The organism is Thermodiscus maritimus, from assembly GCF_055382595.1.
Genome location: NZ_AP042434.1, coordinates 1,204,330 through 1,261,008, shown reverse-complemented (window position 1 = coordinate 1,261,008; position 56,679 = coordinate 1,204,330). Strand labels below are relative to the sequence as shown.

At 53.7% G+C, this 56,679-nt stretch carries 60 protein-coding genes and 3 tRNA genes (2 of these 63 cut by a window edge); 40 read left to right on the top strand and 23 right to left on the bottom strand.

The window, feature by feature from the left end:
* On the bottom strand, positions 1-1,155 hold the 5' portion of the coding sequence (gene eno, locus ACZ47H_RS07025) for a phosphopyruvate hydratase (protein WP_464932979.1). 138 nt of this gene lie to the left of the window's left edge; the window shows 1,155 of its 1,293 coding nt (coding positions 1-1,155); its start codon is at positions 1,153-1,155; the stop codon falls past the left edge of the window.
* Between the two features lie 77 nt (positions 1,156-1,232).
* On the opposite strand from eno, the gene ACZ47H_RS07020 reads away from it, so the two are divergent.
* From ACZ47H_RS07020 to ACZ47H_RS07010, 3 genes are read left to right on the top strand one after another with little or no spacing between them, the layout of a single operon-like run.
* Complete coding sequence (locus tag ACZ47H_RS07020; protein WP_464932978.1) at positions 1,233-1,889, top strand: potassium channel family protein; 657 nt, start codon at positions 1,233-1,235, stop codon at positions 1,887-1,889.
* A gap of 18 nt (positions 1,890-1,907) precedes the next feature.
* Positions 1,908-2,738: a mechanosensitive ion channel domain-containing protein gene (locus ACZ47H_RS07015; RefSeq protein ID WP_464932977.1), complete on the top strand. Its 831-nt coding sequence runs from the start codon at positions 1,908-1,910 to the stop codon at positions 2,736-2,738.
* 1 nt (position 2,739) lies between these two features.
* Positions 2,740-3,027: a chromatin protein Cren7 gene (locus tag ACZ47H_RS07010; RefSeq protein ID WP_464932976.1), complete on the top strand. Its 288-nt coding sequence runs from the start codon at positions 2,740-2,742 to the stop codon at positions 3,025-3,027.
* Between the two features lie 45 nt (positions 3,028-3,072).
* Here the strand turns inward: ACZ47H_RS07010 and guaA are convergent, their stop codons facing one another.
* On the bottom strand, positions 3,073-4,578 hold the full coding sequence (gene guaA, locus ACZ47H_RS07005) for a glutamine-hydrolyzing GMP synthase (protein ID WP_464932975.1): 1,506 nt from the start codon (positions 4,576-4,578) through the stop codon (positions 3,073-3,075).
* Positions 4,579-4,833: 255 nt separating this feature from the next.
* Here guaA and ACZ47H_RS07000 point away from each other — a divergent pair, with 255 nt between their 5' ends.
* The 6 genes from ACZ47H_RS07000 (at position 4,834) to ACZ47H_RS06975 (ending at position 9,777) form a co-directional block, all read left to right on the top strand.
* The gene (locus ACZ47H_RS07000; protein WP_464932974.1) at positions 4,834-6,312 is read left to right on the top strand and encodes a leucyl aminopeptidase family protein; all 1,479 of its coding nucleotides are present in this window, start codon (positions 4,834-4,836) and stop codon (positions 6,310-6,312) included.
* Between the two features lie 99 nt (positions 6,313-6,411).
* Positions 6,412-7,296 carry a BtpA/SgcQ family protein gene (locus tag ACZ47H_RS06995; protein WP_464932973.1) on the top strand — a complete coding sequence of 295 codons (885 nt, stop codon included), beginning with the start codon at positions 6,412-6,414 and terminating at the stop codon, positions 7,294-7,296.
* A gap of 156 nt (positions 7,297-7,452) precedes the next feature.
* Positions 7,453-7,758 (top strand): hypothetical protein, encoded by a 306-nt coding sequence (locus ACZ47H_RS06990; RefSeq protein ID WP_464932972.1) that lies wholly within the window; start codon positions 7,453-7,455, stop codon positions 7,756-7,758.
* 7 nt (positions 7,759-7,765) lie between these two features.
* Entirely contained in the window at positions 7,766-7,924 is a 159-nt protein-coding gene (locus tag ACZ47H_RS06985) for a hypothetical protein (RefSeq protein WP_464932971.1), read from the top strand.
* A 241-nt stretch (positions 7,925-8,165) separates the two neighbouring features.
* Entirely contained in the window at positions 8,166-8,930 is a 765-nt protein-coding gene (locus ACZ47H_RS06980; protein ID WP_464932970.1) for a metallophosphoesterase family protein, read from the top strand.
* A 55-nt stretch (positions 8,931-8,985) separates the two neighbouring features.
* Complete coding sequence (locus ACZ47H_RS06975; RefSeq protein ID WP_464932969.1) at positions 8,986-9,777, top strand: hypothetical protein; 792 nt, start codon at positions 8,986-8,988, stop codon at positions 9,775-9,777.
* 86 nt (positions 9,778-9,863) lie between these two features.
* Here ACZ47H_RS06975 and ACZ47H_RS06970 read toward each other — a convergent pair.
* Positions 9,864-9,938 (bottom strand) — tRNA-Phe (locus ACZ47H_RS06970).
* A gap of 80 nt (positions 9,939-10,018) precedes the next feature.
* Here ACZ47H_RS06970 and ACZ47H_RS06965 point away from each other — a divergent pair.
* Positions 10,019-10,558 carry an archaemetzincin family Zn-dependent metalloprotease gene (locus ACZ47H_RS06965; protein WP_464932968.1) on the top strand — a complete coding sequence of 180 codons (540 nt, stop codon included), beginning with the start codon at positions 10,019-10,021 and terminating at the stop codon, positions 10,556-10,558.
* Between the two features lie 25 nt (positions 10,559-10,583).
* On the opposite strand, the gene ACZ47H_RS06960 is transcribed toward ACZ47H_RS06965, so the two are convergent.
* Positions 10,584-11,021: an archease gene (locus tag ACZ47H_RS06960; protein ID WP_464932967.1), complete on the bottom strand. Its 438-nt coding sequence runs from the start codon at positions 11,019-11,021 to the stop codon at positions 10,584-10,586.
* Between the two features lie 66 nt (positions 11,022-11,087).
* Between ACZ47H_RS06960 and ACZ47H_RS06955 the strand changes: the two genes are divergently transcribed.
* The 5 genes from ACZ47H_RS06955 to moaC all read left to right on the top strand — a co-directional run bounded on the left by ACZ47H_RS06955 (position 11,088) and on the right by moaC (position 14,333).
* Entirely contained in the window at positions 11,088-11,762 is a 675-nt protein-coding gene (locus tag ACZ47H_RS06955; protein WP_464932966.1) for an endonuclease III domain-containing protein, read from the top strand.
* Positions 11,717-12,262 (top strand): hypothetical protein, encoded by a 546-nt coding sequence (locus ACZ47H_RS06950; RefSeq protein WP_464932965.1) that lies wholly within the window; start codon positions 11,717-11,719, stop codon positions 12,260-12,262. Before ACZ47H_RS06955 ends, ACZ47H_RS06950 begins: the two co-directional genes overlap by 46 nt.
* A 103-nt stretch (positions 12,263-12,365) precedes the next feature.
* Positions 12,366-13,586, top strand: coding sequence for a Cdc6/Cdc18 family protein (locus tag ACZ47H_RS06945; RefSeq protein ID WP_464932964.1), 1,221 nt, complete (start codon positions 12,366-12,368; stop codon positions 13,584-13,586).
* Positions 13,587-13,589: 3 nt separating this feature from the next.
* Positions 13,590-13,862 carry a helix-turn-helix domain-containing protein gene (locus tag ACZ47H_RS06940; protein WP_464932963.1) on the top strand — a complete coding sequence of 91 codons (273 nt, stop codon included), beginning with the start codon at positions 13,590-13,592 and terminating at the stop codon, positions 13,860-13,862.
* A gap of 30 nt (positions 13,863-13,892) precedes the next feature.
* Positions 13,893-14,333 (top strand): cyclic pyranopterin monophosphate synthase MoaC, encoded by a 441-nt coding sequence (gene moaC, locus ACZ47H_RS06935; RefSeq protein WP_464933970.1) that lies wholly within the window; start codon positions 13,893-13,895, stop codon positions 14,331-14,333.
* Here moaC and ACZ47H_RS06930 read toward each other — a convergent pair.
* Both ACZ47H_RS06930 and ACZ47H_RS06925 read right to left on the bottom strand, forming a co-directional pair.
* On the bottom strand, positions 14,316-15,770 hold the full coding sequence (locus ACZ47H_RS06930; RefSeq protein ID WP_464932962.1) for a replication factor C large subunit: 1,455 nt from the start codon (positions 15,768-15,770) through the stop codon (positions 14,316-14,318). The genes moaC and ACZ47H_RS06930 overlap by 18 nt on opposite strands.
* Entirely contained in the window at positions 15,767-16,750 is a 984-nt protein-coding gene (locus ACZ47H_RS06925; protein WP_464932961.1) for a replication factor C small subunit, read from the bottom strand. Before ACZ47H_RS06925 ends, ACZ47H_RS06930 begins: the two co-directional genes overlap by 4 nt.
* Before the next feature lie 127 nt (positions 16,751-16,877).
* Here ACZ47H_RS06925 and ACZ47H_RS06920 point away from each other — a divergent pair, with 127 nt between their 5' ends.
* The 4 genes from ACZ47H_RS06920 to ACZ47H_RS06905 are packed head-to-tail and all read left to right on the top strand — an operon-like array spanning position 16,878 to position 21,696.
* A complete protein-coding gene (locus ACZ47H_RS06920) occupies positions 16,878-17,432 on the top strand; it encodes a GINS complex subunit Sld5 (protein WP_464932960.1) in 555 nt (184 codons plus the stop codon).
* Between the two features lie 5 nt (positions 17,433-17,437).
* Positions 17,438-19,516 carry a minichromosome maintenance protein MCM gene (mcm, locus tag ACZ47H_RS06915; RefSeq protein ID WP_464932959.1) on the top strand — a complete coding sequence of 693 codons (2,079 nt, stop codon included), beginning with the start codon at positions 17,438-17,440 and terminating at the stop codon, positions 19,514-19,516.
* Between the two features lie 22 nt (positions 19,517-19,538).
* Positions 19,539-20,903: a DEAD/DEAH box helicase gene (locus tag ACZ47H_RS06910; RefSeq protein ID WP_464932958.1), complete on the top strand. Its 1,365-nt coding sequence runs from the start codon at positions 19,539-19,541 to the stop codon at positions 20,901-20,903.
* Between the two features lie 4 nt (positions 20,904-20,907).
* Complete coding sequence (locus tag ACZ47H_RS06905) at positions 20,908-21,696, top strand: helix-hairpin-helix domain-containing protein (protein ID WP_464932957.1); 789 nt, start codon at positions 20,908-20,910, stop codon at positions 21,694-21,696.
* On the opposite strand, the gene ACZ47H_RS06900 is transcribed toward ACZ47H_RS06905, so the two are convergent.
* Positions 21,693-22,790, bottom strand: coding sequence for a saccharopine dehydrogenase family protein (locus ACZ47H_RS06900; RefSeq protein WP_464932956.1), 1,098 nt, complete (start codon positions 22,788-22,790; stop codon positions 21,693-21,695). The genes ACZ47H_RS06905 and ACZ47H_RS06900 overlap by 4 nt on opposite strands.
* Positions 22,791-23,047: 257 nt before the next feature.
* On the opposite strand from ACZ47H_RS06900, the gene ACZ47H_RS06895 reads away from it, so the two are divergent.
* Positions 23,048-23,126, top strand: a tRNA-Gly gene (locus ACZ47H_RS06895).
* 57 nt (positions 23,127-23,183) lie between these two features.
* Here the strand turns inward: ACZ47H_RS06895 and mpgS are convergent.
* Positions 23,184-24,356 (bottom strand): mannosyl-3-phosphoglycerate synthase, encoded by a 1,173-nt coding sequence (mpgS, locus tag ACZ47H_RS06890; RefSeq protein WP_464932955.1) that lies wholly within the window; start codon positions 24,354-24,356, stop codon positions 23,184-23,186.
* A 97-nt stretch (positions 24,357-24,453) separates the two neighbouring features.
* On the bottom strand, positions 24,454-27,174 hold the full coding sequence (locus ACZ47H_RS06885; RefSeq protein ID WP_464932954.1) for an adenosylcobalamin-dependent ribonucleoside-diphosphate reductase: 2,721 nt from the start codon (positions 27,172-27,174) through the stop codon (positions 24,454-24,456).
* Positions 27,175-27,506: 332 nt separating this feature from the next.
* Between ACZ47H_RS06885 and ACZ47H_RS06880 the strand changes: the two genes are divergently transcribed.
* Positions 27,507-28,181 carry a TFIIB-type zinc ribbon-containing protein gene (locus ACZ47H_RS06880; protein WP_464932953.1) on the top strand — a complete coding sequence of 225 codons (675 nt, stop codon included), beginning with the start codon at positions 27,507-27,509 and terminating at the stop codon, positions 28,179-28,181.
* On the opposite strand, the gene ACZ47H_RS06875 is transcribed toward ACZ47H_RS06880, so the two are convergent.
* The gene (locus tag ACZ47H_RS06875; protein WP_464932952.1) at positions 28,158-29,006 is read right to left on the bottom strand and encodes a hypothetical protein; all 849 of its coding nucleotides are present in this window, start codon (positions 29,004-29,006) and stop codon (positions 28,158-28,160) included. The genes ACZ47H_RS06880 and ACZ47H_RS06875 overlap by 24 nt on opposite strands.
* 127 nt (positions 29,007-29,133) lie before the next feature.
* Here ACZ47H_RS06875 and thsA point away from each other — a divergent pair, with 127 nt between their 5' ends.
* Positions 29,134-30,801, top strand: a complete 1,668-nt coding sequence (gene thsA, locus ACZ47H_RS06870; protein ID WP_464932951.1) for a thermosome subunit alpha — start codon at positions 29,134-29,136, stop codon at positions 30,799-30,801.
* Positions 30,802-30,862: 61 nt separating this feature from the next.
* Here the strand turns inward: thsA and ACZ47H_RS06865 are convergent, their stop codons facing one another.
* A complete protein-coding gene (locus tag ACZ47H_RS06865) occupies positions 30,863-31,294 on the bottom strand; it encodes an EamA family transporter (RefSeq protein ID WP_464932950.1) in 432 nt (143 codons plus the stop codon).
* Between the two features lie 94 nt (positions 31,295-31,388).
* On the opposite strand from ACZ47H_RS06865, the gene ACZ47H_RS06860 reads away from it, so the two are divergent.
* The 3 genes from ACZ47H_RS06860 to ACZ47H_RS06850 are packed head-to-tail and all read left to right on the top strand — an operon-like array spanning position 31,389 to position 34,815.
* Positions 31,389-31,694 carry a DNA-directed RNA polymerase subunit K gene (locus ACZ47H_RS06860; protein ID WP_464932949.1) on the top strand — a complete coding sequence of 102 codons (306 nt, stop codon included), beginning with the start codon at positions 31,389-31,391 and terminating at the stop codon, positions 31,692-31,694.
* A gap of 52 nt (positions 31,695-31,746) precedes the next feature.
* The gene (locus ACZ47H_RS06855) at positions 31,747-32,745 is read left to right on the top strand and encodes a site-2 protease family protein (RefSeq protein WP_464932948.1); all 999 of its coding nucleotides are present in this window, start codon (positions 31,747-31,749) and stop codon (positions 32,743-32,745) included.
* Positions 32,746-32,754: 9 nt separating this feature from the next.
* On the top strand, positions 32,755-34,815 hold the full coding sequence (locus tag ACZ47H_RS06850; RefSeq protein WP_464932947.1) for a DNA topoisomerase I: 2,061 nt from the start codon (positions 32,755-32,757) through the stop codon (positions 34,813-34,815).
* On the opposite strand, the gene ACZ47H_RS06845 is transcribed toward ACZ47H_RS06850, so the two are convergent.
* Together ACZ47H_RS06845 and ACZ47H_RS06840 are read right to left on the bottom strand one after the other, a co-directional pair.
* Positions 34,792-35,259 carry a signal peptidase I gene (locus ACZ47H_RS06845; RefSeq protein ID WP_464932946.1) on the bottom strand — a complete coding sequence of 156 codons (468 nt, stop codon included), beginning with the start codon at positions 35,257-35,259 and terminating at the stop codon, positions 34,792-34,794. The genes ACZ47H_RS06850 and ACZ47H_RS06845 overlap by 24 nt on opposite strands.
* Before the next feature lie 56 nt (positions 35,260-35,315).
* Positions 35,316-35,687, bottom strand: a complete 372-nt coding sequence (locus ACZ47H_RS06840; RefSeq protein ID WP_464932945.1) for a hypothetical protein — start codon at positions 35,685-35,687, stop codon at positions 35,316-35,318.
* 91 nt (positions 35,688-35,778) lie between these two features.
* On the opposite strand from ACZ47H_RS06840, the gene ACZ47H_RS06835 reads away from it, so the two are divergent.
* The 3 genes from ACZ47H_RS06835 (at position 35,779) to ACZ47H_RS06825 (ending at position 37,649) form a co-directional block, all read left to right on the top strand.
* Positions 35,779-36,456: a B3/B4 domain-containing protein gene (locus ACZ47H_RS06835; protein WP_464932944.1), complete on the top strand. Its 678-nt coding sequence runs from the start codon at positions 35,779-35,781 to the stop codon at positions 36,454-36,456.
* Positions 36,457-36,471: 15 nt separating this feature from the next.
* Positions 36,472-37,314 (top strand): inositol monophosphatase family protein, encoded by an 843-nt coding sequence (locus ACZ47H_RS06830; protein WP_464932943.1) that lies wholly within the window; start codon positions 36,472-36,474, stop codon positions 37,312-37,314.
* 110 nt (positions 37,315-37,424) lie between these two features.
* Positions 37,425-37,649, top strand: coding sequence for an Lrp/AsnC ligand binding domain-containing protein (locus ACZ47H_RS06825; RefSeq protein ID WP_464933969.1), 225 nt, complete (start codon positions 37,425-37,427; stop codon positions 37,647-37,649).
* Here the strand turns inward: ACZ47H_RS06825 and ACZ47H_RS06820 are convergent.
* Positions 37,611-38,717, bottom strand: coding sequence for a pelota family protein (locus ACZ47H_RS06820; RefSeq protein ID WP_464932942.1), 1,107 nt, complete (start codon positions 38,715-38,717; stop codon positions 37,611-37,613). The genes ACZ47H_RS06825 and ACZ47H_RS06820 overlap by 39 nt on opposite strands.
* 58 nt (positions 38,718-38,775) lie before the next feature.
* Complete coding sequence (locus tag ACZ47H_RS06815) at positions 38,776-41,241, bottom strand: valine--tRNA ligase (protein ID WP_464932941.1); 2,466 nt, start codon at positions 41,239-41,241, stop codon at positions 38,776-38,778.
* 112 nt (positions 41,242-41,353) lie between these two features.
* On the opposite strand from ACZ47H_RS06815, the gene ACZ47H_RS06810 reads away from it, so the two are divergent.
* Both ACZ47H_RS06810 and ACZ47H_RS06805 read left to right on the top strand, forming a co-directional pair.
* Positions 41,354-41,764 (top strand): hypothetical protein, encoded by a 411-nt coding sequence (locus ACZ47H_RS06810; protein WP_464932940.1) that lies wholly within the window; start codon positions 41,354-41,356, stop codon positions 41,762-41,764.
* Positions 41,755-41,832: transfer RNA gene (locus ACZ47H_RS06805), tRNA-Glu, on the top strand. The genes ACZ47H_RS06810 and ACZ47H_RS06805 overlap by 10 nt, the downstream gene beginning before the upstream one ends.
* 50 nt (positions 41,833-41,882) lie before the next feature.
* Here the strand turns inward: ACZ47H_RS06805 and ACZ47H_RS06800 are convergent.
* From ACZ47H_RS06800 to ACZ47H_RS06790, 3 genes are read right to left on the bottom strand one after another with little or no spacing between them, the layout of a single operon-like run.
* Entirely contained in the window at positions 41,883-42,947 is a 1,065-nt protein-coding gene (locus tag ACZ47H_RS06800) for a phosphoesterase (protein ID WP_464932939.1), read from the bottom strand.
* A gap of 51 nt (positions 42,948-42,998) precedes the next feature.
* On the bottom strand, positions 42,999-45,701 hold the full coding sequence (locus tag ACZ47H_RS06795; protein WP_464932938.1) for a DEAD/DEAH box helicase: 2,703 nt from the start codon (positions 45,699-45,701) through the stop codon (positions 42,999-43,001).
* Complete coding sequence (locus ACZ47H_RS06790) at positions 45,671-45,901, bottom strand: DEAD/DEAH box helicase (protein ID WP_464932937.1); 231 nt, start codon at positions 45,899-45,901, stop codon at positions 45,671-45,673. Before ACZ47H_RS06790 ends, ACZ47H_RS06795 begins: the two co-directional genes overlap by 31 nt.
* A 103-nt stretch (positions 45,902-46,004) precedes the next feature.
* Between ACZ47H_RS06790 and ACZ47H_RS06785 the strand changes: the two genes are divergently transcribed.
* Positions 46,005-47,315 carry a hypothetical protein gene (locus ACZ47H_RS06785; RefSeq protein WP_464932936.1) on the top strand — a complete coding sequence of 437 codons (1,311 nt, stop codon included), beginning with the start codon at positions 46,005-46,007 and terminating at the stop codon, positions 47,313-47,315.
* A gap of 37 nt (positions 47,316-47,352) precedes the next feature.
* Positions 47,353-47,655: a hypothetical protein gene (locus tag ACZ47H_RS06780; RefSeq protein ID WP_464932935.1), complete on the top strand. Its 303-nt coding sequence runs from the start codon at positions 47,353-47,355 to the stop codon at positions 47,653-47,655.
* On the opposite strand, the gene ACZ47H_RS06775 is transcribed toward ACZ47H_RS06780, so the two are convergent.
* On the bottom strand, positions 47,652-48,050 hold the full coding sequence (locus tag ACZ47H_RS06775; RefSeq protein WP_464932934.1) for a hypothetical protein: 399 nt from the start codon (positions 48,048-48,050) through the stop codon (positions 47,652-47,654). The genes ACZ47H_RS06780 and ACZ47H_RS06775 overlap by 4 nt on opposite strands.
* 71 nt (positions 48,051-48,121) lie before the next feature.
* Between ACZ47H_RS06775 and ACZ47H_RS06770 the strand changes: the two genes are divergently transcribed.
* Positions 48,122-48,877 (top strand): DNA polymerase sliding clamp, encoded by a 756-nt coding sequence (locus ACZ47H_RS06770; RefSeq protein ID WP_464932932.1) that lies wholly within the window; start codon positions 48,122-48,124, stop codon positions 48,875-48,877.
* Here the strand turns inward: ACZ47H_RS06770 and ACZ47H_RS06765 are convergent.
* The 4 genes from ACZ47H_RS06765 to ACZ47H_RS06750 all read right to left on the bottom strand — a co-directional run bounded on the left by ACZ47H_RS06765 (position 48,849) and on the right by ACZ47H_RS06750 (position 51,158).
* On the bottom strand, positions 48,849-49,145 hold the full coding sequence (locus ACZ47H_RS06765; RefSeq protein WP_464932931.1) for a hypothetical protein: 297 nt from the start codon (positions 49,143-49,145) through the stop codon (positions 48,849-48,851). The genes ACZ47H_RS06770 and ACZ47H_RS06765 overlap by 29 nt on opposite strands.
* 129 nt (positions 49,146-49,274) lie before the next feature.
* Positions 49,275-50,030: a DUF72 domain-containing protein gene (locus ACZ47H_RS06760; protein WP_464932929.1), complete on the bottom strand. Its 756-nt coding sequence runs from the start codon at positions 50,028-50,030 to the stop codon at positions 49,275-49,277.
* Positions 50,023-50,718 (bottom strand): MBL fold metallo-hydrolase, encoded by a 696-nt coding sequence (locus ACZ47H_RS06755; protein ID WP_464932928.1) that lies wholly within the window; start codon positions 50,716-50,718, stop codon positions 50,023-50,025. The genes ACZ47H_RS06760 and ACZ47H_RS06755 overlap by 8 nt, the downstream gene beginning before the upstream one ends.
* Before the next feature lie 23 nt (positions 50,719-50,741).
* Positions 50,742-51,158, bottom strand: coding sequence for an AbrB/MazE/SpoVT family DNA-binding domain-containing protein (locus ACZ47H_RS06750; RefSeq protein ID WP_464932927.1), 417 nt, complete (start codon positions 51,156-51,158; stop codon positions 50,742-50,744).
* Between the two features lie 122 nt (positions 51,159-51,280).
* Between ACZ47H_RS06750 and ACZ47H_RS06745 the strand changes: the two genes are divergently transcribed.
* The 7 genes from ACZ47H_RS06745 to ACZ47H_RS06715 form a co-directional block, all read left to right on the top strand.
* The gene (locus ACZ47H_RS06745) at positions 51,281-51,526 is read left to right on the top strand and encodes a hypothetical protein (protein ID WP_464932926.1); all 246 of its coding nucleotides are present in this window, start codon (positions 51,281-51,283) and stop codon (positions 51,524-51,526) included.
* Between the two features lie 7 nt (positions 51,527-51,533).
* Complete coding sequence (cas4, locus tag ACZ47H_RS06740; protein ID WP_464932924.1) at positions 51,534-52,196, top strand: CRISPR-associated protein Cas4; 663 nt, start codon at positions 51,534-51,536, stop codon at positions 52,194-52,196.
* Positions 52,197-52,258: 62 nt separating this feature from the next.
* A complete protein-coding gene (locus tag ACZ47H_RS06735; protein ID WP_464932923.1) occupies positions 52,259-53,197 on the top strand; it encodes an AAA family ATPase in 939 nt (312 codons plus the stop codon).
* Positions 53,194-55,194: a VWA domain-containing protein gene (locus ACZ47H_RS06730; protein ID WP_464932921.1), complete on the top strand. Its 2,001-nt coding sequence runs from the start codon at positions 53,194-53,196 to the stop codon at positions 55,192-55,194. Before ACZ47H_RS06735 ends, ACZ47H_RS06730 begins: the two co-directional genes overlap by 4 nt.
* Before the next feature lie 134 nt (positions 55,195-55,328).
* Entirely contained in the window at positions 55,329-55,772 is a 444-nt protein-coding gene (locus tag ACZ47H_RS06725) for a 30S ribosomal protein S19 (RefSeq protein WP_464932920.1), read from the top strand.
* A gap of 14 nt (positions 55,773-55,786) precedes the next feature.
* Positions 55,787-56,260, top strand: a complete 474-nt coding sequence (gene rplV / locus ACZ47H_RS06720; protein WP_464932919.1) for a 50S ribosomal protein L22 — start codon at positions 55,787-55,789, stop codon at positions 56,258-56,260.
* Between the two features lie 2 nt (positions 56,261-56,262).
* A protein-coding gene (locus ACZ47H_RS06715) for a 30S ribosomal protein S3 (protein WP_464932918.1) crosses the window boundary here: on the top strand, positions 56,263-56,679 show its 5' portion. 291 nt of this gene lie beyond the right edge of the window; the window shows 417 of its 708 coding nt (coding positions 1-417); it begins with the start codon at positions 56,263-56,265; its stop codon lies beyond the right edge, outside the window.

The window sequence follows — 56,679 nt, the reverse complement described above, 5'->3', positions numbered from 1 at the left end:
TGCTACGGCTAGATCTGCTATGAAGGTATCCTCTGTTTCCCCGCTCCTGTGGCTTATGACCGCTCTAAGCCCCTGGTGTACTGCTTTTCTTATGAAGTCTATGGTCTCTGTGAGGGTCCCTACCTGGTTTACCTTGACGAGCACAGCGTTTGTAGCTTTTACCTCAAGCCCCTTGGCGAGGTACCTGACGTTTGTAGTGTAGAGGTCGTCTCCGACTATAAGGACTCTATCCCCTATCCTTCTTGTGAGCTCGGCGTACTCGTTGAACGCGTCCTCGTTAAACGGATCCTCTATTAGCCTGAGGGGGTACTCGTCGACAAGATTAGTGTAGTATTCTAATAGCCCTGTCGAGTCGAGGCTCTCACCCTCGATCCTATAGTGGCCGGAGCTCTTATCATAGAACTGCGAGGCGGCCGCGTCTATTCCAAGATAGAAGTCCTCCCCGTCAATGTAGCCCGCCTTTCTAATCGCTTCTACTAGGAGGTTTAGCGCTTCCCTCGTCTTCTTAAGGGGTGGGGCGAAGCCGCCCTCGTCTCCAACGTTTATCGATTGGGGGCCATACTTTTCCTTGAGGATCCCCTTGAGGGTAGCATATACCTCTGCAGCCATCCTCATGGCTTCTAGGAAGGAGTCTGCTCCTACAGGGATTATCATGAATTCCTGAATATCTAGATCATTCCCCGCATGAACGCCGCCGTTAATAACGTTTAAGAGGGGGGTTGGTAGGAGCCTAGCCCCCGGGCCACCAAGATACTCGTAGAGTTCCAATCCAGCGGTGCTCGCCGCGCTCCTCGCCACAGCTATGCTGGTCGCCGTGGTAGTGTTGCCTCCCAGCCTAGATTTGTTCGGCGTGCCGTCGAGAGAGATGAGAAGCCCGTCTATATACCCCTGCCTCCTTGAGTCGACGCCTACTAGCCTCGGTTTTATCATAGTCTCTACTATCGTTACAGCTCTCATCACGCCATAGCCCATCCACTTTCTGCCTCCATCCCGGAGTTCTACCGCCTCCCTCTCCCCCCTACTAGCACCGCTAGGGGCGTAGCCATAACCCCAGCCAGCCCCTGTCTTCACAGTGACTTTTATGGTGGGCCTACCTCTAGAGTCGAGGACCTGTAGAGCTCTCACGTCTTTGATCCTAAAGGAGTCATCGTCCACCGCATGACACCCGCTTAAAGAGCAGGAGGTCCCAAGAAATAATTAATTCGCACTAGTCTTTGGAACTGGGGCTCGGTATGAGGATACTGATCATTGGAGCGGGTCGCGTAGGCAGTACATTAGCCCAGCTCCTCAGTGAGGCAGGCCACTCGGTCACTATTATTGACAAGGATGAGCAGAAGATCATGAATATTCAGGCAGACGTGGAGAGCTATATTAGAGATGCCACCGACCCCACAATATACGATGAACTCGACATTAGTATGTACGATGTTGTAGTAGCCGCGACCGATAAGGATGAAGTCAACTTGTTCATAGCAGCTATAGCTAAGCTCAACAATATTGAAAAGGTGTATGTACGGGTTAAGAACCCTAAGACTAGCAAGCTGTTAAGGATCCTAGGCGTCGACGGGGTCATCGTTGTCCCCCAGATAGCAGCTAACATACTCTATACTTTAATCGAGGGAAGGTATAGGGTTGTGAACCTCATTAACACGTTAATAGGAGAGTTTCGTCTCGTATCCGTTACCGTGAGGGAGACGAGTCCTATCCGGGGACTCACGCCGAGAGAGCTCGAGGCGAGGGGAATGTTGCCGAGAGGGGTAAAGATACTGGCGGTCTACCGTGAAGATCAGTTCTATGATCCAAGCGAGGCTCCCCCTCTCGAAGCGGGACAGATTGTTATAGCACTAGTTCACGAGGAGGCTTTGAAAGAGTTCAATGAACTCTTCTAGCGCTGAGGGTGGTATGGGATGGATGCATACGGCTTGGGCGGCTTGTGGTCTATGATCAAGGGCAACGTCATTATACAGAGAAGTATTGAGTCTATTATACTGATTTTAACAGTGGCAATATTACTAGTAATAATAAGAAGATTAATTTTCAGGGTTGGCAGGCTTAGCGGAGCGGACCGGGAAGCCCTTGAAAACACATATAAAATGATTGAAATAAGTATAATTATTATAACAATATTCCTGGTTCTCTTCCTACTCACACAAGAGAATATAATAGTTTTATTCATTCTAGGACTTATACTAGTAATATTCGCCGCCTCCTGGGAGACGATCGCAAACGTAGCCAGCTACTACGCTATACTTCTGACTCAAGCAGTCACGCTTGGAGAGTACGTGTCTCTCGATGACTGCGAAGGAAGAGTAAGGAAGATAACCGTGCTCTATACGGTCATAGACGGTTATAGCAAGGTGTGCACTGTACCCAACAGGATCTTCATGTCAAAGTTGAAGTCGACTGTGAAAGAGCCGATCAATGCCAGGTTCAGGATAAGGATATGGGGCTTCGAAGACGTAGAGGTCGCAGAGGACATAACCGCGAAGCTGAAAGAGAGGATCCATGACATTGCTGGAAGCGTGACAGCAGTACCCGGGGAGGCCCGGATCTACGTGGAGGAGCTCAGCCCCGACGCCTTGACAGCCGTGCTAATCCTGCCTCATCCAGGACATAGGATACAGCCTGAGAAGGTGGGCCTTATAGTGAGAGAGCTAGCCTCAATACTCAAGGAGTACGGATACCCATTCAATATTAGCCTGGAACGGCAGAATGGCGGGATGGCGAGGTGGAAGTAGCGTGGCAAGGAGGAAGAAGGATCCATTCGTTTGCCCAAACTGCGGGACGAGGGTTAGCGAGCCTGTCAAGACGTGGACAATAGTATCACCATTACCAGACAAGTATGGTAGGATAACCGTAACTGTGATGGGGAGCTTCCAATGCCCAAACTGTGGGGCTAGGTGGACAGCTACTATCAAGAAGATAAAGACTGGTGGAGACGAGGAGGCTAAGGCGAAGGGTGAGGAGGAGAAGGAGGAGGGAACCGTTATAGAAATAGACCTCTCCGACCTAGATGAGATCGAGTAGTCCAGGCGGATCGCCGCCACCAATACTCTTCTTCTTATGTAATATCTACTCCCACTCGATTGTAGCGGGAGGCTTACTAGTAACGTCATACACTACTCGGACAACCTCCGGGATCTCCGAGGTTATCCTCCTCATTATCGCCTCAAGAAGATCCCAGTCGGGGCGGAAAGCCTCAGCGGTCATGGCATCATCGCTCACAACCATCCTCACAGCGACCACCATGCCATAAGCCCTCCTATCACCTTTCACTCCCGTAGCTCTCGACCGTGTCACTACAGCGAAGTACTGCCAGAGCCTTCTAGCGTACCCTGCCTTCTCCACCTCCTCCACCACTATCGCGTTGGCTCTCCTAGCGATCTCTACGAGTCTACGGTTAATCGACCCCTCTATTCTAACAGCAAGGGCTGGGCCTGGTACTGGCTGCTTATAGATGAGCTCCTCAGGCAGCCCTAGCATACGGCCTATGAGCCTTACCTCGTCCTTATAGAACATTCTGAGAGGCTCCACGAGTTTTAGCCCGAACTTCTCTGGGAGGCCCGCTACATTATGGTGGCTCTTGATGACGTCAGCTCCCCTCCTGCCCCCAGACTCGATAACGTCTGGATAGATTGTGCCCTGCACCAGGTACTCTGCACCCGTAGATTTAGCTATCTCCTCGAATACTCGAGCGTATACTCTCCCGAAAACCTTCCTCTTCTCCTCAGGGTCCTCGATCCCTTCTAGGGCAGCCAGGAACTCGCTGCTATAATCGACTATCCGCAGTTTTATCCCAAGTTTCCCTAGAGCCCTCTCAACCCTCTCTACCTCACCCTCAGGATGGAGGCCGTGGTCGATTAGAACGGGGATTAGCCTATCCCCTATGGCACGGTATGCTATGACCGTTGCAACAGTCGAGTCGACTCCCCCGCTAACAGCCGCTATAGCAGTAGAGGACCCAACCATCCGCCTCACGTATTCTACTAGCTCATCGATAAGCCTGCCTGGCCTCCACTCCCTCTTCACCCCTATAAGCCGAATCCAGTTGTCGAGGAGCTCCCTGCCGAGCTGAGAGTGCTTAACCTCCGGGTGCCACTGAACCCCGTAAACATTACCAGTCCAGAAGGCGGCGACAGGGCTCCCCTCGCTTGTGGCGGCGACTGTGGCTCCGGGGGGAGGGGATAGGACCGCATCATTATGGCTCATCCACACCTTAACCCTAGCCGGAAACCCTTCGAGTATCCTGTCTCTAACCAGCACTCGAACCGTTGTTGGACCGAACTCTGGTTTTGGAGAAGGACCCACTTCTCCTCCTAGAACCTTTGCTAGGAGCTGGTGGCCGTAGCATATTCCCAGCATGGGCTTCCCTGAAGCCAGTATGCGCTCAACTATCCTATCGTGCTGGGCTTCCCATACGCTAGAGGGTCCACCGCTGAGGACATAGCCCGAATACTCGCCATCCTCCTCGACCTCCTCCGGGTATACTAGCTCGGAGTATACTCCTAGCTCCCTCAGCCTTCTAGCTATCAAGTGAGCGTACTGGCCTCCCAAGTCAACCACGGCGACAGTATCCAATGCGGGCCTCCCGTGTCGCCCTCGTCTATCACCAAGGGTAAAATCCTCGTAGCTAACCGATCCGAGAGGCTTCCACGCTATTGCCTCGGCGAAGAACGCTGGATTAAGAGGCGCGCAAACCCGCCTTCATCGCCGAACCGCGGATTCCGCGGCCTCTGACGGGCACGGGTCCACTCTTACCGATATAATGGAGCACGGATTATATGCATACACTTTAACCCGGAGCCAGAGGATTTAATCAATGGTGAAAACAGAGTGATCTACACCGTCCCGCCTAGCCTCTTCAAGCTCGAAGAAGACCCTCTAAAGGCAGAGAAGCCCAAGGTTCTCATTATACCAGTTAAGCAGAAGGATGAGAAGCCCCTGATAGAAGGTGAGGTTAAGAGGCTTGACGAGGCATCTCAAGGGATCGTTTCAAAGGCTGTAGAAGCCGGGCTCTTCAAGGCCAAGAGGGGGGAGACCTACACATTCCCACTAAGCGGGAAGATAGTGATCCTAGTTGGTATCGGCGAGGGTAGGGAGGCCGAGGACTACAGGAGGGGGCTAGCTAAGGCTGCTAAGCAAGTAGTTGAGAAGTATGAGGAGGTCACTGTAGACCTCGAGGGCCTCGGCTTAGAATATTCGAACGAGTCCCTAATAGGATTCCTTCTAGGAGCCTATACTCTGGACTATTTCAAGAGCGAGAAGAAGGCTAAGCTGAGGACTGTATATTATACTGGAGAAGTAAACCTAGACTATGTCAAGCCTATCGTAGAAGGCGTATACCTGGCCAGGGACATCGCGAATGCACCACCCAACGACCTGTACCCCGAGAGGCTCGCCGAAAAGATAAAGGATCTCTTCTCCAGCCTCCCTAACGTCGACGTTGAAGTTTTCGACTATAATACACTCGTAAAGGAAGGCTTCGGCGGAATCGTAAACGTGGGCAGAGGGAGCAAGTACAAGCCTGTCCTCATCAAGATACACTACAAAGGCGGAGGGAGGAAGATCGCCCTCGTAGGTAAGACCCTAGTATTCGACGCTGGAGGCATACAGGTCAAGCCAGGATACTCGATGACAGACATGTTCGCTGACAAGGCGGGAGGGGCAGCGGTTGCTGGGATAGTGTGGGCAGCCGCCAAGCTCGGCATACAAGTAGACCTCTACGGTCTACTAGCCGCTGCGATAAACACAATCGACGGCGAGTCCTATCTGCCGAGCTACGTTATCAAGATGTGGGATGGAACTAGGGTAGACGTTGGACATACGGATGCGGAGGGGAGACTAGTCATAGCCGACGCGATCGCCTATGCATCCAAGGAGATTGGAGCTGACGTAGTGATAGACCTCGCCACCCTAACAGGGGCAGCGGTAGTAGCGCTTGGCCCCCTCATAGCAGCGCTATTCACCAGGGACAAGCAGTTGGAGGAGGCCTTCCAGCAGGCCTCTAAGGAGACAGGCGAGCTCCTATGGCCCCTTCCAATGGCCGATGTATACAAGCCGCTCCTATCAAAGCACGCAAGGCTCGGGGACATCAATAACGTGAATGGGAGGTGGGGAGGCGCAATATACGGCGCCCTTTTCCTCGAGAAATTCAGCCATGGGAAGAAGTTCGTCCACCTTGACATAGCAGGGCCAGGTATCGGCGGTGGGGAGGCGGCCGCGATTGCTCCTGAGTACTGGCCTGGCAAGCACGCTCCTGGATACGGGGTTAGACTCGTAGTGTCGGTTCTCCAGAGACTATCCAAAATATAATCTAAATTTTTATTATTTTATTATTGCATGATTTTATAGGGAAGACTACACAGATAACCCTGTACACCGCTAGATCAATAAAGTTGGGGGAGAGTGTAGATGAGCTTGTTCGGGACATGCAAGCCCCTAATAGGAGTAGTCCACCTACCCCCTCTTCCAGGATCGCCGGGGTATATGAAGAAGAGCTATCCCTCGGGTATTGGAAGGAAGTGGAGCATCGACGAGATATACGACTATGCCAAGAGCGAGGCGAAAAAGTACGAGGAAGCAGGCTTCGACGCCGTGATAGTCGAGAACTATGGGGACAAACCTTACACAATAAGAGCTAGCAAAGGACAGGTCGCGGCTATGACGGGGATCACTAGGGAGCTCGTAAAGGCCCTGAGTATCCCCGTGGGGGTTAGCCTGTTGAGAAACAGTCCATATGAGGCCGTCTACATCGCAATTGTTGCAGGGGCAAAATTCGTCAGAGTGAACAACCTGTGCGAATACAGAGTCTCTCCAGAAGGGCTCCTAGAGCCGGCCATGAGAGAATTAGCGAGAGCGGTATCAGAGCTTGACTTATACAACGAACTAGACAAGGGAGCATTCGAAGTACTAGCAGATATAGATGTGAAGCATAGCTGGCCTCTAGTTCAAGGCTACGATGTATCCGAGGCTGCACGGGAATGCCTTGACAGGGCGGGAGTACCTGTAGCCGCCCTGGTCGCGACGGGTCCAAGAACCGGAGTACCTCCAAGAAAAGAATACTTGGATTCCCTCAAGTCTACTCTCCAGTCCATGAGGACTCGGCTAATGATTGGGAGCGGTATAACACCTGATAACGTTGCAGAGTATTGGAAGTACAGTGACGGCTTCATTGTTGGCACCTCTGTCAAGCTTGGGGGAGACACGGAGAACGTTGTCTCAATTGATAAGGCGAAGAGGCTTGTAGAGATTATTAACAGATATAGGGAGGTGTGGCCCTGCGCCAAGAAGAGATAGCAGTGAGGTAAGGGATGAAGATGAGAACCCGGTCACTGCGTGAGGCCGTTTCTCGCGCCGATGATGAGTCCTAGTCCATCGGACCAGCCCCGGTAATACAATCCCTACACCTCCTTGAGAGCGTTTGTAGGATATAGAGAGTATAGGGTGGTAGAATTGTCTGTAGATGGGATCACCAGGACAGGAGACCACCTACTCACGCTGGGAGAGGAGGAAGAGGTAGAAGCCTTACTAGACAGCCTAGAACTCGCAGTCTCACTACTAGCAATGTCGGTAGCCGCCCATGATAAGGGCTTGATCGAGGAGGCCGCCGGATTATTCGATGAAGTAATCTACAGGTTGAAGGATCATATGCCAGAGGATGCTGCGAGAGTTATTGGATACCCTCTAGTCAGACGCGCTGGAGCTGGTCGAGTGTCTTGGGGGAGAAGCGGTAATAGAGGCCCTAGCCTATGCTGTTAGAGTACTAATGGAAACCCCTACAGAGGAGCCGGTCAAACTCATAGAAGTGTACAGCGACTGCCTGGGATGGGAGGGTGACCCGCAGAGCCTACCCCCAACAGTCATAGCTGGAGCAATACTAGCTTCATTCACTGCGGCACTCAACAAGACCATCCTATCACTATAATACAACAGGGGAACCGCAAGGAAAACAGCTGGGTTCGGAGAAACCTCATCGTTAAAGAGTCCTATGAGGGGGTACCTTCTCCCCATCCTAGCCGTGTAAGTCTTCTACGGCGCGATGCATGGATGAGGACTTGCTTATTTTCCAAGCCTAGAAATTAGTGAATTCGAGGCGTAACATAGGTTTGTATCCTCGATTTATTGAGCCCCAGTCAATAAAGTGTTAGTGGGGCCGGTGAGGATCGATGGGCAGGCTGACGAGGATGGAGAACCATTGTAGCACCGAGGCCCCTATACTTGCCTCCAGCGACATACACAGCCCCGTGTACCTCCCGCTCTTCCAGAGATCACTTGGCGAGGCCGAGAAGAGTGCATGTTTATTCATACTAGCCGGGGACATTGTTGATAAAGGGGTTGTCGCGGCGGCCGAGCCCGTATTCCGCGCTATCAAGGAGAAGACAAATGCAAAGATAGTTGCTGTATTCGGTAATGAAGAATACTTTGACAGAGAGGAGGAGTTCAAAAAACGCTACCCGGACATAGTATGGCTTAATGACGAGTACACTGTTGTCGACTTGGATAAGGAGAGCCTTGCAATCATAGGCACGCGGGGCGCTCTCCAAAGACCTACCAGGTGGCAGCAGAGGCACATGCCATGGCTGAGCGAAGTATATAGAAAGAGGCCTGAGATGTTGAGAAACCTTATCCGGGAGGCAAGGCGGGAGGCGGGGTATGTAATCGTGGTTTCCCACTATGCTCTCTCCCATCACACGATCATTGGTGAGGACAGACGCTTCTGGCCCGAAATATACTCTCCCGAGATGGAGAAGGTGATTCTCGAGGAAAAACCAGATATAGCAATACATGGCCACGCCCACAAGGGCAGGCCCTTTGCCAATGTCGGAGGTATCAGGATCTATAATGTAGCACTCCCCTTAAACAAACGTGTAGTGCCTGTCTACCTGGGACCACGCAGGCACACTCTTCTAGACTGGATCGCGGACAGGTAGATGTAGACGCTGAGTATCAATTAAAAACGCTGAAAACTCTCTATCATCCAACCGGGTGGGGTGGAGGATTACGCCAGGTAAAAGGTCGCTAATAATAACGAGGCTTGCAATCTCAACACTGGCAGGATGGCTGGTATTCTCCGCATTATACCTCTCGGATATACTATTAGGTATCCATACGAGTACGACGTTTAAAATCACCTCTTCCCTACTGGTCGCAACATTTACAGCCCTATTCTCCGACTTCATAGCAATAGCTCTTGCTAGACGCTTGCTGAGCATGGTCTCTGATGAGATTGAAGAAGAGACTGAACCCGAGAGCCCACTGGGTGGCGAGAGGCTCGAGAATAAGTTTTTGCTCAAGTCATTCATCAAGATGCTAATCGAGCCGGCTCTGCCAGATATAGCTGACGTGAAGATCGTTATTGACGGAGACCTAGAGATACTAGATGATGAGGAGCTAGACGACCTCCTCCCCTCATCTGTTGATGGATGGGGTTACGTTACAGCTATATATTACTCGAATGGCAACCTGATCGTGCTACTCGACTCACAGGTTGCCAGTATCCTCATGGAGACCATAGAGAGGGGTAATGGCGACAAGGCTGTCGTGGCGAGAAACGAAGAACTAGTATACATGTACGATATAATAAAGAGGGCTTATCTGACCAGGTATCCGGAGTCAAACGATCTAATCGCCGCCTATGTAGCCTACAAGACAATACAGCGCCTAATAGAAGAGGGCCTTATCGAGGTGCCTAGGGAGCTCCTCGAGAACATGCCATATGAGCCAGAAGACGTGAGGAGGAAAATACTAGACCAGATTCGGGAAGAAAATACCCGATAATCCATCTAAAAGGATAGTCCTATTCGATCCTACCAGTAGCTCCTAATGCCCAAGATAAGCGTGAGAAGGATCCCGTCCACGATGTATGGTGCCGCCGCGGGGATTCGAACCCCGGACCACCCGGTCTTCAGCCGGGCGCTCTCCCGCTGAGCTACGGCGGCTCCGCGGCGGCCACTAATCACGGATTCTGGACCGGTAAGATAAATCCCTTTTCCAACCAGTTATATGTGTATGGGGTAGAATGGTGATTAAAGTAATATTACAGAGCATAAATAACCCTTTATTAGATTATTTAAGCAGGATCTTGGATGACCTAAATTCAAAGATGCCGATACCAAGCAAGTTCATAATATCAACATCAACCCTAACGATACCCCTAACCGTTTTCGATTTTTCCAGGAGACAGTATGTAGCTGAGGATGTAAACATGTTCCTCTACAACTATTATAAGGGCATTCTTGAGAAGTCAAGGAGCCTCTACGTAGTGGGGATAGTTGAGGGAGACGGTTACAGTGACGGATTAAACTACGTCTTTGGCCTCGCAACACCGGATCTACGGGTTGCATCGGTGTATACAGCACGGATCAGGGTCGGGGGCGAGGAGCTTTTTCTTTCAAGGCTTAGAAAGCTTATACTGCACGAGCTAGGGCACCTCTTGGGGCTCGGCCACTGCGAGAATGAATGTGTGATGAGGTTTAGCAACTCCCTAGCAGAGCTAGACAAGAAACCAGATGAATACTGCAGCCAGTGCAAGGCTAGGTTGTCCAGCCTGTATGGGTAAGCTCCTCTTGGGGTTTCCAAACGGGTTATATGTCGACTACAAACTGGATCCTCCAGCACTCGCCGATATTCTCAATTGACATCTGAGAGTATGTCATTGCCTTTACTATCGTGCGTTCCTCGTGCACCTCTGGAGAGAACTCTTCTCCCCAAACACTAGCTACAAGCTTATAACCGTCTCCCTCCTTGTCGATCCTGCACACCCTAAAGATGGAGAACACCAGCCCCTCCGCATCTGTCCAAACCAGCAGCTCTTCGATCCACCTATACAGGAGGTTTTCCAGATCACTACCCTCAACTTCTAGATCCACTCTAACACGAGGCCTTACCTTACTGGTATCAGTCATGATCTCATACACTCCTAGACCCGCGTACTCGAAAGCCTCCTCGAGCGTTCGACCTCTCGCCTCTACCAGTACGTCCGCAGTGTGGTCTAGGTGGTCGAAGCCCGGGCATCCACTCATCTCCTCACACCAGTAGTCTGATAAAACGCGGCAGAGGATAATAGCGTCCAAGGGGTGTGCCTTTAAGTGATCAAAGCCTCCGGAGAAGAAGTCTTCAAACTGTTGGAGGAGAATCTAAGATACACTGAGGACGAGTTCGTAGTACTTATTGCGAGGAGATTCTCGAAGGATCCCTTCCTACTTCTAGTATCCATTATATTGAGCCAGAATACCTCTGACAAGAATTCTATACGGGCGCTAGAGAACTATGTTGAGACCATAGGCACGAGTTGCGAGGACGCTCGCAGAGCATCATTGGACACTATCGAGGAAGCTATACGGCCTGCGGGACTCCATAAGCAGAAGGCTCTAACTATCAAGAAGCTAGCCGAGGAATTCTGTGAAAAATGGCCTAGCCTCTCCAGGAGTGGTGGCTGGAGAGCGATAAGGGAATGGCTCCTATCAATACCTGGTATAGGAAGCAAGACTGCAGACGTCTTCCTACAACTGGTATTTAATGCTCCAGTTTTTGCAGTTGATACGCATGCGGCGAGGATAGCGAAGCGGTGGGGGTTGGTTGGCGATAAGGCATCCTATAAGGAGGTCTCTAAAGCTCTATTAGACTTCTTCGGCCCGGATCTCGCTGGAGAAGCCCATAGACTGCTAATAGTACTGGGTCGCAGGTATTGTAGAGCCCGGAATCCAAGGTGTAGCGAATGCCCCCTGAGAGAGATCTGCCCGTATGCCCAGCGGCAGTCATAGTTGCTAAGCCGAAGAGGACTCGCTGGTGTCTAGAGGAGGCATGGGACCTCGCTACAGTACTTGGTTTAAGGGTTTTTGAGAGCGGGAATACTGGTGTCTTCCTACTGTGGGGTGACAGTCCTCATCTCTCTAGAGAGGGATTCCTCGACTCTCTTCGAAGATATAAGTTCTCCTTTGCATCCAGAGTCGTCCTATCAAGAGCTTGCATCAGGCTGGCGGGGGAAGATAGGGATAGAATAGTCAAGGAAGCTTACAGCGTCATTAAGAAGGCTCTCAGTAGGACTGCTGGAGGTGTTCGCTTGATCATCGCTCTCAGAGGGAAGAGTAAGGGATACTTGGACGAGTACGCAATAAGTGATTTTATCCGTGCAAGCGGGCTAAGGGTGGATAGGAGGGGTCCCTACATCCTGGATCTCGAGGGGTTTGACAACAACATAATAGTATCATGGGGAAGGCCGAGATCCTGTGGCTACCAGTGCCTTCTCGTGGGAGTTGACTAGGCTTGAATTACAAACATTAATATGGTATTCCCCGGATTACTTCCGATCCGGACAGTAACAATGTATTATAGCTGATCGGAAGTGAATAGAAGTGGAGAGCAAATTGAGGACCACAATATTCCGCGACAGACAGAAGCTCTCGGAATACTATATCCCAAGCGAGCTGAGAGTTAGAAGAAGAGAGGCAGACCTCTTAGCAGGTAAGATCCTCGTCCGATTCTCCGAGGGCAGGGCTGGAGACGTTATAGCTATCTTCGGATCTCCGGGAAGGAGCGGGATCGGGAAAACAACCCTAACAAAGTACGTGGGGCGCAAGCTCGGTGAACTCGCTCCGAGCAGGGGGATCAATTACAAGTTCATATACATAAACGTCTACGCGGCTCCATCTCTGCACGAGATCCTAACTGTAATAGCATCCCAGATCAGCCCCAAGATCAATATAAGGGGATCCTCCAGCCTAGAAGCTCTAAAGACCCTAGTCGACTACATATATGAGAAAAACCTCTTCATACTCGTAGCCATCGACGAGTTCCAGAACCTGGTTAAATCCCCAAGAGTCGATGATGCATACCTATACTCTCTGCTGAGGATCTACGAGCAAGTGCCACCCCCAGACGGGGTTCCCAGGATCAGCTACATCCTTGTGGCCTCCGATTATCTTATACTAAGCGAGCTCAGGTCGAAGATGCCCCAGATAGAGTCGCAGATAAGCTTCCGGCTACACCTCCAGCCCTACACCGTCGAGGAACTCTACAATATACTAGAGCAGAGGGCCCTGGAGGCTCTCTACGAGAACACCTGGACCCCAGAGATACTCTACATGATCGCAGAGCACTATGGTATAGACGGTAACGGGTTGCAGGATGGAAACGCTAGGAGGGCGCTGAACGCCCTAAACACCGCTGCCGAACAAGCTGAGTTTGAGGGAGCTAATAGGATAACAGCGGAATACGTGAGAAGAGCCCTATCAGTCGACTCAATGGCCAACGTCAGCTACCAGGATCTTGAAGGCCTAAGCACGCACGAGCTCCTAGTCCTATACGCTATAGCAAAGTATACGCTCGAAGAGGGAGAATGGATGACCACAGGCCAGCTAAGGAAGATATACAGTGAGATAGCCGAGTATTATGGAGAAACGCCACGGGGCCACACACAGTTCAACATGTACATTAACAACTTGAAAAGCATACAGTTGATCGACGTAAACCCCTCCGGCAAGGGTATGAGGGGGAGAACCTCGATCATAAGGCTAAGGTCTGATATTCCTGCGAAGCCCCTGATCGAAGTTATAGAGAGCATACTCCGGAGGAGGCTTGGTGGCTAGACAATGGATATAGAGGTTTTATTCGAGAGCAAGGGAAGGTTCCGAGTTCTACGTTTCCTACTGAAAGAGGGGCAGGCGAACATCTCTAGGATAGTGAGGGAGACCAGGCTCCCCCACAGGCTCGTTAAGAGGCACCTAGAGGAGCTGGTCGAGAAAGGTCTTGTGATAGAGAAGCGCTATGGCAGGCTCAAGCTATACGAGGTTAATCTCACCGACCCAAGGATCAGTGCCACCAAGAGGCTAATTGAGGAGTTGGAGAGGCTCTGGAGCGAGTAGGAGGAGGGTGCTGGCGGGTTGAAGGGTGGAATGGTGGACATATCTAGGAAGCCGATAGTCTCCCGCGAGGCTGTAGCTGAGGGGGTCATTAAGTTGAGACCTGAGACTGTAAGGCTAATACGGGAGAAGAGGGTGGAGAAGGGTGACGTGGAGGAGGCGGCCAAGATCGCCGCCATACTCGCCGTCAAGAATACCCCGAGCATACTACCCTACTGCCACCCCATCCCCATAACAAGCGTCAAGGTTGACTTCGACTATGGAGATGACACTGTCAGGGTGAGGGTTGAGGTTAAGGCCGACTACAAGACTGGCGTGGAGATGGAGGCCCTAACAGGGGTATCCGCGGCCCTCCTCACCATATGGGATATGGTTAAGAAGTACGAGAAGGATGAGGAGGGACAGTATCCAATTACCAGGATCACGGATGTAAGGGTTGTGAAGAAAACGAAAGGGTTAGAAGAACGAGTCTAGGGTTGTAGACGGCGGCTTCTTACCCTTCCTCCTGGCCTTCTTCTCTCCTTCCTCTTCTCCCCGTGGGGCCGAGCCAGCACTCTCAGCCTGCTTAGCCTCTGCCCGGGAGGGCGTTTTTTGCTCGCGGCTCCTAGCCTTCTTTATCCTCTCCACCGCCTCCAGGATCACCCTGGCCCTGCTACCGGCTAGGAACTCCACCTCCTTCCTGTCCAGGTTATAGCCGAGTGCGAGCCTAGCAGCTGGAACCGGGTCGTCCGCTTCCCTGAATATGATGAAGAGGTAGGGAAGTATCTCTGCCTTAACGAGTCTCTTCGACGCTAGTGTTCTTCTCGCGATCTTCTCGGCCAGCCTCTCCCTTGTCTCCCTAACCTCCTTTAGCCTAGCCAGCAGCTTGATCCTCTCCGGGTACGCATACCTTGCCTTGCTGATCGGCTTGTTCTTTCTAGCTAAGGCTACGCCGGGCCCTGCTAGGATGAATACATATGGAAGGAGGGACCAGTTTCCACTGAACTTTGCCCTACTCAGCATCAAAGTCGCCCGTGCCAGTGCATCATATGCCCGGAAAGCGTCCTCGGGATCCTCGTATTTCCTGGGGATGTTGTCGTTCAGCCATGCTATGACCGTCTCATAGTCCTCCTGGCTGTTGTTTATAGCGTTCCTAGCCTTCCAGGCTTTATCGGCATAGAAGATCTGGTTGAGTGTCACGAAGATCTCATTCTTCTTCTCACGCCCCCGGACGAGCATCTTGACCAGCGTTAGAGTAACCCGGCCATACCCCTCCGCCACCGCCTGTAGATCGTTTATCGCAGCCCTCACATCGCCCCTCTCGACCTCTGCAATATACCTGAGAGCCTCTCTCTCACACTCCAGTCCTTCAAGATCGCAGATTCTCTGCAGTATAGCTACAACCTGGTTGATGGTTAGAGCTTTGAATGGGATCAGCTCTGCCACCTGGTGTAGGGGTCTCAACTGCTGCTTCCATGGATCGTTAGCGGTCATTATAATCGGGTTCCTTGTCTCGGGTATGATCTCTAGGAGGGCTCTTAGGCCGCCCGAGTCCTCTCGTGGGGCAATACCGTCTATCTCATCCAAGAGTATGATGATGCCATTACCATAAAGGGGCATTTTGTTAGCGGCCACGCCCACAGTCCTCTTTATAGCCTCATAACTCCTGTAGTCGCTAGCGTTCAGCTCCAGCAGCTCGAATTTATACTCGTTGGCGATCGCCTCCACCAGGCTAGTCTTACCCACACCCGGAGGCCCGTATAGGAGGGCTGCTCTCTTAGAAGGAGGCCGCCCCTCAGCCCACTGTTTGATCCAGGGGATAAGCTTCTTCTTAGCATCCTCCTGGTTGAATACCTCGTCTACTCGCTTCGGCCTATACTTTATCACCCAGGGAATGTTGGGCTTGAGCCTTCTCCTGGCGAGTGCTGTCACGACTCCACACCGAGCCTTTCGCCTAGCATTGAGAGCCAGGCTAGGAGCGCGCTGAGCTGTATGTCGTCGTCACTACCCTCTACTAGACGGAAGTGTACCTCTCCTATATAGTCTGCTATTAGGACCCTAGCCTCCTCTGGTATGTTTATCTCATTGCTCATTATCTCTCTATGAATCTGCTTGATTAGGTCGGCTCCGCTCAGCCCATACTCTATCATAAGCTTCCTCATAAGATTCCGTGCGGCAGCGAAGTCTCCTTTGAGGGCGATCTTGATCATCTCTCTAACCTCTTTGGGCTTAGCTAAGCCTACAACCTTGAAGACCGCCTCTACCGTTACCTTCCCGAGGGCGGCTGAAGCCTGGAGGATGTTTATAGCCTTCCTCATGTCTCCCTCGCTGATCTCGTATATAGTCTCCAAAGCCTCTTCATCATAGTCTACACCCTCGTTCTCCGCAATGTATCTCAGCCTGTTCACGACGTCCTCCTTCTTCAATGGCTGGAACCTGAAGAAGGCACACCGGGACTGTATAGGGTCTATAATCTTCGACGGATAGTTGGCTATCAGTATGAATCGGGTGTTCGCACTGTATAGCTCCATTAGTCTGCGTAGAGCCTGCTGCGCGTCGGCTGTCATATTGTCGGCCTCGTCTAATAGGACTATTTTGAAGGGTATCTCGGGGGGAGTCCTGCTTCTAGCGAACTCTTTCACCTTCTCCCTTATCACGTTTATACCTCTCTCGTCGGATGCGTTGAGCTCGAGCATGTACTGCCTGTAATTCTCGCCGTAAAGGTCGTGGGCCAGAGCGTGGGCCGCCGTAGTTTTACCGGTCCCTGCAGGGCCTGCAAAGAGTAGGTGGGGCATGTTCTTCATCTCAACGAACTTCTTTAGCCTAGATACCACCTCTTCCTGGTTTATTATCTCATCAAGCGTCTTAGGCCTATACTTCTCCACCCATAGGAGCTCGTAGATCGAACTCAATAATCAAACACCCCTCTCTAGTCTCCCATAGGATAATACTCCCTCAAAGCCCTTAAAAGCCCGGGTAACCGTTATTCACCCTATATCTACTCTAGGTATTACAACATACCCACTGGGAGGGAGGAGATTGAAGCTGAAGGAGAGGCTGGAGCTGATTAGACTCGACTACGAGACGCGGAGTGTCAGGGTAGTGTTCCTAAAAAACTACAATAGACTGCCGACCCCTGGTGGAGTACTAAACGTGAGGAAGGGGGACGAACTAGACCTTCCCAGGTGGCAGGCCCGTATACTTGAGGATGAGGGGATAGTTGAGGTTAAAGATAAACGCCTGGATATAGACCAGATCAACACCTACCACTACCGTGAAAAGAGGAGGCCGGCGGCGAACCAGATCACCCCCCTACCACCAAACTTCTATATGAAGGCCCGGGAACTGGTACAGGAGCTTAACAGCCTCATACAGGAGAGGCCCACCCACATGTTGCTAAAGGATAGGGAGATCGTTGAGAAGAACCTAGTAGAGCTCGCAGAGACCAGGCTCCTAAAAATAATTAGGCTCGCCCTAACCTCCGGCGAGGAGTTCAGGGAGAAGATGACCCCTGAGGAGAACCTTGTATACTCCAGCGTAAATGAGACTGCCCGCGTGTGGAGAGACTACGTACAGGATATATTCAGGGGGTGACAATTATGACTGAGGCCCTCGGCTCAGAAGAGGCTCCCATGGAGTACGGGGAGCTGTTCAAAGACTTCATAAAGAACTTCAGGGACGAGCAGGGAACCTTCAAGTACATGAGACGCCTGAGGAGAATGATCAACTTCGACCTCCAAAGCCTGGCCATAGACTTCTCAAACCTATACAGGTACAACACTGAGCTAGCTGAGGCCCTAATAGACAACCCCACCGAGATTCTCAGAGAGGCTAATGAGGCGATAAGGGAGCTAGTGAGCCTCGAGGACCCCGAATATGCTAAGAGGAAGAAAAAGTTCATCGCGAGGATCTACGGGTTATTCGAGACAGTTAAGATTAGAGACATCAAGAGCGACTACATAGGGAAACTTGTACAGGTGGAAGGGATAGTTACAAGGATGCATCCTATTAGAAGCAGGATGGTGAAGGCCTGGTTCCGCCACGAGAAGTGTGGCGCCGAGTTCGAATGGCCCCCGGGCGACGAGGTCATAGGGGATCGCATAGAGAAGCCCTCCATCTGCCCAGTCTGTGGAGAGGGCGGGGGAAAGTTCATACTCCTCAAGGAGAAGTCCAAGTACATTGACTGGCAGAAGATCACTCTCCAGGAAAAGCCCGAAGACGTTCCCGGAGGACAGATGCCTAGAAGCATAGAGGTCCACCTAACCCATGACCTGGTAGACTCCGCCAGGCCAGGCGATAGGATCACCATCGTAGGCATCCCCAGGCTAGAGCAGACCTCATCGGTCAGCCCCCTCTACGAGGTCTACCTTGAAGCCAACAGCATGAGGGTATCAGAGAAGGCGCTTGAAGAGATAACTATCACGAGGGAGGACGAGGAGAAGATCAAGGAGCTAGCCAGGGACCCCTGGATAAGGGAGAGGATAATCGCAAGCATCTCCCCAAGCATCTACGGCCACTGGGACCTTAAGGAAGCCATAGCCCTATCCCTCTTCGGGGGCGTACCCAAAGTAATGCCTGACGGCACCAGGATAAGAGGTGATATACACGTCCTCTTCGTAGGAGACCCTGGAGTCGCTAAGAGCCAGCTGCTACAATCAGCGGCAAGGATAGCGCCTAGAGCAGTATACACGAGCGGCAAGGGCTCAACTGCAGCCGGACTCACAGCCGCTGTTGTGAGAGACAACAAGACCGGGGAATTCTACCTTGAAGCAGGAGCCCTAGTTCTTGCCGATGGCGGAGTAGCAGTCATAGACGAGATCGATAAGATGAGGGCCGAGGACAGGGTCGCGATACACGAGGCGATGGAGCAACAGGTCATAAGCATATCAAAGGCAGGAATCGTTGCAAGGCTCAATGCAAGGGCCAGCATACTCGCAGCTGGGAACCCGAAGTTCGGAATATACCTTGAGAACAAGACGTTCACCGAGAACGTAAACCTGCCTCCAACGATCATATCCAGGTTCGACCTCATATTCGTGGTTAAGGATAAGCCAAGCCTTGATAAGGACCGGAGGCTAGCCAGGTATATTCTAGAGGCGCACAGCAATGTTGAAAAGTTCAAAATGGAGATCGACCCAACCCTCCTGAAAAAATACATCATATACGCTAGGAGGTATGTGAAGCCAAGGCTCAGCCCGAACGCTAAGAAGCTCATAGAAGAATTCTTCGTCTACATGAGGAACATGGCTGTTGCAACCGACAAGGAGACCCCACCAATACCGATAACAGCAAGGCAGCTCGAAGCAATAATCAGGCTAGCCGAAGCACATGCTAAAATGGCGTTGAAGGACGAGGTTACTATGGAGGATGCCGCCGAAGCGATCAGGCTCACAATGTCGTTCCTAACCAGTGTTGGAATGACGGAGACAGGAGAGATCGATGCAGGCATAATAATGACCGGTAAGAGCAGATCCCAGATCCGCCTCTACACTATAATCCTCGACACGATCAAGAGGCTCGGCTCAGACAAGGACTGCGTGGACCAACACACTATCATCAAGGAGGTGGCTAAGGCCACTAGCATAAGCGAGGAGAAGATATCCGAGACACTCACAAAGCTACACCGGGAAGGATACGTGTTTATGCCCAAAGGCGGCTGCTACCAAGTTGTAGAGTAGCAGTGAAGGTGTCTGCCAAGGGATGAGGAAGATAACCAGAACCCTACTCGAGGAGTTCGGCATAAAAGAGCTCTACCCACCGCAGAAGGCAGCCCTAGACGCCGGGGTAGAGCGCGGAGAAAACCTCGTCGTCGCAACACCGACAGCCAGCGGTAAAACCCTCATAGGACTCATAGGAATAGTTAACTCGCTCTACGATAATCCAGGAGGGATAGCAGTATACACCGCTCCCCTCCGGAGCATTGCTTACGAGAAAAAGAAAGCGTTCGACAGGCTCGAGAGTCTCGGGTTTAAAACCAGGCTAGAGGTAGGGAACCTCTCACTAGGCCCGAGGAATGCGGACATACTCATAACCACCTATGAGAAGCTAGACACCCTCCTCCGGGTCAACCCGGAAATCTCCGCTTCGATAAGAGTCGCCGTAGTAGACGAGCTCCACTATCTCTCGGACGAGAAGAGGGGACCGGTTCTAGAGACTCTTGTAACCAGGCTCCTATACCATGGAGAGCCCCCTCAATTGATCGGCCTCTCAGCGACGATGCCAAACATTGACGAGCTTGCAGCCTGGTTGGGTGCTAAACCCATCTCTATGAACTGGAGGCCCGTCCCCCTGAGGGAGAGCGTCTACAAGAATGGAAGACTACACTATCCTGAAGGCTCCGTTGAGGATGTTGACGTCGTGGCTCCATTATCCTACGTTAACGTACTGAACCATTTCGTCCGGGAGGGAGCGCAAGCCATAGTCTTCTCCCAGTCCAGGCGGAGAGTAGCTAGCCTGGCCGAGAAAACTGCTAAGATAATGAGGGAGAGGCTAGCTTTCGACGAGAAGAGGGCCAAGGAGATAGCCGGTGAGATCCTAAAATCAGAGGGGTCTCGGCAGCTCCGGGAGAAGCTGGCTGGCTTGATTACTAGAGGTGTAGCCTTCCACCATGCGGGTCTCTCTAACACCCAGAGGCGGCTGGTGGAGGAGGGTTTCAGGGAGGGAGCAATTGCAGTGATCCATGCAACCCCTACACTTGCCGCGGGCGTAAACCTCCCTGCTAGACTCGTTATAGTGGAGGAATACTACAGGTATGAAGCAGGGTTTAGGAGGCCTATAGGGGTATACGAGTACAAGCAGCTCGCTGGTAGAGCCGGGAGACCTGGATATGATAGAGTGGGAGACTCGGTAATAGTCGCCTCGAGAACCGATGATGTCGAGGACCTCATAGACCACTATATCAGGGGGGAACTCGAGCGTGTTGAGAGCAAGCTCTCAAACCTGAAGAGCCTGAGACACGTTATACTCGGGGTAACAGACTCTGGCCTCGTATCTACTCGGAAGGAAGTCCTAGGCTTCCTCTCAAGAATCATTCTACGGCTACACTCGCGGGGTATCGGGGATTAGGAGTGTGGTGGAGAAGTCTATCGGCAATCTGATTGAATGGGGGCTTGTAGAGGAGGAGGATGGACGCCTAGCCGTCACCCCGCTCGGCCATGTTGTCTCGATAAGATACCTTGACCCGATGAATATACCCAACATACTCGGCATCATTGAGAAGGCTAAGAGCTACCATGACACCATCCTACTCTACCTCGTAGCCTCATCCCCCGACATGACTAAGCTGCCGGTGGCGAGGCGGGAGGAGGAATACCTCATGGATAGGACTATTGAGGAGGATCCCGAGCTAGTAGATATAATCGACTGGTTCGGCCCCGAGGAGATCCGTAGCCTCAAGATCCTATACCTCCTCAAAGACTGGATAAACGAGGTTAGAGACGACGAGCTCTCATCCCGCTTCAACATAGGCCCCGGAGACGTATCCTACATAGTTGAGACCGGGGAATGGATAGCGTCCTCGCTGTCAGAAGTAGCCCCACTACTGGGAATGCCTGCTGAAACAGCTCAGAGGCTGAGGATTCTCTCAAAGAGGATAAAGTATGGAGTGAGAGAGGAGCTCCTCCAGCTAACAGTTATCCCTGGAATAGGCAGGGTTAGGGCTAGGAGACTCTTCGATTCCGGCTATAGGACACTGCAAGATCTTGCAACGGCTGATCCAAGGGAGTTGGCGAGGGTCCCTGGAATAGGCCCCTCTACCGTTAGAGCGATCCTCGAGTTCTTCGGGAGGGCTGGAGAGGCCGAACGGTATGCTTTAATGGAGGATGCAGAGAGGAGGGGGCTCGACGCTTTCATGGATTAACCTTCAAGGACTTGGATACCCCTAGAGGCGAGCTTCTCTCCAATAATCATAGATAATCTGCTATCGGCACCTATCTGCTCGGGAACAACTAAGCCCAGATCCAGCAGGCCCTCGTACACGAGTTCAGCGACGCTCGCCTGGAAGGATCCCGTCGCCTTCGCCATCGCAGACCAGTTCTCATCCGCCTCAACCACCGTGCTGTATCTGAGGATCCCATCACCAGCGTCCAGCTCGACGATTAAAACCACGATATCCCTAACTCCCCGAAGCCTATGGCTAAGTATAGCGGCTAGACACGACCTCGGGGTTATAGGACATCCTTCAACCGAGATCCTGCGGGAGTCTAGGAAGCCAATCCTGGCGAGGCTCTTCATAGCCTCCAGGTGGCCTGGCCACCTCAGCGTATATTCTGCCATGAAGTCCATGTCGGAGTATGTTTTGAGGAGAGTCCTCAACCCATCTGTGGGGAAGTACTCCATAACCCCGAACCGAGGCACTCTTATATGGCCGGGCTCATACTCGAGTGGGTTAACACTCTTAACCCGACCGCCCTCTATATACCTGGCGGGCCTCAAATACTCATCCACCAAGTCCTCCATGCTCCAAGCCGCCGCGAGTCCCAGAGGAACCCTGGGGTCGCTGGAGACACCGCCAACGAAGATCCTCGCCTTCCTTGCACGAGTCCTTCGAACCCCAGCGCCTACTAGGAAGTTCGATAAACCGGGGGCTATGCCGGCGTCGACTACTACCGTTACCCCATTCCGCCTAGCTACTTCCTCTAGAGGCCACGGATCCTCTGGGAAGAAGGATACATCTACCACATTATAGCCCTCCCGGGCAATTCTCTCAACTATACCATAGCCTATGCTTCCAGGAAGCGCTGTTACGACTGCGTCAACGTCGCCCAGCCTCTTTGCAAGGTTCTTAACCGCCGATGCGTCACCAACCTCTGCTTCAAAACCCATTCTACGAGCCTTCTCGACAGCATCGTAGCTTTTATCTAGCCCAACAACCTCGTGCCCCCTGCTTGAAAGGTCCCAGAGAACCCTCAAGCCCACGTTCCCGACGCCAACTACTATGAACCTTCCACCCATACCCTGCGACCCCGCCGGGTGAGGGACCCTCAACGGGGATAAGGTGTTCCGGCTCACCACATCCCACGCTTCGGGAGACTCTCTTTCTCCCCATCCCCCGCCGAGGGTCCCTCGTAAAGCCAGTATTACCCTACCACTCCCTAAATTACTGGTGGCTCGGGCATAATTACCTTTAGACGGATTAACAGTTATATCATTATGATGTATTGATAGGAAGCGTTAAAGCCTAGACCCTCAATAATTTGATTTTGCGGAGAGCGGCCGTCGTCTAGCCTGGACTAGGACGCCGGCCTCCCAAGCCGGCGATCCCGGGTTCAAATCCCGGCGGCCGCACCATACCTACCCCGTCTTGCTCTGATCGTTCCCTTAACTGGATGCTATGGCTGTGATGCTTTAGAAAACCTTCATCATATAGATGTTGTTGCTTAGTGCGACCGCCTCGGTGAAGACCTTTTCAGGGTTCACCCCTGAGGGGTCATAGGTTACGGGCTTGGGGGGATCGTCTTCCCACTCGTACTCCTTCAATATCTTGGTTATTCTTGTCTTCACCCTCTCGTCAGCGAGCCTTGAATAATATATTGTGCCGAGGCTTGTTGCAGTCATCTCTACTATGTGCTCGTCTCCCCTCTCCGCGTGTATGTGGGGGTTCCTGGATTCTATCTGGTATATGGAGATGCCCTCTGGAAGCATGTTGCACTCGTTGCTGGAGAGGCCCAGGTAGCACTTCTCTAGGATGTCAACGATCTGGTATGGCTCTACAGCGAAGCCTCCCGCCCAGTTCATTTTCATGGCTAGTTCTATTGACATCGCGTGCTCCCCACTGTTCGCCGTCTGTATAATGTCGGTCTCAACCTTCTTCTGGAGCGTGAGCACATAGTTCATGACAGAGTTGGTTGTCCTGGAAACCCTACCTCTCCTCCTCAAATATACATCGCTCGCCGCCAGCTTGCCCTTGAAAGGCCACTTTATCCTAACCATGCTATAGGGAGTTGTAGAGAGGGAGAAGCCCGAATAGTATATCCAGGCATACTCGTGTGCTGCGCCGGGAACGTAGTTGTCGCTGTCAATGAAGCCCACATATTTCATTCCAAGCGCGGCTGCAACGAGCACACCCAGCAACATTCCCTCTCCCTTACCCTTCTTAATCGTGCCAGTCTCCGGGTCGATCATCGATTCGAGGCTTGTGCCTGCCAGGACCTCGCCCCAGACTGGGTCGTGCTGATGTAGGAGTATCACTGTCCTCCTAGTTGCGGTGTGTATGGATCGGGCTAGTTCTATCTCATACTTGTACCTATCCGCGGGCTTCCTGGATGAGGCGGATACCAATATGACCGGGCTTAGGTGGGGTATAGCTGAGATCACCCCCTGGAGTGTTAGGAGGTCCTCATTCTTCACTGGGACCACTATCGCTGTCTGGACGGCAATGTTCTCCATAGTAGTGCAGTCTAGAGTATATGAGCCCCTGTGCCCCCTGTAACCATTGGCGTCTAGCTCTAGGACCTTTATCACATCGTATATTCTAACTGCGCCGTATGTTTCGAATCTGTGAGGATGCTCGATGAGCATCTAAACCGCCCCCAGAATCGATAGTAGACGTTAAAGCTTTAAGTAAATGCGCGACAACGCAGACAACATTATAGATTAAAAACAATTTAAGAAAGAGTTATATGTCGCAGGTCGGGCAGCCGCCTGCGTAATCCTCATCTGCCACAACTACATCAACTAGCTCAGAGACCTTACCCCTACCTAGCCTCAGCCTCTTCCTCCCAGCAGTCCTCCTAGTCTCCCTCCTAGGGCTCTCCGCAGACACCCCGACCTCGGCTGGAGACTCCTGAGGCTCCACACCAGCTGGTTCAATGATCATAGTTGGCTCATCATCTCTCGAAGGCTCAACCTCGATTACCTTCTGCTGCGGCTCCTCCCTGTGCTCGCGCTTCTCTCTACCACTCTTCTTGTCCTCTTCCTTCTCCTTCTTCACGCCAAAGTAAATGACCTGCTGGCTCTTACTCCTATCCCTATAAACCGTGGTCCCCTTTATGCCGAGCTTCCAAGCCAGGATATAGATCCTTCTAACAGTATCCACCGGCTCATCATGTCTCAGGTTGATAGTCTTACTTGTTCCCGCATCAACCCATGCCTGCCACACTGCCTGGTGTAAGAGGTGCCATTCTGGGTCAATATCATGTGCTGTCCTATACAGCCTCCGGAGGCTCCTCGGGATCCACTTTAACCCCTGCACGCTACCGGTCTTGGCTATCTCCTCTATAACCTCTGGCTCATCCATCTCCCTCTTAGCCAGCTCCTCTAGGAAGAGGGGATCTACCTCGAAGAACTCTCCAACAGAGACTCTCCTGAGGAACGCTAGAGCGAAGAGCGGCTCTATACTAGCGCTCGCTCCCGCAATTATGCTAATCGAGCCAGTAGGTGCTATGCTTAGTAGTGCAGCGTTCCTCATACCATACCTTCTAGCCCTCTGCCTCACCAATTCCCAATCAGTTCTTGGCCTTGTCGAGAGTATCCGCTTGAGGTTCTCGCTCGGCGGTCTAACGAATTCGCTCCTCCCAGTCTCCTTCGCTACTACACTGAGATAGTCTTCAACATTCTTGTATGGGAGGGTTTCATCGAGCCACCTGTACTTCTCAGGGTCCCATGCGGGGAAGGGTCCCTTCTCCCTCGAGATCTCAGTGCTCTCCATATAGGCGTTCCACGCTATCCACTCTGCAACGCTCCAAGCGAGCCTCACAGCGTCTGGGTCGTCGTAGGGGATACCCAGCTTGATCAGCATGCGGGCCCAGCCCATAACGCCTAAGCCGACCTTCCTCGTCTTCCTGGTAGCCTCCTTTATCTGGGGGAGTGGCGGGCTGTTCGCGTCTATCACGTTATCCAGGAACCTGACGGCGATTCTCACATCCCTTCCCAGAGCCTCCCAGTCTATAGTGGGCCCTTCACCGGTCTCGACCACGTATTTTTCAAGGTTGATGCTGCCGAGGTTGCAGGACTCCCAGGGAAGAAGAGGCTCCTCTCCACATGGGTTGGTTGCATTTATCTTGCCAATATACCATGTGGGGTGCCTCCTGTTTATCATGTCTATGTTGAGGAAGCCAGGGTCACCGCTGTCCCATGCTCCCTTGACTATGTCCTCGAACAGCTTCCTAGCATCAATCCACTTGACGATAGCTCCTTCACTCTCAGCTATAACCAGAGCCTCATCCACAGTGACTATTACAGACTCGTTGAGGGGGACACTACCACCCCGCTCCTCGATCTCTTCTAGTATAACCTCCTGCACCCACTCCTCCTCCATATAGTGCCTAGCCCTCACTATAGCATAGTATCGTGAATCGTAGCCCTCACCCTTCCGGAGGTCTGTGAGCCTCGGGTTTATCAGGGGCCACTGCCCTCCTTCCTCGACTCTCTTCATATACAAGTCGTAGAAGCCGACGCTTATGTTGAAGTTCTGTAGGTTTACATCCTTCAGCTCGCCCGTCTTCGCCCTTATGAACTTCTCTATATCAGGGTGCCATACATGCATAACACCCATGTTGGCGCCTCTCCTCTTACCACCCTGCTTGATGACGTCAGTGGCGGTGTCGAACAGCTTCATGAAGCTGAGGGGGCCGCTGGCGAGGCCTCCACTGCTAGTAACCACATCATTCTCCGGCCTCAGCTCCGAGAAGTCGTATCCTGTGCCCCCACCGTGCTGGTGTATGAGGGCCTGGGCTCTCACAGCGTCCATTATGCCCTCTCCATCCGGTGTGCTCATCGAATCCCTCACGGGGACTACGAAGCAGGCTGAGAGTATTCCCAGCCTGGTCCCCGCATTCATTAGGGTTGGACTGTTGGGTATGAACCTCAGGTTACTCAATAGATCGTAGAACTTCTCCTCTTGCTCCCTAGCCTCCTCCAGGCTCTTACCGTATTCCAGCTCGATCTTCGCTATGTTATGAGCCACCCTCCTGAACAACATCTGCGGGGTCTCACGGAACCTCCAAGTGCTAGTATCCTTCAATAGATACCTAGCCTCTAGAACCTTTAACGCGTTGAACGTCAGTAACAGGTCTCTAGGGTTGAAGTCCTTCCATCCTCCTTTACCATAGACATCATTATAGATCTTAGCCAACTCGAACCTCTTCGCCGCCTCAAACCATCTAGGATTAGATATCCCCCTTACAACCATGAGCCTCGCAATCCTATCTGCGATCACAGCGGTGTATAGAGTCTCCTCTCTCTCAAGCTCCTCTAGCAGCTCTTCTAGAAGGCTGTCAACATCCTTCTCCGAGAGACCAGCCGGCAGAGTAGCCTTCAGTATGCTATTTCTGAGCTTCTCTAGGTCGAACTCTTCGAGCCTCCCATCCCTCTTAACAACCTTTCTTCCTATCACCATTGCAATTCACCATCACCTATACCCTCAATGCCATCATATTGTAGCGTCCTTGATGGGACCAGTGCCTCATTGAATGGATCTCACCCCAGGTATGTAGATGGTTGCTATCATGAATTGCGCGCCTCTCAATCGATAGCATCTATGGGGCGGTATTACCAGATAATTCTCAAAACCACTCTATCATTCTTCTATATACGGGCTGGACCCCGTGTTAGGGTATTATTGGACTAGCGAGTGGGTGATCGGAGTCGGCTAGAAGGAAGAGTGGTAGGGAGGCTGCGAAGAAGAAGACCCGCAAGAGGAGGAAGTGGACTCTCGACATGGATGAGGTGTTGAAGCAGGTTATCCCGGAAGTGGTTTCGCGGCTCTCCCTAGACTACCTCGGCTTAACTGAAAAGGAGCTACGGGATGTAATCGAGCCTATAGTGTCCGGCATTGTAGAGTCCAGGAAGACTAAGCCCTCCATAGAGAGCCTCGTTAAGAGGATAGTCAATGGAAAGCAGATGCTCTATAAGGCCCTCGCCGCGAAGCTCCTCGAGCGTGATAGGCTAGAGCCACACCAGGTTGAGTTTATAGTATCGAATGCACCAGACATTGCGGGAAGGGCTGCCCCGAAGCTATACAAGGATATCGCTGAGCAGGGTCTAGACTACTTGCTCGACACCCTAAGGTACCTCTGGCAGAGGTATGGCAGGCCTACCCGTATCAGGTGCCCCTACTGCGGCTTCTATTCTGTCACGCCCGACTTGACATGCATGGTGTGTGGAAGGGTTGTTGAGGAGAAGGACCTGAAGGAGTCTATCGGTTTCCGCCGCCTCCTAGAGTCTGCTAGTAAAGTCATGGATAGGAGCCTCTTGGAGGAGATTGCTAGGGCGGGATTCGTAGTGTATGATGGCGAGATACACCCTCCAAGCCTGCGCCAGAGGATCCCGGAGGGGGTAGTATTATATCTCTCGAGGGAGGAGAGGGAGCTTTTGAAGCGGCTAGCTAGAGAGAAAGAGTTGTGAGGCCCCCGTTTCCTCGCAGTACCTGCAGATGGAGCCTTCCCTTGTAAAGCCCCCGCAGACTATACACCTCTCCATTCCACGGAGCCTCTCAGCTATCCTCATTATCGTCTTGTGGCTGCTGAACTCTAGCTCCGGCCTCCTTCCCATTATTGAGAGCAGCGGAGTCTTCGCTGGTATGTATAGGTTGCAGAGGGGGCTGGAGTGGAGGCCTCGCAGGTAAGCATATGCAGTGAGTGCCTCAGCCTCGATATAGTAGGCTGAAGCTAATACTGGCGGCCTGGCCCAGTCCAGGATGGGGAGTGATTCGCTTAGAGCCTCGATCCTCCCCGATAAGAGGGACTCCACCCCTATTAGGTTCATGCACGTCCTCGAAACAGGGAATGCGACTGCGTCGGCACCCCACTTCCTAGCATAGTGTAGGCTCCAGGCTCTCTCGAAGCGGATGCACGCCACAGCATCGCTAGTGGATGGGAGGGGAGTGTTGGCTTCAATAACCTCTACCTTCACATTTTTCCCTGCATACTCTATTCCTCTAGATACCTCTTCCCTCCCCCTCAGCTGTGATGGGAGGAGGACTCCCAGGGTTGCGTCGAACTTCTTCTCAACCCGTGAGAGGAGGGCTAGTATCGCTAGGGAATGGGCTGGCGCGCTGGGCCTTATCGGGACCAGTATCTTCGGCCTAGGCTCTAGTAGGTGTGATTCTCCTATTGCCCTCTTAACGGTTCTCGCTAGGATTTTTTCCAGGCAGGGGAGGCATAGCTTGTGGCCACTATAGGTTCTGAGGTAGACTGCGTCCCTCCTCCGGCAAACGTCGCATTTATGCAATCTATTCCTGCACCCTCACGTAGTTCTGCGTTTGCGTTGTCTTTTATCCACAAGCCTGCGAAACGCTTATATAGAAGTGATAACCCCTTGGAAACTCGGAGTCGAATTAGGGAAAAGGTGACATGAGATGGCAGCAGGAGTACCCGTGCTGATATTGAAGGAGGGAACCCAGAGGACTTACGGTCGCGAGGCTATAAGGGCTAACATCCTGGCGGCTAAGGTCCTAGCCGAGATACTTAAGACCAGCCTAGGCCCCCGCGGCCTAGACAAGATGCTCGTAGACGCTTTCGGAGACATAGTAGTCACCAACGACGGTGCAACCATCGTCAAGGAGATGGAGGTACAGCACCCTGCAGCAAAGCTCCTAGTAGAGGTTGCTAAGGCTCAGGACGCTGAAGTAGGTGACGGTACCACTACTGTGGTTGTACTAGCAGGGACCCTCCTAGAGAAGGCTGAGAAGCTCCTAGACGAGAACATACACCCCACCACCATAATAGAGGGTTACACTAAGGCCCTCGAGAAGGCCCTAGAGTACCTCTCCGAGATCGCAGTCCCCGTGAACGTTGAGGACGACAACGTGCTTAGGAAGATCATCGACACCACCATATCAAGCAAGTTCGTAGGCCACGGCCCCGAGAAGGAGAAGATCATCGAACTAGTCCTCAACACCATAAGGATAATTGCCGAGAAGAAGGGAGAGGGCTACGAGGTAGACCTCGACAACGTGAAGATCGAGAAGAAGAAGGGCGGTAGCCTCCTAGACAGCAGGCTCGTAAAGGGTGTTGTGATTGACAAGGAGGTTGTCCACCCCGACATGCCTAGGCTGGTCAGGGACGCTAAGATCGCAGTACTAGACGCGCCACTAGAGGTCCAGAAGCCCGACCTCTCCACTAAGATAAGGGTGACCGACATAGACCAGCTAGAGCGGTTCCTAGAGGAGGAGACCAAGCTGATCAAGGAGATGGTCGAGAAGATTGCTGCTACTGGGGCTAATGTGGTTATTACTCAGAAGGGTATTGATGAGGTTGCCCAGCACTTCCTAGCTAAGAAGGGTATAATGGCCGTGAGGAGGGTGAAGAGGAGCGACATCGAGAAGATAGCCAAGGCTACGGGGGCAAAGATCGTCACCAGCCTAAGAGACCTCAAGCCAGAGGACCTAGGATACGCTGAGCTAGTAGAAGAGAGGAGAGTAGGAGAAGACAAGATGATCTTCATCGAAGGAGCAAAGAACCCCAAGAGCGTAACAATACTCCTACGCGGCGCGAACGACATGCTACTAGACGAGGCCGAGAGGAACGTAATGGACGCGCTCCACTCTCTAAGGAACATAATGAAGGAGCCCAAGATCGTGGGCGGCGGTGGAGCCGTTGAGGTCGAGATCGCCGAGAAGCTGAAGGACTACGCTAAGACCCTAGGCGGTAAGGAGCAGATGGCTGTCGAAGCATACTCTGAGGCTCTAGAGGTGATCCCAATAGTCCTCGCCGAGAGCGCCGGTATGGATGCCCTAGACACTCTGCTGAAGCTGAGGAGCCTTCACGCTAAGGGCTACAAGTTCGCCGGAGTCAACGTGGTTGAGGGCAAGATAGAGGAGGACATAACCAAGATCAACGTCTACGAGCCTATACTAGTGAAGAAGCAGGCGATCAAGAGCGCCAGCGAGGCCGCGATAAGCCTGCTGAAGATCGACGACGTGATCTCAGCCGCTCCGCCAAAGAAGGAGGAGAAGGAGAAGGGCGAAGAAGGAGAAGAGGAGGAAGAGGGCGGCTCCAAGTTCGGAGGCAACTTCAACTTCTAAAGCTAACCGCCCCTTAATTCCTTCAATTTTATTTATAAAACAAGCATAGGTATCTATTATTCTATTTCACCGATAAGAGTAGGACGGAGATAAGCGCGAGCACCACTCCTAGAGCCTGCCTCGCAGTCAGAGACTCGTGGAGTACAAGGACTCCTAGCAGTACAGTTAATGCGGGAGAGAGCTGGGTTAGAGGTATGACTACTGAAACCTTACCACCAGCCTCCAGGGCTTTGATAACAAATATGTAGCCTATAGTCCCGCTAAAGCCCGCCGCCAGTGCTATCAGGCCCTGTTTCCCGGGTATGAAGAGGCTCAGTCCACCCTCCTTAACCAGGATGAGGAGTACCATTATTACGATGGCGGAGTTAGTGGTTACATACACCTCCTGCCAGGACCTCCCCTCCTGCGCCTCCTTAAGCAAAACCCCCCATATCCCCCAGAGTATGAAGGCTCCCACCGCCGGGAGGACCCATTTAGGTATAGAGTCGAGCAAGACCCTCCACCTCCTCCAGGGAGGCGGTAGGGGCTGGGGCGATAGATTTATCACTAGAGGCCATGAACGTCCGTGTATAGTTGGGGGCTAGGCTATGGAAGAATACCATAACGTGTACCCTGTAATCGACGAGAGGGTTAGGATAGGGCCTCCATACCTGACCCGGTACGAGAGGGCCAGGATAATTGGAGTGAGAGCGTTCCAGATCACCATGGGGGTCCCTCCCCTAGTGAGCCCCGAGGTAGTGGGCTCCAAGGACCCCGTAGATATTGCAAGGTATGAGGTGGATCATGGTATACTCCCGGTATCGGTATTCAGGTATCATACCAGCGGCTATGGCCAGGCGATTCCCCTCAAAGTCCTGCTGGATCTCGGGATGAAGCTTGGAGTCCGCTACTAGGCCTGGAGCCCCCGGCTCCTCGTGCCGTTTTATTATAGAACGGTACATTGTAGTGGAGAATACCGGTGGAGACGATGGAGTCGAGACGTACCTCGTCTTGGACTCGAAGACTACGAGCCTAACCAAGGCACTCGAAGACCTCTACCGGGATCTTGTTAGAGCAGGCTGCTATATGCGTGTCTCAAGGACAAAGATAGGGGTTATCCTCCAAGTTATGAGGGCCGGGGAGGAGAAGAGGAGGATAGCTCTAGCTTCACTCCTAGCAGTATTAACACTAATAACCGTCTACATCTCGGGGCTCTCGTTCCCACAGGAGAGGCATGGATTAGCCTGGAGCCCCGTAGGATACCTTCTAGGCCTCCTCGTACCCTTAATTATTCATGAATCCGGCCACTACTTCGCCATGAAAAAGTACATGGTGCCTAGGAGCCTCCCCTACCTCCTTCCAGCTCCACCCCTCCAAATGGGCTTCATAGGTACATTTGGCGCAGTGATTAATATGAGGTGGCTCCCTCCCAGGAACAGGCACCTCGCAGTAATAGGGATCGCGGGGCCCATAGCAGGGTTTCTCGCAGCCCTGCCAGTCGCCTACTATGGCATGATGAATTCCGTGATCGAGCCGGCGACGGGGCTGGCGAGCCTTCCAATAGCCCCTCTAATAATGCTCCTCCTACCCCTCCCTAAGACTCCGGGTCCTGGAGAAGTGGTTGTACTAAGCCCAATGGCCTTCTCAGCATATATAGTCTTCTTCGTGACATTCCTCAACCTCGTACCAGTCGCTATGCTGGACGGTGGCCACGTGGTTAGGAGCCTCTTGGGAGAGAAGGGTCATGTAATAGTCTCCCAGCTAACCCTTACAGCACTCCTAATTGGATCGCTCTTCTACCCCGGACTACTCCTATTCACCATCATAGTCCTAGCCCTCCACCTTCTCTCGAAGGGCCAGCACCCGGGATCAGCGATAAGCGATGAAGAGATAGATGGGGTCTCAGCCGCTGTAGGACTGGTTTACGCTATCCTCCTAATACTTACACTGCCTGTTCCTGCATGAGGGACCCCGATGAGGCGGAATACTCCAACCAGCGGGTGCAGCCCAGGCTACGGTTACACAGTCATAATTGCTGAGAAGCCCAAGGCCGCTGAGAAGATAGCGTGGGCCCTAGGAAGGCCAGTGAAGTGTAGGATGTACAATATACCCTACTGGATACTGTACAGGAATGGCGAGAAGATAGTTGTGGCCTCTTCGGCGGGCCACCTCTTCGGACTCTACACGAATAAGAGGGGGTTCCCGGTATACGATTATGAATGGAGGCCTTCCTGGGAGTATGATAAGGGCGCCTCCTACCTCAAGAAGTTCTACCTAGTACTATCCCGGCTCCTCCCACACGCCTCTAAGTACATCAACGCGTGCGACTACGATATCGAGGGGAGCGTTATAGGCTACATGATAATAGAGAACCTAGGGAACCCTAAGAGAGCATACAGGATGGTATTCTCGAGCCTAGGACCAAGCGAGCTGAGGCAGTCCTACGAGAACCTCCGGCCCCTAGACGTTGAGATGGTTGAAGCGGGGAAGACTAGGCACGAGATGGACTGGCTATGGGGCATAAACGTCTCCAGGGCGCTAATGGATGCCGTGAGGAAGATAACGGGGAGGAGAATAATACTCAGTGCGGGCAGGGTGCAGAGCCCCACACTAGTAGAGGCGGTGAGGAGGTGGAGGGAGGCTAAGCTAGCAGTCCCCCTCCCCACCTTCACAATAACCCTAACCCTCGAAAAAGACGGGGCCCAGTTCCAAGCATACCCTAACGGATGGTCCCCCTCTACAAGGATGGAGGCAGCCCGCATAGCAAGAGAGCTGAGGGACAACCCCCACGTGAGAGTTGAAAGAGTAATGCGTGCAGCCTCCACTGTAAGGCCGCCACCAGCATTCAACCTGGGAGACCTACAGTCGGAGGCCGCGAGACTCTACGGGTTCTCGCCTATGAAGACGCAGAAGCTGGCTGAAGACCTCTACCTAGACGCCCTCATAAGCTATCCGAGGACCAACAGCCAGAAGCTTCCTCCAACGATAAACTACACTAAGATCATAGGGTCCCTCTCCAGGAACCCCTACTACTCGGACCTCGTAAGAGCGCTCCAAGCTGAGACCGGCGGCGTCTACAAGCCCGTCCAGGGGAGAAAGGATGACCCAGCCCACCCGGCGATCTATCCAACCGGCGTTAAGCCCCGGAGCCTTGACAGGGACCATGCTAGAATCTATGATCTCATAGTTAGGAGGTTCCTCGCAGCCTTCTCCAAGCCAGCGGTAGTCGAGAGGATAGAGGCATACCTGGTGGACTGGAAGGATAGGAGCTACACTGCTAAGGGTGTACGAGTATCCTACGAGGGATGGTGGCGCTACTACCACTATCTAAGGCCCAAGGAGATCTCCCTCCCAAGCCTCCGAGACGGGGAAAGAGTAATGGTTGTGAAGGCCGGCTACCAGACCAGGTGGGTTTCAAAGAGGCCACAGCTCTCTAAGACGAGCCTCCTCAAATGGATGGAGACCCAGCGCATTGGTACCGAGGCCACCAGGGCCAGGATCATAGAGGTACTCTATAAGAGGGGATACCTGGTCTCGAAGGGGGGAAAGACTGTAGTCACTGATCTAGGCATGTATGTTTCAGACGTCATAGGGGAGCTGTTCCCAGACCTAGCCAGGGTCGAGCTGACTAGGAAGTTCGAGGAATACGTAGACGCCATCCGGTTCGGTAAGACCAGCCACGACAAGGTCATAGAAGAGACCATCAAGCAACTAGATTACCTCATTAGAAAGTACAAGGAGAGGCTTGAGCAAGTGGGAAGCAAGCTCGCCATAGCGCTAGGCGTGATAGCGCCCAAGGCCAAATGCGTGATATGCGGGAGGGAGGCGGTGGTCAATGAGCCATTCACCATGTGCAGCTATCACCTGGAAGCTTACAGGAGGCTGCGTCAAGCAATACCAGTAGTAGCCGAGAAGATGGGCGTCAGTGAAGAGGATGCATTGAAGCTTATTGCATCGAGGAAGGGTGAAGCAGGGCAGTGGGTTGTAGAGGTGGCTAAGCTCCTATCCACCCTACCCTCTAAGGATAAGGGTTAACCCTCCTAGATACGGGATCTTGAAGGGCACTCCTCCCGGAGCGGCCACTACCCCAATTATAGCCTCATAAGGGATGCCTCTCGAGCCCCCATTTCTGTAGGGGCACGGGGGTAAGCCTGGATCCGCTATAGGATTATTATCGCCCTTCACAATATAGCAGGTGGTCCCCGCAGCCTCATAGATCTCTATAACCCGGTGTATAATGTACTTGCCCCCCAGGGTCTTGTAGACTACTATATCCCCCACCCTTATCTCATCAGGAGATTTCTTCTCCAAGAAGACAACGTCCCCCGTATGGAAGAGGGGCTCCATACTCCTACCCTCAACTATAGCCATACTCCTCACGCCGGAAACAACTATCAAGGCTATTACTACTGCGAGAACTACTCCGGCGGCAACCCACTTGTAGACCGCACCCTTAGACGTTCCACCGCCGCCATTCAATCTAATTACCCATCATAAGTGATGGACAATGTGGATTTAACTCGTAACGGTCGAATTCACGTCACCACTATAGGCGCCCTAGTAGCCACGTCGAGGAATATAGCCTCTCTAAACCCGGCCTCCTCCAGCCTCCTCCTAGCATCCCTAAGGATCTTATCCCAGAGCCGGTCATTTAGAAACCTGCAGAAGCTGCAACCGGGATTAGACCCGCTGTAGTCGAGATACACTATTATCCGAGCCCCATCGAACCCGACCCTTATCCTAGCAACAACCCCGCTCGACACGATGTCGACATCGTAGCCTGGAACCACTACTCTGGAGAGGGCCTCTATAGCGTCATTAATCCTCTTTTCTAGGAATGGACTGTAAACACTGACCCTACCCCCTCCTTCCTCCCGCCTCCGCTTAAACCAGCCTAATAATCCCACCAGTATGACACCATAGTATCCCTATCCGGCGAGGCCTATTAGTATATTTGTATTAGGTGAATGGATAACTCTGCTCCCAGGGCTGGAAGGGATGCTCGTAGAGATAGATGAGCCGCTAAGGAGGCACGGGTTCAGGATAGGATACCTTACAGTGGAGGGAGTGGAGGTACGACCCTCTTCACTGGAACTTGAAGCTGAGATCTCAAGGATCATAGACTCGTTTAGGAGGAGATATGATAGCCTCGACATGCTACGCGAAGACCCCGTGATACAGGCCTATAGGAGGTCAATGTGGAGGCTCGGCATAGACCCCACAAAGGTTAGACCCAGCAGTGAAGCGCTAGCCCGAAGAGTGCTGCGAGGCAAGCCTTTTCCAAGGATAAATAACGTGGTAGATGCTGGGAACGCATCGAGCCTACTACACCTCGTCCCTATAGGCCTCTACGACCTGGACAGGGTCAAAACACCCTTAACTCTAACACGTTGTAGTGGAGAGTGCACCTTCGAGCCAATAGGAGGCGAGTCGAGGAAGCTAATGCCAGGGACCCCGGTGCTCCTGGACTCTCTGGGGGTAGTAGTCCACGTTTACCCCCACAGGGACTCGAGAAGGACGGCCATAAATCCAGGCACTAAGAGAGTGCTAGCTTTATCAGCCGGAGTCCCCGGGGTCCCCGAGGAGGAGCTGGCCCGGGCCCTAGAGGACTTCGTGAGGCTTCTACAAATAGACGGTCTAAGGATAAGATACACGAGCATAGAGCTGGTTGAGTAGCGGGGAGGGTCGAGTTTGGAATACGATCCGGAGGATTTGAGGAGGCTAGCAGTAAAGATTGCAGGGGAGGCCGCTGGGCTCCTCCGCGACATAGCCTGCACAGGTACAGCGACGAGGAGGATAAAGGGTGAAACATTCGCCGCTGACGTAAAGAGTGAATCCTACATACTAGACGCGCTAAGACATGAGGGTGTAAGAGCTAGAGTGGTAACGGAGGAGTCCGGAGTAGTCGACATGGGGGATGACCTAATAGCGCTAGTTGATCCCTTGGATGGGAGCAGGAATTATACTAACTGCATCCCCTGGAGCTCCGTGTCGATAGCATTCGCCCCTAAAGGGGCAAGAGATATCAGCGAGGTTATAGCCGGGGCGGTGGCACCCATATTCTACGGGGACCCCGTATCATTCTCGGACAATGCATGCTACATTGGAGGGTCGAGGGTTGAGCCTCCGGGGGAGAGCGAGAGGTTCATATACGTCTACGTCGAGCACCCCGAGGCTGCGAGGCTCTTATCCGACGCTATAGTAATCATGGGGAGAGGCTTCAAGGTCCGCAGCCTCGGCAGCGCAGCCCTAGAGGTAACATGGGTAGGCATCGGGAGAGGGAGAGCCTTCCTCGACTTGAGGCCGAAGATCCGCAACATAGACATAGCAGCTGGGCTTGGGGTGGTTAGGGTGATGGGTGGAACCTATCTAGGCCCCGGCGGGGAGAGGCCTAGGATAGGTGTTGATGGGATCGAACGGATTGGGACAATAGCCGTCTTCTCCAGGGACGTGCCCAGAGAGGTTATCGAGGAATTGAGTAGGGGACCGCTCAGCAGCGCCGGCCAGGGCTCACCGCCCGCCTCAACGGGCTAGCCGTGGAGTAGATTCCGCCCTTCCATCACAGCGGCCGAGGTAATCCTTATTTTAAAGGGGGATTATAGTTTGTACTCTTAGAGCCGGTAGGTGTAGGGGTATTGAAGATCGTGGCGTATGTGCTTATACGAACCGAGATAGGCGGCGAGTATGATGTCGCAGTGTATGCGAGGTCCCTGAAGCCCGCTGTTACTGAGGCCCTCGTAACCTATGGTAGCTATGATGTAGTTGTTAGGTTGGAGGTTAATGATATGGCTGAGCTCGACGAGGTAGTAACTAAGCTGAGGAAGCACCAGCTAGTCAGGGGAACCACCACCCTCGTCGCCAGCACCTAGCCTGCGAGCCTCATGAGGCACCGGGAAGCGGAGGAGAGCTACGAGGCCCCCCATCATCCATACTCTTTCACCAACAGGAGTATCCCGGGGGACTATCACAACCCTCCCTCCTCTCTTCTCTACCTCCTCGAGGATCCTGGAGACCCTCTCCCTCAGGTCGTCATCGAGCGCATAAATCATCTCATCGACAACCACAAGCCTCTCCACAGCCCCCATACGTGCAACCGCGTAGGCCTCGTCGACCCCGATAGCAATCCTCTCGCCTCCGCGGGCAGCTTCCTTCATGACATCCGCAAGGATCTCCTCCACCTCTGCGATAGTGTATTCTCGAAGGACCGACCAGATTGATGGCCTCCTTAGGGCCTCCTCCACCCCTGCACGACCGCCCATAGATGCATCGTCCACGATCAGCTTGAGGCCGGGAGCCATGGATTTAACCTTCTCGGCAACCATCCGCTTAAGGAAGCCGGGCCCAACAATTATCGCTAGGGGAGCCTTATAGTCTGAGGCCGCCCTCACAATCATACCCGCAATCTTCTCCACGAGCCTACCAACCTCCTGCTCCCTCGAGGGATCATCCTTGCCCGGCAGGCTGGTAGAGGAGTCTACAAGGAATTTGACGCCGTGATGGGACATAACGGCTACCGCGTACTCATCATAGTCTACTGCAGCGATAACCGTTCTACCCCTAGGCCCCGCCTGCTTAAGCTTCTCAATAACCCTCTCCGGCCAGCCACCGCTCCTCTCCACAAGGATCTCCTTGCCGGGAACAACTAGGATAGACTGGTGCCTCCCCTTAACACCATACTCCTCGGGACCCTCAACTATAACCCCGAAGATCCTCAGCTTTCCAGTGAAGGGCTGGAACTCAACGTTCTTCACCTGGAGCTTGACCACGATAGCCCTCTTCTCCTTCTCCCCCCTCCCACCCTTAGCTACATCCCTGTATGTTTTCCCTACAACATAGTCTCCGGGGCGTAGGATAGTCTTCAACACCCATAGGTCCTCCTCAGACTCGGGCCTCACCCTAATCCTTTCAAGCCTCTTATCGACAACCTCAACCTTCAAACCATGCACCCTTCCAGGCTAGATGAGGGTAGAGGGGGAATGAGGATTTAGTAAGAATCTATGCGGCGCGCTCTACTCCAGTCTCTAAAATATAGAATCCGTCCCCTACCGGCTTAGCTCCCGCCGGGGGCTCGCTATCGTACACCTCGACCTTGACCTTATGCATAGCTATGATATCGGGGAGCACGCTCTCCAGCTCCTTCGGAGCATACACAACTGCATCCTCTATAGGCTGGGAGAGCTTCAGTCCCCGCTCCCTCTTATAGCCCCATATAGCCTTGTTCAACTCTATAACCCTACGAGCTATCCCGGCGAGCCTCTCCCTCTCCTCTCCATGATAGACGGGCTCAGGGTACCTCTGCAAGTGAACGCTTGAACCATAGAGTTTTCGGAACGCGTAGTCGGTTACGAACGGCATTATCGGGGAGAGCGCTATCAGTGTGCGCCGAAGCATTATGTGGAGGGCCGCCCAGGCGCTCTCCTGCTCCTCCCGGGTATAGGCTGAGTCCCTGTTGTAGGCCCTGTTCTTGGCTAGCTCGACGTAGTGTGAGGCGTAGATGTCCCATGCGAACTCGTACAGCTTCGAAATGGGCTCATACACGTTTAGCCCATTATAGGCCTCATCCACCTCTTCGAGGTAGGAGTCTTGTAGGGCTATGAAGGCCCTGTCGAGCGGCTGGAGAGTGTACTCTTCCGGCTCCGGGAATGCGGAGACGAACCTGGCTAGATTCCAGAGCTTGGTGACGAAATTCCTCCCCGTCTTAATCTTGTTCTCGTCGAACCGGTAGTCGTATCCCAGCTTCGAGGCAATCGCCGACCAGAACCTGAACGCGTCGGCCCCATACTCTTCGATCACCGGGTCCGGGTCTATCACGTTGCCCAGGGACTTGTGCATCGGCCTCCCCTTAGGGTCGAGGCCCATACCAGTTATCCTAACCCACCTGAAAGCCCTCCTACCAGTCAACTGGTATACTCTGAGGAGGCTGTAGTAGAGCCACGTCCTAATGATATCCTGGCCCTGAGGCCTCAACGCGTTCTTTATCGCCTTCTCGAAGAACCTCTTATCCCTCATCCACTGGGTCACGTAGAGCACGCTTATGCTCGAGTCGAACCAGGTGTCGAATACCCTCTTCTCTCCCTCAAGGTATTCTTTAGGAGCGCCGCACTCGGGGCATTTATCCCAAGGAGGCTCCATCCTCCATGGCTGGTAATACTCTCCCGCCTCAGGTACCAGCTTAGCGCCACACCTCCTGCAAGTCCACAGGGGGATCTCTGTACCGTAGTACCTGTCCCTAGATATAGGCCAGTCCATCGAGATGCTGTCAATCCAGTCGTAGAGCTTCCTCCTATGCATCTCCGGCCGGAAATCTATCTCGGAGGCTATCCGCTTGATATCCTCCTTGAACTCTAACTGTTTGAGGAAGTACTCCCTCCTATAGATTATCTGGAGGGGTGTTTTACACCTCCAGCAGATTGGAATCTTGTGCACGATCCTCTCTTTCTTTACGAGCAGGCCCTCCTTCTCTAGCAGCTCCACTATCTTCCTCCTAGCCTCCTCCACCGGTAGCCCTGCGATGGGGCCTGCCTCGGGCCTCATGGTGCCGTCCGGGTTGATGAGCCACTTCGGCTTGAGGCCGAGTTCATTGAAGAGTCTAACATCGTCCTCGTCTCCGAAGCTGCATATCATCATGAGGCCGGTGCCATAGTTTGGATCTACAGCCGGGTGCTCTAGTATCTCGACCTCATGGCCGTATATGGGGGCTACTGCCTTCTTCCCCTTCAACCCCCTATAGCGCTCATCATCCGGATTATATGCCAGCGCCGCGCAGCCAGCCAGTAGCTCCGGCCTAGTAGTCGCCACCACGAGGTCTCTGCCATCATCTTTGAGCTTATAGACTATGTAGTAGAGGTAGCCCTCCTCCTCCCTATACTCGACCTCCGCCTCCGCTAGAGTAGTCCTACACCTGGGGCACCATCTCACAGGCCTGTGGTCCTCGTATATGAGGCCCCTTTTGAACAATTCAATGAAGGTGGCCTGAGTCATAACCCTATACTTGGGGCTGTCGGTCCCGTCACGCCAGTAGTCGAAGGAGCAGCCCATCCTCCTCCATACATTCACGATCTCCGCCTCAGCCTTATCAAGGAACTCCCTGCAGAGGCTGAGGAACTTCTCCCTCCCCTCGGGGGTCTTAGCCATCTCGTGGGCATAGATCCCATATGTTTTCTCAACCTGTACTTCGACTGGCAGCCCATTACGGTCGGCGTAGAATGGCACGACTACATTGTACCCTTTCAGCCTGAAGTACCTAGCGATCATATCGATCTGGGCATAGTGAGCGGCCCCCGCAACATGCCATTTCCCACTGGCGTAGGGAGGAGGAGTATCGATAGCTATTACAGGCCTAGGGTCCTCGGGGTCTAGGGAGGGCTTATAGAGCCCCTCCTCCTCCCAGGTTTTAATGAGTTCTTTCTCATAGTCGATAGACCATCTCTTCTCCTTTATCCTAGGCTTATACCCTGGCATGAACTCCACCCTATAATGTCGATTACCGCCCAGCACTGGCCGAGACAAAGACTTTGAAGCCGCCCCCTTATTAATTGGTAGCAGGGATACTCGGCTAGCCTGGTAGGGGAGGTTGGACGCGTACAAACAAGTATACATCGTGGTGTGCATATTCGCACTCCTAGTGGGAGCGACAATAGGATACGCTTCTGGCCCCCTCGGCGCAAGCGTGATGGTTGATATAGCTATACTATTCTATGCTCTCCTGCTCACCTCTGCACCCGAGATCAGGTGGGTCGCACTCTCCCTAGCCCTAGGAACCCACGCGGCAGCAGTGCTATCATACTACTCCAACCCGATCCCCCTGCCTCTAGCAGTACTTGAGAGGGGCTCCCACGGGTATACTCTAGACTTCGACCTGGTGCAGGCGGCTCTATACTATGAACTCATATTTGAGTATTGGAAGGCGAAGCGGGGAGAGAAAAGTCTAAAAAGCCCGACCGGTGACGCCAAGGATACTGGGCTCACAGAGGGGCCGCCGTAGTATAGCCCGGCCCAGTATGCGGGCCTCTCGAGCCCGTGACCCGGGTTCAAATCCCGGCGGCGGCACCATGCGCGGGTCTAGGGGTTGGGGGTACAGCACTCCTCAACCCCTACTCCTGTTAGAATGTGTTAAGGTACCTCGAGGACCTCTTCCGTATAAACTCTATAACAGCGCTCCTCAATGCCCTCTTGAGCTCTGCGACTGTAACAGAATCTTCGAGTCTTGCAACGGCTATGTTCCCGTGGCCTCCTGTGTCTACTACGATACCCTTACTGTAGAGGATCTCCATTAGGGGCATTGCCTCCCCTCTCCCCGACCTTATGATCAGGAGTCTGCTCCCATCATTCTTCTCGACGAGCAGGGCTACTGGCATGTTGATCATCTTATAGATAGCTGATGCTAGGGCCGAAGCACCCCTCTTCTTCCACTTATCCCTGGCGTCAACGAACTTGAGATAGCCCAGGTTAACAGCCGACATTGCCAGCTTGAGGGCGGTCTCCTTAGTCTCTTTATCAGCCTGTTCGGAAAGCTCGACGCCAGCCTCTACCAGGTTAACCTTCTCCTCCACTCTCAGCTTGATGCCCGGGTCCTCGAAGGGGAGGGGGTTAGCGATCCACCGCACGTATTTCGTCCAGGCCTCCCTGTTCCTTGTCTGGTTTAGCATCTTAGATATAGAGGCGGCCAGCGTGACGATCTTCTCCCTAGCCTCTTCTCCACTCCGCCTTCTCCCACCCTCGAGCACAGCCACCGCTGCAACGAAGTCCTTCATCCTCTGAGTGAACTTGACCCCAAGCCCTTCGAGGAACCTCTTAATTATAACCGCGGAGGAGGACTTCCCCACTACTCCGAAGACACCGTATTTCTCCTCGAGCTCCGCCATCTTGCTGAGGGTTGAGCCGTGGTGGTCGAAGTAGTATATCTTGGACCCGCACCTCTCCCTCAGGCTGGATATAACAGTTTCAACCTCCGGGGTAAAGGGTATATCTACTATGACGACCCTCTCCCAGCACTTGTCTCCCACCTCCTCCACAATGCTTCTAGGGCCGGCGGGTATGAGGCATACCTTCTCTCTCCCCTCGACCGGGAATACACCCTTCTTCTCCTGGGCGTAGTAGATTAGAGCGGCACCAACAACCCCGTCAGCATCCCAATCCGCGATAACAGCGACTTTACAGTCTTCCATGCCCTAACACTCTCCTTGGATAAGTTTACCTTATAATCCAACCGAATATATCTAGTGCGGTTTAGGCCTGGATCCCAGCCTCTTCCTCACAACATCCCAATACTGCCTGTTAGCCGCGTACTCCTCCATAGCCTTTAGGAGCTGCTGGTAGAAGGCCCTCTCTCCCCTACTAACTAGGTCGGCGAGCAGCTTCTTAGCCCTAGCAGGCCCAACCCCATAGGACATTAAAGCCTCCACAACATAGCGTCCGAGCCCCTGGCCTGCATAGTTGAGGTAGATCATAGCTCTATCAACAACTTCCCTGGCAAGCTTCTTCTCCTCGCCCCTCAGCTTTACACCACTCCTATACTTCCGGTAGGCTTCAAGGAGCCTCTCACCGTACTCTGTGGCAGGGAGTGGGGCTATTGAGAGGGCTCCGCAGTAGGGGCACCTCGGCCTCCTCTCGATTTCAGATGCCTTCATCCTCCAGCTCTTCCCGCAGGATACGCAGACGAATACTACATCCCTTCTACCGATGCTCTTCTTGATAGACTCGACGATCTTATCCATGGCTATACTAGTCACCTTTACCGCCACGTCCCTCTTCACGTATGGATTGTCTAGGACCTCCCTCGAGAGGGGGGATGGATCCTTGAGCTCTACCACTTCGATCCTGCGCAAGCTGTCTAGATAGTTATTCAAGGCCTCGGCGTCAACCTTCTCCTGAAGGATCTCTCTTATAGTCTCGATCTCCACGACGCTCCCCCGGAGGTTCTCGGCGAGCCGCCTAGTGAAGTCGAGTGGGAGACGCTTGTCCGGGTCTATAACCCCCATCCTCTTCGCAACCCGGCTGAACCTTATCAGGTATGTCCGGGACCTCCTCACAGCGTCCTGGAGAAGGGCGAGCCTCTCAACCCTATCCATGCCCGCCGCTGTCTCTAGAGCCCTCCTCACAAGCTCTCCGGGGACCCCCGTGGGGGAGCGGAATACGATAGCGTAGGGGATGTAGTCGAACTCGACCCTGACATCCTTCTCGAGGAGCTTGGATACCAGGAGGGCTAGGGCTAGATTCCCCTTGCTACCCAGGCACGCGTGCAGTATGCTCATACCCCTAGTATACTCTATTACAGCGTTGAAGGGGTGGAGGAGCGGGCCACCGTATGCTTCAACCGTCTTTGAAATGATACCCCATATATCCTCAGCCCTCTTCTCGGGTATCTTCCTATGCTTGAGGGCCCTGATGCAGTCGCCTCTATCATACTGGCAGAGCGAGATTATAGAGCAGGCCTCGCTGGCAACCTTATAGCTTACAGGTATAATCTCCCCCTCCCAAGAGGGGATTAGGGCGTCCTCTACAAGCAAGGGTACTGCTTCAATCCTCCCCTTCTCATAGTCTATCGAGACAGCCTCCCACACTCTTCCTCCTAGCACGAACCTGAACCTGCCAGTATCCTCGGCTTTGAGGAGGCTCGACTCTATGAACTTCTCGCTGACCTCACCCACCCTTGAACCCGTCGCTATATCGTATACGGCGTAGGAGCTCTCATCGGGGATCATGGAAACCCTGTAGAAGTAGGTGAGGGTCCTCCTACCCATCCTCGCAGCCCCTATCCCGGGATCATACCTTAACACTCCAACCGAGTCTAGATGATCCAGTATCGCCTCCACTTCATCCCTTGAGAGGCCCGCGAGGGACCCGCTCCTCGAGAACGTATCGTATAGCTCATCCACTGTAAGGTTCCGGGACTCGATCACCATGCCCGCGGCCTGATGTGCTGCTACATCATAGGAGTTCCTCGGCAGCTTCAAGTCCTCGAGGTTCCCCCTCTCAGTCCTAACAGCGATGATCCCCGACTCCAGCGTCTCGTAGAGGTTCGAGGATGTCACTATTACTCCGAGGCTAACCTCTGTAATGCGGTGGCCTGCGCGGCCAGCTCTCTGAGTCATCGCTATAACCTGCCTGGGGGACATGAATTGGACCACCAGGTCTACTCTACCGATATCGATCCCCAGCTCCATGCTCGAGGTCGCTACTAGGGCTTTGATCTCTCCCTCCCTGAACTCCCTCTCAGCCTTCTCCCTAACCTTCCTCGATAGGCTTCCATGGTGCACCTCAACCCTATAATTCTTATTATTTGACTTGAAATAATTTATTATGTTGTTCGCCAGCTTCTCCGCTGTACTCCGGGTATTAGTGAATATCAGCACCGATCCCTTGGTCTCCTCGATTAATCCAGCGATCCTCGCAACAGCCTCCTCCCAGAAGCTCGAGTCATCTATGACCTCAACCCTTATACTGTACCTCTTAGACGAGTTATCCTCCACCCCGGCAACGTATCTTCCATAGGCCAGCATGACTGCTGCCTCTCTCATCGAGTTCTTAGAGAGAGTTGCTGAGAGGCCTATCCTCTGAATCCTCCTCCTCGAAAGCTTCTCCAGCCTCTCCAAGACGACTGATAGCTCTGCACCCCTCTTACTCTCGAGGAGCTCGTGGACCTCGTCAACTATAACCCATGATACGTTCTGGAACACCTTCTCCCTATTCTTTATTGAGAGGAGCAGGTTGAGGGACTCCGGCGTGGTCACTGCTATATGGGGAGGGTTCCTGAGGAACCTCCTCCTATCAGCCTGGGTCGTGTCCCCATGCCTTAGGAGGACCCGGAGGCCGAGCTCCTCCGCCAGCCTCGAGATCCTTATTGTTACATCGCGGTTCAGCGCCCTCAACGGAGTAATATAGAGAATCCTCACCCCTCCAGGGTCCCTCCCCTTATCCATCTCCTGGAGGAGCATTGACAGGACGGGAAGAGGGCTGCCTCCGTCTTCCCGCTCCCCGTAGGCGCTGATATGAGCACATGCCTACCACTGAGGACTACTGGTATAGCCGCCTCTTGGATTGGTAGCAGCCTCTTGTAGCCTAGCCTCTCAGCCGCCTCCCTCACCCTAGGGTGGAGTAGCTCAGCGTTCCTTCCCTCCATACAGTCACCTTCCACCGTGCGCGAGTTCTAGAGGAGGCCCTGTTTGAGGCTCATATACTATTATCCGTAATCAGCTCTTGGGTCCGTAGATGGATGGCCAGGCATGGCTAGGAGGGCGGAGCGCGCCTGCAGCCAGAGGCTTAAACCTGTAACGATAATTATAATAATATTACTAGTAAAATACCTCTCGACCGCCACGAGCACTCCGGGCAGAGCAAGCCTGCCGGGGGCTATCGAGTCCGCCCTACTAGACCTGGCAGGAGCAGCCATATCCATGGCAGTCGGCGTGTACACGAAGAGTATACTCTCCGGCGCCTTATCCTTCCTATTCCTAGTACCCAGAAGGGAGGGACTCCTAGCCTATGAATGGTACGCCCTAGCAGGCCTCACACTGCTAGGGCTAGCAGGCTACTCTTACATCAGGGGAGCCCACGACAGCGCCCTAGAGGTCCTAGCATTCCCATCCAAGCCCAAGCTAACACCCATACTAGCCTCAATAACGGCAGGGTACATCCTCTGGACTGTAAACGTAGAGTTTACAAGAGAACCCATGTACTGGGCGTACCTCCTCCTAGGAGGAGTGTTGTTATCGAAAACAGCACCCACGCTCCCAGAGGCGCTAGCAGGCTCTCTAACCGCATCACTAGGAAGCCTGGGAGCCCTAGCAGTATCACTATACGCCTCCTACGCACCCCTCCCACCCCTTGAATGCCCGGGAGCCACGGTTGGGAGGCTTGTAGGCTACGAGGCGGAGACCAGCACCACCAGGAGCGTAGCCGGCGGGGGGAGAAGGTGGAGGACAGCGACAATAGCATGCTCGAGGGGGAGAGGAGTCGTTAGGATAGGGGACAAGCCCATAGTATGGGTGTACTCACGAACCCCACTAGGGCTGGCGAGGAGGATCGCTGAAGCCCTAGCCCTCAACAACTCGAGAATCATAATCTTGGACCTCGACTCGCCGGGAGAGGAGGATACTGGTAGGATAACAGAGTTACTAGGCTCGAAAAGCCCCATTGTAGAGGCACGACTCGGTAGCCTAGGAGAGCCCGTTATGGAGGGGGTGCTAGCGGTCCTCCCAGAGCTTGTCCAGGAGGGAGACCTCGTAGTCCTAGCATCCTGCAGGCATGATCCCGAGAGCCTCACAAAGTATATTGGGGAGCTCTCTAGGAGAGCCGTGGTGGTGGCAGGCTTCTGCAGGATAAGCGGCAACAAGCTATCCCCCCTGGAGGGCGAGGATGGCTCCGCTATAGTCCTTGGGGACCTGGGAGACCCCCTCGAGGCCTCAACAGTCCTCTCCAGGCTCTTCGGGGAGAACTGGAGAAGACTCTACCGTATAATCCGGGGGGAGGCGAGATACGCTCTCATACACCAGTACTGTAACGGTGGCTGGGCCCTCGTCGAGCTATCTATTTAATGCTTCTATTCAAACCAGCACTAAGGGTGCAGTATTGGTGTCGGAGGAGGAGGCTATCGAGGAGATCGAAGTCCAGCCCTACAGTGTAGCCAGCCCGGACCTCCTCGAGACGATGCTCGACGTGACAGAGCTACTGGAGAAGGTGGCGAGGGGAGAACTCACCTTCAACGAGGCTAAAGCGATATACGCCGAATCCATCCTGCCGAAGCTGAATGAGATCGAGGAGAAGCGTGCCGCTAAGAAGACTAGAAAGAAGACTAAGAAAGCGAGCTCGTCTAGCAAAAAGACGGGATCATCTAGTAAGTCTAAGAAGAGAAAGAAGAGAAAGAAGGAGGGCTAGGCTATAGAGTACTCCTTCACCTCAACCTCATACCCCATCTCGTTAAGGGCCTCTACAATAACATCTAACGGGACCCTCCGGTCAAAGGATATCACTACTATCCTCTTGTTACCCTCCTTTACCAGCTTCACCTTATCAACTATCACCTTCCCCAGGATCATGTCGTTCATAGACTTCGACGGGACAAGGTAGTCCTTGAACTTCTTCTTCTGGGTCTCGTAGAAGGCGTCGAAATTCCTCATTATCCTATAAGCTTCGTTCACATCGCCTGACTCGAAGCCCAGCTTCTTAGTTACAATGGCTAGGAGCCTCTCAGCCTCCTCAAGCGGGAGCTCTACGTTCTTATACTTGCCGGAGTCAACCTCGACTACGATCTTCCCAGTCAAACCCAACACCACGAGTAATGGGAGGCAATGCCGGGTTTATTACTCTAAAAGAGACACTAGATACAGGAGGGGACGAGAGTATGGCTGTAAGGGTTGAGCATCCTGCTCCCACGAAGTTCAAGTACATAACCCAGACGCTCGCGAAGATCAATGATGAAGGAGACCTGATATTCACCCTGGAAGGCTTGAAAGCATACCTCATGAGCCCGGATAAGACAAGCCTCGCAGTCCTCACCGCCCCCACCACAGCATTCGACGAGTACACCGTTGACGAGGAGATCGTGTTTAGGGTCCCGACGGATGAGCTGAACAAGATAGTGAAGAGAGCTACTAGGAACGACTCCCTCATATTCGAATACGAGCCGGGCAGCGATATGCTCAAGATCCTCCTAGAAGATAGGAAGACGGGTATATCGAGGACCTTCTACCTACCCGCAGTGGTGTTGGAGAGCAGGGAGATCAAGGAGCCCAGGATGGAGGGGAAGGCAAGGTTCACCCTAATGGCCGATGACTTCAAGAACATGATACAGGACGCCAAGGTCGTTGGAGATGTTCTAGAGCTGAAGGCAACCATGGAGGAGGTGAGGATCCTATCCTCTAGCGAGGAGAAGGAGTACGAGTGGATCATGAAGGACGGGGACCCCCTACTAAGCCTAACAGTCACAGAAGACTCCGCTTCAACCTACACATTGAACAGCCTCCAAGCCCTCACCAAGCCGACCGGCGCCGCTGAAAGCGTGACTGTGGAGTTCGAATCAAACTACCCGTTAAAGGCAACCTTCACATTCCCGAACGGAGAGAAGCTAGTCATCTACGTCGCCCCCGCCCTCGGCTAGAGGAGCTCCTCCCCCGCCCTGACTGCCGGAGCCTAGAGTCGAGCGAGGATATGAGCCTATCAGCCTCATTCCAAGCCCTACCACCCGCACTGCGAGCGGCGAGCCTCGCCAGCCTAGACTGGCATGAGAACCCTCTCATGCCAGTTAAGGCTATGATACAGTAGGGGCAGACCCGCACCCTCCGACCGTTAAACAAGCACTCATAAACAACAGTCTTCCTCCCGCAGAAATCACACCGGTACCATCCTAGGGTGTTCCTCGAAGCCACAACCCATCACCCGCGACGCCGTCATTCCTCACCGCGGTCTACCAAGCGGGCCCGGGAATACTGGTGTAGCCCGCCGCGATTCCCGCGGCTCCCGGGTCCGGCGTATACTTGATCCCTCCCCTCCGGGATTTATTTAGGGTTGCCCCCGGATAACAGCTGCTTGAACCTTACAGCATCATAGTAGGAGTATATGTTGTTGAACATCACGTATGCAGTACTCCAGGGTCCCCCTAAAACCACCTGCCGCAGCCTCTCGAGGTCGGAATCAGTGTATCTATACTTGTAGTTAACCTCTCCGCCCCCGAGCCCGTGTAGCCTAGCATAGAGGAGATCCTGCCCCTCCGGGGGGAGCCTACCCCTAAGGACGTCGCCAGCTATCACAAGCCCATAGTCCCTGGATAAGGCCTCTAGTAAATCGGTCCTCCCCCACCACTCGCCCCGAGGCTCCCACGCTAGAAGATATCCCTCCGGCCAATACTTCTCTAGGAAGCCTCTAAGCCTATCCAGGTTCTCCCTAGTAGGCTTAAAGCTGGCAGGGGATTGGAGCACAATTATCCTAGCCCCCACCCTCCTGGCCGCCTTAACAGTCTCCTCCCAAGCCCACCTTACATACTCGTTATCCCTGAAGAAACCGTATGACTCTCTACCACCCGGGACCGGCGACTTTAGCCTCCTCCACAGGCGGGGATTATACTCGTGGGTTACCAGCATCCACGCTTTAACAGTGAACTCGAACCCCCCGGGAGCCTCCTCCCGGATCCTCTCGAGGAACCCCTCAACCCTGGGATCGTAGAAGGTCTGCTGGATCTCGACGGCGTCCAGGTCCCGGTATATGAGCCTCCTCGACTTAGAGAATCCACAAGTGCCGACCCTAACCCTACTCAATGCGCCGCGGCCCCTCCCTCTCCACCTGTTCAAGGAAGCTCTTAGCCGCCTTCCCCATATAGCACCTCACGCTATCACATATAATGTCGGGGTCCCTCTCCCTTATCTTCTCCAGCGACCTCCACCAGTCCTCCTCGCTAGAATCCCACCGTGGAGATATGCTCGCGAGAGAGTCCCCTATGAGGGCCAGCCTCTGATCATCATCGAGGAAAACCGACTGGCTCCCCGGGGTATGACCTGGCGTATGAACTACCTCCACCTCGAGATCCCCTACCGGGATCCGTGCTAGGTCCTCTCTCAGAACCAAGCCAACAGGCGTCCCGCGGAAGACTACCCCCACCTCCCTGGCGCCAGTCCTCACCGGGTCGCCAGACTCGATCCAATTGGAGTCTGGGGGTCTCGCCGCAATAGTAGCCTTCAACACCTCATGGGCCCACCAGTCGCCGCCGGCATTCATGACGTGGCCATGAGTATTGATTACCAGGCCCACCCTGAACCGGTCAGGGTATCCGAGGCCCGCGAGTCCAACAGCTAGCGCCTCAACCGACGCTCGGAGGCCGCTGCCGCTGTCAATCATAACCGCCTCTCCACCATCAATGATCAATGCTACAACCGAGTCTATAGGCGTGGCTAGGCCCGGGTAGAGGATAAGCCTCGAGCGCCTCGTAAGCCGGAATCCGAGCGACACCCTGGCACCCTTCAGTTAAGAGGCTAGACTGCCGACTCGAAACCCCTGATCCTCACAAGCGTTACTACGTCTAGCTCCTCGACCCTCCTCTTCAACTCCTCAATACCAAGGGAGGACCTCGACACGTCTATTATGAGCGTGCAGCTACCGCTCTCTCCCCTCGCTATCGACGCACACCTTGTAGCCACTATGTCAATGTTGAAGTCGGCTAGCTTCTTTGTTAGGGTGGCGAGGGCTCCAGGCTTATCGACGAGTTCGACCTCGAGCTCGTATATGTACTTGCTTGAGGCCGATATCGGTGAGACTATGATCTCTCGGCGGTCTAGATCGGCTAGGAGGACCACGGGCATACCCGGCTCTATATCGAGTGCCTCCCTCATAGTCTGCGGGATAGTTATCCTGCCCTTAGAGTCCACCTTGGCGAGAGACGTTAACCTCATGCCCACTATACCCCCACTACCATGCACTATCTGTTAATGTATTCGGGAGATTTAAAGGAGAATGTTCAAATGATCCAGACAGGATCCCCCTGCGGAGGCCCTTTGGAATGGGGTGTGGCGTGGTGAAGAGGCTCTACAGAATATACTATAACACCTTCGACGAGGAAGCCCATGCCAGGGTCAAGATGGAGCTGAGGGAGAAGTATGGAGCAGAGATAGTAGAGCACGAGTCAAGGCTCCACCCAGACTTCCGCTACATAGAACTCCTACTCGAGACGCCGGGATTGGAGGAGGAGATAAGGGACCTGGTGAGGGGGCTGATAGGCTCCATGTATGTTAAAGTTGACTGGATCGATACTACGAAGTGATCCAGGGATGCCCAGGGGCCCTAAGAGGATCGTGATCTACCCAAGCGAGATCCACGAGTACACCTACTGTCCACGCTACTACTTCTTCCACAAGCACCTGGGGAGGAGGATAACCCTCAGGGAGAGGCTGAGGCTCCTACTGGGAAGCCTCTTCCACCTAGCTAAGGGGCTCCCCGATAGGCTCCGGGGTAGGATCCTCGAGGACAGGATAGAAGTGCAGGTAAGCCCGAGGGTCTACCTCAGGGGGAGGCCCGACTCCTACGAGGTTAGGGGGGACGAGGTCCTCGTAATTGAGAGGAAGAGTGGTAGGGGGCCATCTAGGGGTGTATGGGTGAGCGACTCGGCACAGGCAAGCGCCTACGCCTTCATGCTCACCCGCCTCCTAGGCGCTAGGAACGCAGCGATAAGGATAGAGTACCTCCACAAGAGCAGGTCCTCGATGCTGGACGAGGATAAAGTCGCCATGCTGATCCGGCTCATAGATGACATCATCCTTGTCAGAGAACACGGGATCCTCCCCTATGCCAAGAGGAGTCCTGGACGGTGCAGCCGCTGCCCATTCCGCGACATCTGCTACCAGCTCGACCAGGGCCTAGAGGATCTGGGCGGCGACCTCTACGAGCCGGGAGACTGGCTTGAGGGAAAGAATGTAGACGAGACGTTCAAGTAGCAGCTAACCCGTAATTAGGACTGCCTGAGCCATTCCATCCCGCGGAGAGGGGCTAATCGAGAATGCAGGAGACGGGAGCTGTCGAGAGATTAGTCCACGAGATCTACGGTGAAGCGGTGAAGAGCGACCTGCCGGGGCCTGTGAGGGACCCTGCCAGGGCTGTAGAGCTTCTCGAGGAGAGGTATAAGCTGGTGGTGGATAAACGCATCGTCGCAGTCACATTCGCCGCCTTCATGGCTGCGAGGCCCGTGCTCTTCGAGGGACCCCCGGGGACTGGTAAGACCGAGATAGGCGAGGCCCTCCTAGAGCTGTGGAGTGGCAAGAAGCCATTCATACTACCCTGCAGCGAGAACTACGACGAGTACAAGGTGATCGGCGACTTCCACCCTATAATGGCGTTGAGGAAAGGCTTCAACGAGGAGAGCTTTATACCGCGGCCCCTCCTAGCAGCGATCATACTGGACACCGGCGTACTTGTAGACGAGATTAGGAGGAGCAACGAGGATTTCCAAAACCTCCTACTCGACATATCCGATAAGAGGAGGATTATAGTCCCCGAGCTGAAGAGAATGTTCAAGGCTACAGGATACGGGTTCCAGATAATATTCACCAGCAACCCAGAGGACATAGCCCAGAACGAGCTCAGCGACGCCTTCCTTAGGAGAGTGGTGAGGGTCGACTTCAACTACCCGCCCAGGGAGGTGGAGGCTAGGATCATAAGGGTGAGGACCCGGTCGAAGCCCAGGATACCCTCAACAATAACCAGCATGATCCTAGACACGATAAACGCGCTCCGGAAGACCGGGGTCCAGCACAAGCCCGGCACGGCTGAGGCAGTCCTCTGGGCAAGGATGGCGCAGGAGCTAGCCCGCCTCCGGGGCTCAGACATTGTCAGCGTGAATGATGTTGTGGAGACCAGTATGCCGGTCTTGGCGAAGAGGGTCGAGGACGAGGCCGAGATCAGGGAGGTGATCATGAGGAACTTCGGTGTAGAGCCTTGACCCTCACAGTAGAGGATGTAGCCAGCGTAGTCCTAGGCGTGGGTTGGAGGCTTAGGGAGGCGGGGAAGCAGGTCTCGACGGCGGAGCTAGTTAAGGCCGTGGAGCTCGCAGAGTCCTACAGGACGCTGACCGGCAGCCTCTCCAAGAGCGACCTAGCCCTAGTCCTTTCAGCCGCCTTCACCAGCGTGAGGGTCCCTCAAAGCATGCTGGAGGATCTCGTAGCCAAGGAGCTGGCCGGAAGGGGTGTAAGGGAGAGGGCGGAGAGGATATCCAGGGAGATAAGGGAGGCCGTCGAGGCCATAGGAGCTAGGCCCGGGGACAGGGTGTCGAGGAAGAGGATCGCACGCGGCAAGAATGGGAGGGAGAGAAGGAGGGCTCTAGCACACTACACGAAGCTCAAGAATATTGGAGCGATCCGGGGGAGGCCTGGAAGAGAGAGGATCCTCTCCCCCCACGAGATCGAGAAGCTGGCGTGGGAGCTTGCAAGGAGCGGCTATAGGAGCCTGGATCAGGCGTTGAGAGCACAGGCTAGGATGGGATGGGACGACCTACTAACAGCAGCAGAGGCTCGTGTCCGGCCAGACTCCAAACAGCTTGAGGGGATGAGTGAGAAGAGCCTCCTAGAGCTGGCTGAGGCGGCTAGGAGGAAGCATGACAGGCTCACGAGGAGCCTTGTGGCGGAGGAGCTTGCACGCCGCATAAATGCTGGCGTGAGGGTGAGCAGGCCCGACGAGGTAGCGGAGCTGCTCGAGGAGGCAGGGATCTTCACAGCAGGACTCCGGAGGAGGCTGGCCAGCAGCTCTAAACTCGACCCCTCAAAGCTTAGCCCAGAGGACGTCGTAGACCTCGCAACCAGCATGGGCCCGGAGGCCGGGGGAGAACTCGTTGCAAGGAGGGCCGACACCCTACCCCCAGAGGAGGCCCGGAGGATGCTGAGGAGCCTTGACCCCCGCCTCTACTGGGCGCTCGGGAAGAGCCTCGTAAAGAAGCTCAACGACCCGCTCCTCGAGGCTGCGGTTGAGGCTTCTAAGGCTCTAGTTGAGGCTCTACGATACGCTCGATCCATGGATGAAGCTAGAGCTGATATGGCGAAGCACTATATTGACAGGGCCCACGCCAAGCTAGAATCAGCGCTGGAGAAGGGTCCCTCGCGGGGAGAGCTCGTAGTCGACGAGTCGAGGGTGGCCTCGCTTATCAACGAGGCCTCCGCCATCATAATGCTGGCCTCATCGCTCAATGGTGCAGCGAACCCCGGCGTCCTCTATGAAGCCCTCAGGGGCCTCGACTACTACTCGAGGATAAGGCTGCTCCGCGACGCCTACAACTACTCTACCCCCGAGTGGAGGAGGCTCATACTAAGCGCTGCCGAGAGGATGCTAGACAGGCTGTCGGCGAGGGAGGGCCTCCGCCTCCTGCGGGAGGCTTATAGGAGTAAGATGCCCCCCGGCCGCGTTGATGTAAGGAGGAGCATCTATGAGAGCATAAGGTATTCTCCCAGGCCCATAGTCTATGCAAGGAGGAGGAGGACTGCGAGGCTAACCCTCGCCCTCGACGCCAGCAGCTCCATGATGGAGTACTCCACCTGGGCCCTTGCAGTCTCAAGCCTCTTCCCCAGGCACCTTCAGAGGCTCGTCGTATTCAGCCACTACACCAGGGTGTATGAGGGACCCTTCACTAGGAGGGAGTTTGCCAGAGCCCTCTTCGAGGCAGAGTTCAGGGGGTACACGAATATCTCCGCGGCCCTCCGAGACTCCACCGTCCCCGGCGTTAAGAAGATAGTGGTGGTAACCGACCTCTGGCAGACTGTTGACGATGAACCAGTCCACTCAACGGTTGCACGGCTAACAAGGAGCGGGAAGAGGATCGTATTCATAGTACCCAGGAGCCACGACGAGCAGGCTAGGAGGCTTGTGGAGGAGAACGGTGGCAGGGTAGTTCTCGCCACAAACCCGAGGAGGGCGGCCCAGCACCTCCTAAGGATCCTGCTGCGTGGATGAACGCTATTAGCAATCGGAGCCTATCCAGCGGTGCCGGTAAGGGGAATGGTATTAAAACTGGATAGCAACTCGTAAGGGGTCGGGGAGAAGACCTATAAAGCCAGTGGTGCCCGCGGTATTGGGGGGTTACAAGGGTGGCTAAGGACATAGAGTTCCCGCCAGAGTGGTCGAGGTTCAGGTACAGGGGTAAGAATCTAGAGGAGTTGCTGGAGACTCCGCTAGACGAGCTCGTAAAACTACTACCGGCCAGGCAGAGGAGGAGCCTCCTACGGGGCTTCACTCCCGCCCAGAAGAAGCTCCTCCTAAAGATACGTAAGCTGAGGCCTAAGGTGGTTGAGGCCTGGAAGAAGGGGAAGAGGCCTCCGGTGATAAAGACTCATGTAAGAGATATGATAATCCTTCCCGAGATGGTTGGCTACACGATCGCTGTCTATAATGGTAAGGAGTTCGTACCGGTAAGAATAGTCCCTGAGATGATAGGCCACTACCTGGGAGAGTTCAGCCACACCACGAAGATAGTCACGCATGGAGAGCCCGGCTTGAAGGCTACGAGGAGCAGCCTCCACATAGGTAAGTAGTAGGGGTGGAGCACATGCCTAGGTGGAAGTATAGCTTGAAGGTGAGGGATGAGAGCAAGATAGCCAAGGCCGTAATATGGGATGTACCCGTCCACCCGAAGGTCATGAGAGAGGTCGCTGCAGCGATAAAGGGGATGAGGGTAGACCAGGCTAAGAAGTACCTTAAGAGGGTGATCGAGAAGAAGGAGGCCGTCCCCTTCCGGAGGGCTCATGGGAAGCAGGCTCATAGGAGGGGCCTCGCCGACCGGTGGGGCTGGCCTATTGGGAGATACCCGGTTAAGGCCGCCAAGTACATGCTGAAGCTGCTTGACAATGTGGAGAATAATGCCGCCCAGAAGCAGCTGGATATCGAGAGACTCAAGATCATCCACGTCGCCGCCCATAAGGGGCTAGTCCTCAAGAGGTGGATGCCAAGAGCCTATGGGAGGGCGACCCCCAAGAACAGGATGCACAGCCATATAGAGATAATTGTCGAGGAGGTGGCTTAGGCGTGGTTACCCGGACTCACAGGATATTCCTTGAAAACGCCCTCATCCAGGCTCGTGTCGACGAGTACCTAGCCCAGAACTTCTACGAGGCAGGATACAGCGGGGTCATAGTTACACAGACGGGTCTGGGGACGAGGATACACATCTACGCTGAGAGGCCTGCTCTGATCATAGGAAGGAGGGGCTCCACTATTAAGAGGCTCCACAACATATTCAAGACGCTCTTCGGCTTCGAGAGCGTGCAGATAACTGTGAGCGAGCCCGAGAACCCCGAGCTAGACGCGAGGGTGCAGGCGTTCAGGATAGCCAGGAACATTGAGAGGGGATTCCACTTCAGGAGGGTAGCCTTCGCCGCCCTCCGGAGGATCATGTCCAACGGGGCTGTTGGAGTAGAGATAACCATAAGCGGTAAGCTCACC

Bases quoted from the DNA above. Each gene is read 5' to 3' on its own strand.
- ACZ47H_RS06770 (WP_464932932.1), top strand. From the start codon at position 48,122: ATGGCTGTAAGGGTTGAGCATCCTGCTCCCACGAAGTTCAAGTACATA.
- ACZ47H_RS06860 (WP_464932949.1), top strand. From the start codon at position 31,389: ATGGAAGAATACCATAACGTGTACCCTGTAATCGACGAGAGGGTTAGG.
- mcm (WP_464932959.1), top strand. From the start codon at position 17,438: ATGACTGAGGCCCTCGGCTCAGAAGAGGCTCCCATGGAGTACGGGGAG.
- ACZ47H_RS06940 (WP_464932963.1), top strand. From the start codon at position 13,590: ATGGATATAGAGGTTTTATTCGAGAGCAAGGGAAGGTTCCGAGTTCTA.
- ACZ47H_RS06980 (WP_464932970.1), top strand. From the start codon at position 8,166: ATGGGCAGGCTGACGAGGATGGAGAACCATTGTAGCACCGAGGCCCCT.
- ACZ47H_RS06965 (WP_464932968.1), top strand. From the start codon at position 10,019: ATGGTGATTAAAGTAATATTACAGAGCATAAATAACCCTTTATTAGAT.
- ACZ47H_RS07015 (WP_464932977.1), top strand. From the start codon at position 1,908: ATGGATGCATACGGCTTGGGCGGCTTGTGGTCTATGATCAAGGGCAAC.
- ACZ47H_RS06950 (WP_464932965.1), top strand. From the start codon at position 11,717: ATGCCCCCTGAGAGAGATCTGCCCGTATGCCCAGCGGCAGTCATAGTT.
- ACZ47H_RS06885 (WP_464932954.1), bottom strand. From the start codon at position 27,174: ATGGTGATAGGAAGAAAGGTTGTTAAGAGGGATGGGAGGCTCGAAGAG.
- ACZ47H_RS06735 (WP_464932923.1), top strand. From the start codon at position 52,259: ATGCAGGAGACGGGAGCTGTCGAGAGATTAGTCCACGAGATCTACGGT.
- ACZ47H_RS06985 (WP_464932971.1), top strand. From the start codon at position 7,766: ATGGAAACCCCTACAGAGGAGCCGGTCAAACTCATAGAAGTGTACAGC.
- ACZ47H_RS06785 (WP_464932936.1), top strand. From the start codon at position 46,005: ATGGCTAGGAGGGCGGAGCGCGCCTGCAGCCAGAGGCTTAAACCTGTA.
- mpgS (WP_464932955.1), bottom strand. From the start codon at position 24,356: ATGCTCATCGAGCATCCTCACAGATTCGAAACATACGGCGCAGTTAGA.
- ACZ47H_RS06750 (WP_464932927.1), bottom strand. From the start codon at position 51,158: ATGAGGTTAACGTCTCTCGCCAAGGTGGACTCTAAGGGCAGGATAACT.
- rplV (WP_464932919.1), top strand. From the start codon at position 55,787: ATGCCTAGGTGGAAGTATAGCTTGAAGGTGAGGGATGAGAGCAAGATA.
- ACZ47H_RS06850 (WP_464932947.1), top strand. From the start codon at position 32,755: ATGAGGCGGAATACTCCAACCAGCGGGTGCAGCCCAGGCTACGGTTAC.
- ACZ47H_RS06795 (WP_464932938.1), bottom strand. From the start codon at position 45,701: ATGGATAAGGGGAGGGACCCTGGAGGGGTGAGGATTCTCTATATTACT.
- ACZ47H_RS06900 (WP_464932956.1), bottom strand. From the start codon at position 22,790: ATGGGTGGAAGGTTCATAGTAGTTGGCGTCGGGAACGTGGGCTTGAGG.
- ACZ47H_RS06790 (WP_464932937.1), bottom strand. From the start codon at position 45,901: ATGGAGGGAAGGAACGCTGAGCTACTCCACCCTAGGGTGAGGGAGGCG.
- thsA (WP_464932951.1), top strand. From the start codon at position 29,134: ATGGCAGCAGGAGTACCCGTGCTGATATTGAAGGAGGGAACCCAGAGG.
- ACZ47H_RS06995 (WP_464932973.1), top strand. From the start codon at position 6,412: ATGAGCTTGTTCGGGACATGCAAGCCCCTAATAGGAGTAGTCCACCTA.
- ACZ47H_RS06815 (WP_464932941.1), bottom strand. From the start codon at position 41,241: ATGCCAGGGTATAAGCCTAGGATAAAGGAGAAGAGATGGTCTATCGAC.
- ACZ47H_RS06800 (WP_464932939.1), bottom strand. From the start codon at position 42,947: ATGGAAGACTGTAAAGTCGCTGTTATCGCGGATTGGGATGCTGACGGG.
- moaC (WP_464933970.1), top strand. From the start codon at position 13,893: ATGGTGGACATATCTAGGAAGCCGATAGTCTCCCGCGAGGCTGTAGCT.
- cas4 (WP_464932924.1), top strand. From the start codon at position 51,534: ATGCCCAGGGGCCCTAAGAGGATCGTGATCTACCCAAGCGAGATCCAC.
- ACZ47H_RS06835 (WP_464932944.1), top strand. From the start codon at position 35,779: ATGCTCGTAGAGATAGATGAGCCGCTAAGGAGGCACGGGTTCAGGATA.
- ACZ47H_RS06910 (WP_464932958.1), top strand. From the start codon at position 19,539: ATGAGGAAGATAACCAGAACCCTACTCGAGGAGTTCGGCATAAAAGAG.
- ACZ47H_RS06960 (WP_464932967.1), bottom strand. From the start codon at position 11,021: ATGAGTGGATGCCCGGGCTTCGACCACCTAGACCACACTGCGGACGTA.
- ACZ47H_RS07020 (WP_464932978.1), top strand. From the start codon at position 1,233: ATGAGGATACTGATCATTGGAGCGGGTCGCGTAGGCAGTACATTAGCC.